This window comes from Faecalibacterium sp. AM43-5AT, from assembly GCF_003603345.1.
Taxonomy (GTDB): domain Bacteria; phylum Bacillota; class Clostridia; order Oscillospirales; family Ruminococcaceae; genus Faecalibacterium; species Faecalibacterium taiwanense.
Window position 1 is genome coordinate 58,074 of the sequence record NZ_QVGZ01000008.1, and the last position, 57,448, is coordinate 115,521.

Genomic DNA, 57,448 nt, shown 5'->3' on the forward strand with positions numbered 1-57,448 from the left:
TGTGGCTGCGCGAAATGAGACGTGAGGAAGTATATCCATGAGAGACCCCTATGAGGTGCTGGGCGTTTCGCGCGGCGCAAGCGATGACGAGATCAAAAAAGCATACCGCGCCAAGTGCAAGCGCTGGCACCCGGACCTGAACCCCAACGATCCTACCGCCGAGGAGCACTTCAAGGAAGTGCAGGCGGCTTATGATGCCATTACCAAGGGCGAGACCGGCCCCCAGATGGGCGGAAATCCCTACGGCAGCTACCAACAACAGGGTTACGGCCAGCAGAGCTACCAGCAGCAGGGTTATCAGAACGGTTACGGCGGTTTTGACGGATTCGATGGCTTTGACCCGTTCGGTTTCGGGTTTGGCTTTGGCGGCTACCAGCAGGGTTACGGCCAGCAGGGCGCAAGCTATTCCGGCTCCGACAGCCCGGAGATGCAGGCCGCCCGCAACTTTGTGGCCAATGGCCGCTATGCGGAGGCCCGCCGCGTGCTGGACGGCATGACCGGCCGCAATGCCCGGTGGTATTATCTGTCCTCCCTCGCAAATCAGGGCTTGGGCAACCGCATCGATGCGCTGCAGGATGCCCGCCGTGCCGTGCAGCTGGACCCGGGCAACACCGAGTACCAGATGCACCTGCGCCGGATGCAGAACCCCGGCCAGACCTACCGCACCACACAGGCCACCTACACCAGCCCCGGCGGCCTGATGCAGTGGTGCTGGAGCATGATCCTGCTGAACCTGCTTTGCAACTGCTGCTGCGGCGGCTGGGGCTTCCGGTTCCGCATGTGATCCCGTTTTTCTCATAAGATACAGCAAGACCCCGCACCTTCTGGTGCGGGGTCTTGTTTTTGCTTTACGACATCACTTTACGGTGATGTTGCGGCTGATCTTGCTGCAGGAGTAATTGCCGCCGATCTCTGCCGTCTGCACATAGGTGCCCGGCTCTGTGGGCAGCTCGCTGGTGGCATCACAGCCCCAGCCGGACTTCTTGTAGCTGTAGCGGATCTTATCGGTGGGCACCACCTGACCATCCACTTCCAGCACAGCCGCTTCATTGAAGCTCTGCAGCTCTTCGGCGGTCATGGGCTTTTCGGCCTGCTGTGCCCAGTACATGCGCACGCCGTTTGTCTTGGGCTTGATCTTGAACATGGCAAAGCCTGCGGTGTTCATATCGCTGCTTTCCAGCGCCAGTGCACCGGCCACATAGTTGCCGGCATCCACCGGCTGTTCGTCCAGATAAATGCGGCTGAACGCGCCCTCCGGCAGATACTTGCGGATCAGGTTCAGCGCAAGGCGCAGGCCGTTGGACACCTGATCGATGGTAGGTACATAGAAGTGCAGCACATCCATCACCGAGACGGCCTCATCGGCCACCCGCAGCAGCACGCTGACATCGTTGCCGTCGATCAGCTGCTTGAGGTAGCTGTACACATTGAACTCCTCTGCCTGATCCGGTGTCTTGGACATCTTCTTGGGCAGCGGGATCATCTTGAGCAGCGTGCGGATCTTATCCGACAGCACCAGCGTCACATAGCCATTCGCTTCGCCGCCAACGCCCACCACAACACCGATATACTGGGTATCGGCAGGGTTGGTCTGCACCTCCAGCTTGTAGTTGGAGCCATAAACAAGGTCGCCCGTGGCTTTGAGCCGGATGGAAACCATATCATTCTGCTGCTCCAGCGCTGCATTTTCCTGCGGCAGAGCTGCTGCGGCAAACACCGGCGTTGCTGCCGCGCTGAGCATGAACACTGCTGCCAGTGCAAGAGCTATCAATCGTTTGGCCTTCATTGCTTAAGACCTCCTTATTCTGTAAAGGGATCGCACAGCCGCGCCCCACGGCACGCTGCATCGGGAACCGGCATGATGCCATGCCTGTTGTACCTCGATTCTACCGCAAAACGCTGTTTTGGTCAATAACGTGATTCAAGTAATTCAATTTTTTTACATTTTATGCAAAAAAGAGGAACCTGCCCTCTTCCAGCGGTTTCTCCCTCAAGTTCATTCATCAATAAAATATTCCGGGTGGACGCTGCGGGCCTGCGCCACCGACTGCTTATACCGGCTCAGGTGGCTTTCCAGCGCTTCGCTCACGTCGTCCGCGCTGCCGTGCAGCAGTGCTTCCAGAATTGCCGTGTGCGAGGAGCAGACCGACTTGTTTTCCTCGGTCTGCAGGCTGAACTTGCGGATGCGCTCCACATGCTGCAGGCTGGCCAGCATGTGGTCGTAGTGAGCTTCCATGCCGCACAACTCAAAGGATTTGCGGTGGAATGCATTATCCAGCTCCAGCATACGGGCAGTGCGGTCCGGCTGGCTCATATCCGCTTCCAGCTCACGGTATGTCTCAATGTTGCTGCGGTATTCTTCCTCCTGCCGGGGTGTCACATGGCCGCGCAGCCGGTTCAGGATCTCTTTTTCCAGTGTATAGCGGGCAAACTGCTCCATCTCCATCAACTTCAGGTTGATGGGTGCCACATGGGTGCCGCTCTGCGGTTTGATGTCCACCATGCGGGCCAGATTGAGCATCAGCAAAGCCTCCCGCATGGGCGTGCGGCTGATGCCCAGCTCTTCGGCCAGCTCCCGGTCATTCAGCGGATCACCGGGCTTCAGCTCCATCGTGATGATCCGGCTGCGGATAGTCTGGTATGCCGTTTCGCGCGCACTCAGTGATGACATGTGGTCTCTCTCCCTTCAACCTCCGGTGTAAAACAAAAATTGATATACTAGTATTGAAGTTATCAAGACCATATTACCCAACCACAGGGCGGCTGTCAAGTGTGGCCGCAACTAAAAATCGCCAACATTTTTCTCTGTTTTGTCAAGACAGGCCCCATGGCAGCACAAAAGCCCTCCGGGTGAAGGGCTTTTGCTGCGTTTACTTTTTAGCGGAACGGTACACCACCGGCGCCCACACAAAGGCCACAGCCAGACCGCACACCACATCAATGATGGAGTGCTGCTTGGTGAACACGGTGGACGCACAGATCAGTGCAGCCCACACCCAGGCCAGAATTTTCAGGGCCGGGCGCTCCTTTGCCAGCTTGCTGTGGCTGAACGCCATTGCCATGCAGGCCGTGCTTTGGCAATGGATGGACGGGCACACATTGACCGAGGCGTCCGCCCTCCAGATCAGCTGCATGATGCTCATTGCAATGTTGCTGCGGCCCACCGCATCCACTGTGGGGCGGATATCCAGACCGTTGGGCAGCAGCATGTACAGGATCAGGCAGAAGGTCATGCCGGAAAACATGGTCAGGCAGAGCTTATCGTAGCTTTGGGTGTCGCACCACCACAGCAGGGCCGTCACACCAGCCAGCAGCACAAACCAGCTGCAATACGGAAAGATGAACCACTCATTGAAGGGGATCAGATCATCAAGTGGGGCGTGGATGATATATTTGGGATCTTTGATGGTCAGATCCAGCCAGAAGAACCAGATCAGATACACCACCCAGTACAGCTGGAACCACAGGTGCGGGCGGCGCCGGCTCCACAATTGTTTGGGATTCATGGTATTTCTCCTATATTTTCAATGTGATGACGTATGATTATACCACATCACGCCATCTTGCGCAAACCTTTCCGGTGCGATAAAATAAAAAGAGTGTTGTAAACCTGCGCTCTGTTTTTGAGCGTATCTATTATAAAAGGAGCCATTATGTTGCAAAGCTTTCCCCCTGTCCGCCTTGCCGCGCTGGATCTGGACGGCACCCTGCTGAACCGGAACAACGAGGTCACCCTTGCCACCCGTCAAGCCATTGCCCGCGCTGTAGAGCATGGCGTGGTGGTGGTGCCCGCCACAGGCCGCCCTCTGGCCAGCCTGCCGCCTGTTGTGGCAAAGCTGCCCGGCATCCGGTATGCCATCACCTCCAACGGTGCCGCCGTGTGGGACCTTGGCGATGACCCCATGGGTGCTGTGCACAGCCGCTATGCCAATGCCGCCCAGCGCCATACCAGTGAGCCCGCCTGTCTGCTGCACCGCCTGATGCCGGCAGAAGTGGCACGGGAAGCTTTTGACCTGTTCCAGCAGTACGATGGCGAGCTGAGCGTATTCAGCGACGGCCTTGCCATCAAGACTCCGGAGGGCATTGCAAAGCTCACCTCCCGCACCGCCCACTTTCTCTCCTCCGAGGCGCGGCAGAACCTGACCGACGGCCGCTTTACCGTCATTCCCGGCATCGAGAGCTGGATGTCCCGCCATGCGCACGAGATCGAAAAACTGTGCATGTTCTTCGACAGCACCGAAAAGACCGCCGCTGCCCTGCCAAAGTTTCAGGCTATCCCGGGCGTGGCCGTGGTGCAGGGTTCGCCGGATAACATTGAAGTGACCGCTGCCGGTGTGGATAAGGGCAGTGCCCTGCTGGCTCTGGCCGACCTGCTGGGCATCCCCCACGAGAACACCCTTGCCGTGGGCGACAGCGAGAACGACCGCGCCATGCTGGAAAAGGCAGGGATCGCCGCTGTTATGGCCAACGGAATGCCCCAGATCAAGGCCATTGGCAGCATTGTGAGCGAAGCCGACTGCGACCACGACGGCGTTGCAGAGCTGTTCGGCAGGCTTGGTATTTGAGCAAACAGGGTCAAAACAGCCCCAATTTTCAGGTCATTCGTCATTTTTGTGCAATGTATACAAGCTCTTATGCAAAACATTGTGCTTGTTGAGCATTTCCAAACTCATTTCCGTCGTTTATACTAATAATATGAGCGCACAGTGGGTGCACCATGCCCAAACGGCAGCCCACGCGCACCAAGAGAGTTCAAACTAAAAGGAGAAATGCGTTATGAATCCCATCGTAGAAAAGGTCTATCAGATCGGCATTATCCCTGTTATCGCTTTTAACAGCGTTGATGAAGCCCTGCCCCTGTGCAAGGCTCTGGCTGACGGCGGTCTGCCCGCAGCTGAGGTCACCTTCCGCACCGCATGTGCTGAGGATTGCATCCGCAAGATCCACGAGGAGATGCCCGAGATGCTGCTGGGCGCAGGCACTGTCCTGACCACCGAGCAGGCTGACCGTGCAATGGCAGCTGGTGCTTCCTTCATCGTTGCTCCCGGCTTCGACCCCGAAGTCTGCAAGCACGTTATCGACAAGGGCGGCATCATGATGCCCGGCACCTGCTCTGCAGGCGAGATGCAGCAGGCTATGAACATGGGCTGCGAGGCCCTGAAGTTCTTCCCCGCTGAGGCAAACGGCGGTGTCGGCATGCTGAAGAACATCGGCGCTGCCCTGAAGAGCGCACGCTGGATGTGCACCGGCGGTGTCAACGCAAAGAACGTCAACGACTATCTGGGCTATGACCAGATCTTCGCTGTGGGCGGCACCTGGATGTGCAAGAGTGACGTGATTAAAGCCGGCGACTGGGCAAAGATCACTGCTCAGAGCAAGGAAGCGGTTGACACCATGCTGGGCCTGAAGCTGATGCACATTGGCATCAACACCGAGAACGAGGAAGAGGCCATGAAGGTGGCAAACATCATCGGCAGCCTGCTGAACATGAAGGTCGCTCCCGGCAACTCCAGCATCTTCGTCGGCAACAAGGAGTTCGAGATCATGAAGAAGGTCGGCCGCGGCACCAATGGCCACATCGCCATCGGCTGCAACAACGTGGATCGTGCCATCTATCACCTGTCTCAGCGCGGTGCCAAGTTCGATCTGGACAGCAAGGTCGTGAAGAACGGCAAGACCATCGCCTGCTACTTTGCAGACGAGATCGGCGGCTTCGCATTCCACCTGGTTCAGGCCTGAGCTCCGGCCCCCTTATCCGTGAAAGCCCTGCTGCGCCGGGGATGCCCCGCAGCAGAAGGTCATAAACACCTGTAAATAAAAGGAGAATAACCAATGAAAGTCGTTACTTTTGGCGAACTGATGGTCCGTCTGCAGCCGTTCAACTACGAGCGTTTCGTTCAGGCTAACAGCCTGGAGTTCACCTTCGGCGGCGGCGAGGCAAACGTTGCTGTTTCTCTGGCCAACTACGGTCTGGACGCAGCCTTCGTCACCAAGCTCCCCGCACACGCAATCGGTCAGGCCGCTGTCAACAGCCTGCGCCGTTACGGCGTTGACACCAGCATGATCACCCGCGGCGGCGATCGCGTTGGCATCTACTACAACGAGAAGGGTGCTTCTCAGCGTGGTTCCGTCTGCATCTACGACCGTGCCAACAGCGCCATCCAGCTGGCTCAGCCCTCCGACTTTGATTGGGATAAGATCTTCGAGGGCGTGGACTGGTTCCACTTCACCGGCATCACCCCGGCTCTGGGCGAGAATGTCGTCGAGATCTGCCGCGAGGCCTGCAAGGCTGCTAAGGCTCACGGCGTGAAGATCAGCTGCGACCTGAACTACCGCGGCAAGCTGTGGACCCGTGAGCAGGCCCGCGCTGCCATGACTGACCTGTGCCAGTATGTTGACGTGTGCATCTCCAACGAGGAGGACGCAAAGGACGTGTTCGGCATCGAGGCCGAGGCTACCGATATCTACGGCGGCAAGCTGAATGCCGAGGGCTACAAGAGCGTGGCTAAGCAGCTGGCTGACAAGTTCCACTTTGAGAAGGTCGCTATCACCCTGCGTGAGAGCCACAGCGCCTTCGACAACGGCTGGAGCGCTATGCTGTACGATGTTGCTTCCAATGAGTACTGCTTCTCCAAGAAGTACGACCTGCACATCATCGACCGCGTTGGCGGCGGCGACTCCTTCGGCGGCGGCCTGATCTACAGCCTGCTGACCGGCAAGACCACTCAGGAAGCTGTTGAGTTCGCTGTTGCTGCTTCTGCTCTGAAGCACTCCATCGAGGGCGACTACAACATGATGACCGTGTCCGAGGTCGAGAAGCTGGCTGGCGGCGACGGTTCCGGCCGTATTCAGCGCTAAGAGCAGGGAGGAGTCCAGAATGGATATCCGCTACTCCTGCAACCAGAAGGATTTCAAGCGCTATACCACCGAGGAAATGCGGGACGAAATGCTCATCACCGGCCTGTACAAGGCCGATGAGGTCGTTGCTGTGTACAGCCATGTGGACCGCATGGTCACGCTGGGCTGCATGCCGGTGCACGAGACCGTGTCCATCGACAAGGGCATCGACGTGTGGGCAAACTTCGGCACCCACTACTTTCTGGAGCGCCGCGAGATCGGCATGTTCAACATCGGCAAGGATTCCACCGGTATCGTGGTGGCCGACGGCGTGAAGTACGAGCTGGGCTATAAGGACTGCCTGTACATCACCAAGGGCACCAAGGAAGTCACCTTTGCTTCCGCCGACCCGGAGCATCCCGCCAAGTTCTACATGGTATCCGCTCCCGCACATTGCTCTTACGAGACCCGCCTGATCAAGATGGCTGATGCAAACCATCGTCCTCTGGGCAGCGTCGAGACCTGCAATAAGCGCACCATCAATCAGTTCATCCACCCGGATGTGCTGAAGACCTGCCAGCTCAGCATGGGTATGACCGAACTGGAATCCGGTTCCAACTGGAACACGATGCCCAGCCACACCCACGAGCGGCGCATGGAAATTTATACCTACTTTGAACTGCCCGAGGGGCAGGTGGTGTTCCACATGTGCGGCGAGCCTACCCAGACCCGCCACATCGTGATGCACAACGAGGATGCTGTCATCAGCCCTTCTTGGAGCATTCACAGCGGCGTAGGCACCTCGAACTATACGTTTATCTGGGCAATGGGCGGCGAGAACATGGAGTTTGACGACATGGACAACATCGCTACCACTGACCTGCGCTAAAAAGCACCATACACAAGCCCCGTACCGGGTTCACCGGTACGGGGCTTTTTGCTAAAAATTTAACTTGAGAAGGAGAACATCATGGATCTTTCCGCTTTCAACCTGCAGGGCAAAGTGGCTCTGATCACCGGCGGTGCCCACGGCATCGGTTTTTCCATCGCCGAAGGCATGGCCAAGTGCGGTGCCGCCATCTGCTTCAACTGCTCTTCCGAAGCAAGCCTTGAAAAGGGCCTTGCAGCATACAAGGCAGCCGGCATCGACGCACACGGCTATGTGGCCGACGTGTCCGATGAGGACGCTGTGAACGCCATGGTTGCAAAGATCAAGGCCGAGGTCGGCCCTGTGGACATTCTGGTAAACAATGCCGGTCTGATGAAGCGCGTGCCCATGACCGAGATGAGCCACGCCGACTTCATGCGGGTCATCGATGTGCATGTAGGCGGTGCCTTCAACTGCTCCAAGGCCGTTCTGCCGGACATGATGGAAAAACGCGAGGGCAAGATCATCAACATCTGCTCCATGATGAGCGAGCTGGGCCGCGAGACCGTCTCCTCCTACGCTGCCGCCAAGGGTGCACTGAAGATGCTCACCAAGAATATCGCCTCCGAGTACGGCGAGTACAACATCCAGTGTAACGGCATGGGCCCCGGCTACATCGCCACCGCCCAGACCGCACCTCTGCGGGAGGTGCAGCCGGACGGCAGCCGCCACCCCTTCGACCAGTTCATCACTGCCAAGACCCCCGCAGGCCGCTGGGGTGAGCCGGACGACATGGTGGGCCCCTGCGTGTTCCTTGCAAGCCACGCCTCCGATTTTGTGAACGGCCAGATCCTGTACGCCGACGGCGGCATTCTGGCTTACATCGGCCGCCAGCCCAAGTAAAACCATTTGGGCGCTGCGCCTTCCTTGATCTTCCGACCAGACAGCTCTGTGCAGGCCAAAGTCTGCATGGGGCTGTCTTTTTACGAAAGCGGCAAGCAGCCTTTCCTACAAAACTTTGCTTCATGTTAGTTCGTGTTAAAATGTTCCAATTTCATGTCAAATTGGTAACAGTTCCTGTTTCATCGTTCAAAATGCACATAGGCGTCTTGATTTTTTGTCGAAATTCCCGTATAATCGTCTTCATCATCCATCACACCCTGTTGGTTGATCTGAATACGAAGTAAATTCAAAGGAGTATATTTCACATGAAACTCAAGAACATTGCGATCGTTGCTGCCGCTGCAGCACTGGCTGTTGGCATGACTGCCTGCGGTTCTTCTGCATCCTCCACCGCCGCTTCCTCTTCTGTGGCTTCTTCTGCTGCCGCTTCTTCCGAGGCTGCAAGCTCTGAGGCTGCTTCCAGCGAAGCTGCTGAGCCCACCACCGCTGAGTACACTGTGTACAACACCACCGGTTCTACCGTCACCGAGCTGTACCTGTACGATGCAGGCAGCGACGAGAAGGGCGACAATCTGGCCGGCGAGAACGGTCTGGCTGACGGCGAGAACATCGTCATCACCCGCGATGTGGAGGCTGACAAGCAGTCCGACGTGACCTACATTCTGGAGTTCACCACCGAGGACGGCCAGACCCAGAGCTTTGAGACCCTGCACTACGAGGTCGCTCCCATCTCCCTGCTGAGTGTGGATGCCGCTGCAGGTGCTACCCCCATCGCTTTTACTGCACCGGAAAAGTAAAAACTGTTTCATCCTTGCAAAACGGGAAAGTCTGCAGGACTTTCCCGTTTTATTTTTTTCCAAAAGAGGACTGAGGCTGTCATTTTCCCTTGCAATCACGCCAAAAATCCGCTATCATAGACGCAAATACGTTCCCTTGCGGCATAAAGGGAGTAAAGGAGTGGATTTTCTTATGGCAGAAAAAGAGATCAAGGGCATCAAAAAGTTTTTTGAAGAATTCAAGGCCTTCGCCATGCGCGGCAACGTGCTGGATATGGCAGTCGGTGTTGTGATCGGCGGTGCGTTCACGGCCATCGTCAACTCACTGGTGAACGACATCATCAACCCTGCCATCGGCCTGTTCTTCAACGCAGATTTCTCGGAAGTGGGCATCCATGTGGGCGATGTGATGATCGGCATTGGTTCCTTCATCAATGCCATCATTAACTTCCTGATCGTGGCCTTTGTGCTGTTCGTGGTCATCAAGACCATCAACGCCCTGCACAAGAAGCCTGCTGAGCCGGAAGCTCCCGCAGAGCCCACCACCAAGGTGTGCCCCTACTGCCAGAGCGAGATCTCTATCAAGGCAGTGCGCTGCCCCCACTGCACCAGCAAGCTGGAGGGCTTCCCGGAGATCAACAATTAAATTTTGAATGGCCTCCGCTTTGCTCTGGCCATATTCAGCGGAATCATTTTCTAAATTACAAATCGGGAAAGTCTGCGGACTTTCCCGATTTGTTTTTTCACCCGCGGAGCCGCAAAGGCAAACAGCATAATCAACGCAAAACCTCCCTGCCCGGCCGCAGTCGCTGCGGTTCCAGAGCGGGGAGGTTTTACTTTATCCGGGAAAATGTGGAAGTCGGCCTCGGTCACAGCGCCGTTGTTGTCCACGGTGCCCTTGTAGAAGCGGGCAGACTGGATCTGGGCAGTGCCCATGCCGTCGCCGATGAACAGGAAGATGTACTTGGGTTTCTGGAACAGGCCCAGCAGGCAGTTCTCCTCGTCGGCTGCGGCATCCGCGCCAACGTAAAAAGCCGGAAAGGGATGTAAAATCCTGCTCAAGTGCCACCACTTTTTCCACAAACGTCTCTGCAAGGGTTGAAAGATGATGGCATTTCATTGTACAATAAGAGAGTAAGTGCTTTTTTACCTTTATATAAATTGAGAGGATTTTATATGGCAGAGATCAAAGTTCTGGCACTGGATCTGGATGGCACCCTGACCAACAGCCAGAAGGAAGTTACACCCCGCACCCGCGCCGCACTGGATGCTGCAATTGCAAAGGGTGTCACCATCGTGCTGGCATCCGGCCGTCCCACCGCGGGCGTGCTGCCGCTGGCAAAGGAACTGGGGCTGGATAAAAAGGGCGGCTGCATCCTTTCCTACAACGGCGGCAAGATCATCGACTGCCGCACCGGCGAGACTTTGTACCAGAAACAGCTGGATGCCCAGTACGTACCCGAGCTGTGCGCCTTTGCCGCCGCACAGAACGTGACCATTATCACCTATAATAAAGAGGGCGTTGTCACCGAGCACCCGGACGACAAGTGGGCACTGCGCGAGTGCTTTACCTGCAAACTGCCCATGACCGGCGTGGACGATCTGGCAAAGTATGTGGATTACCCCATCTGCAAAATGCTCATCACGCTGGACCCCGCCCGCCGGGACGAGGTGTGGGCCGCCGGCAAAAAGCAGTTTGACGGCCGCATCGACCTGTACCCCTCCAGCCCGTTCTTTATTGAAGCCGTGCCGCTGGGCGTTGCCAAGGACGGCAGCCTTGCCGCCCTTTTGGAGCACATGGGCCTTGGCCGCGAAAACCTGATGGCCTGCGGCGACGGCCTGAATGACCGCTCCATGATCGAGTACGCCGGTGTGGGCGTGGCCATGCAGAATGCCGAAGAGCCGGTAAAGGCCGTGGCCGACTATGTGACTGCCGCCGACAACGACCACGACGGTGTGGCCGAGGCTGTGGAGAAGTTTATTTTAAAGTAACGAGAGGAACACAAAACAATGCCGCGCAATCTGGTTTTATTTGATCTGGAATGGAATATCGGCTACCAGCCGTATACCTTTAATTACCATGGCGTGCAGCAGACCTTCCGGGGCGAGATCGTGGAGATCGGTGCCGTGAAGATCGACGAGGATGCCAACGTGCTGGATACCTTTTCCATCCATCTGCGGCCCCGCATCTTCCGCAAGCTGCAGCATCACATTGCCAAGGTCACCGGCCTGACGCAGGCCGATCTGGACAAGGGTGAGCCCATCGTGCAGGGCCTGCGCCGCTTTATGCAGTGGTGCGGCCCGGATGCCGAATTTGCCGAGTGGGGCATGGATGACGTACCGGTGCTCAAGCAGAACCTGTACCTGTGCAACATCGACGAATCAAAGCCCACCGTCTGGTACGACCTGCAGCAGGTGTTCCTGCGGGAGCATCCCCGCAAAGAGGGCGAGGGCATGACGCTGGAAAGCGTCGTCACCCGCTTAGGGCTGCCCATGGAGCGGCAGTTCCACGATGCCCTTTCCGACACGCTGTACACCGCCGATGTCTGCCGGATGCTCGACCTGCGGGCCGGTCTTGCGGCCTACCCCACTGAGGAGGAATCCCTGCGGGCCAGCCTGTGCCCCACCCCCGGCGACTACCGGGATTTTGAGGTATTCCGCGGCTATGTAGAGCAGTACACCTGGCGCACCGACCCCAAAATTTACACCATGAGCTGCCCGGAGTGCGGCGCACCGCTCAAGCCCGATGATGTATGGTTGAAAAAGGGCAGCAACAGCTGGTACACCCTGAGCCAGTGCCCCCACTGCGCCGGCAGCAGCAATGCCGCAGGCAAGGGTGTGTTCCAGCGCTACAAGCTGGCCCGCCGCGACGGCCTGCACTGGAGCTATGCCCGCTGCCTGCAGATCCCGGACGATGCTTCTCTTGCCCGGTGGGAAAAGCAGCGCACCGCCCAATTGGAACGCATGAAGGCCCGCGCAGAAAAGCAGGCTGCGGAGTAAAACAGCACCGGCAGCTTCGTAGTATCCCAAGGAGGCTGTGCACAGGGCAAAAAAAATGTCGCTTTGTGTTCATGCTTGTGTCATACAATATGGATATACTACGGATAGAGGAACCTGCGGATGGGAAAGCGCAGGCGGAAGGGATGGATGTGCACAATGAACTTTTGGCTGCGCCAGCTGGGAACGCTGGAGTTCTGGGAAACTCTGCTGGACAGTTTTGGCAACCTTGGCCCCATTGCCCCCATCACGCTGGCCATGGTGGAGTCGTTTTTTCCGCCGCTGCCGCTCATTGCCATTGTGGCGCTGAATGTAGCGGCTCACGGCGGCATTCTGGGTTTTCTGTACAGCTGGGCCGGTGTGGCGCTGGGCGGCAGCATCATGTTCCTGCTGTGGCGGCGGGTGGTCAAGTGCTTCTTCTGGAAGTTTGCCTCCCGCTCGCCCAAGCTGGAAAAGGCTCAGCAGTGGGTGAACCGCTTTGACACTTCGTCGCTGTTCATGCTCACGCTGCTGCCCTTCGCGCCAAGCTCCTTTATGCATCTGGCCTTTGGCATCTCGGACTTTGACGAAAAGCGCTATCTCATTACCATGCTGCTGGGCAAGGGCGTGATGATCGCCATGATGGCAGTGTTTGGGCAGTCGCTGGTCAGTTCCATGAAGAACCCGGTGTATCTGGTGCTGGCCGTTCTGCTGTGGGGCGGGATGTACTGGGTGAGCAAACAGTTCTGTAAAAAACACAATCTGGAATAATAATTCAGAATGCCCTCCACATTCGCTCTGGGCATATTTAGCGGAAAAATATTTTTATAATAGGGCAACAGCAGACAGCCTGCGGGCTGTCTGCTGTTGCATTTTCACAGTAATGGCCCAAAAGGTAAACTCCATCTGTTGCGCTTATTTCCTTCGGAAATGACCGCGTAACCGGAAAATATGCCGCTTGCAACTACGGCCCCTTCCGTGAAAAAGCAAACCAGCCAAGCCCGCAGGCTTGGCTGGTTTGCAATATAAAAAATAATATTTCATTATCTTATGCCCAGAGCAAAGCGGAGGGCATTTAAAATCGTTCCCTTCCCCTTGACATTCACTTTGACTGCTGTATAATATGTATGCTATCAAACAGTTTTATTTGAAACTGTTCAATGCCAAAACAACCATGAAGGACAAAACCATGATGTGTGACGAAACCAAAAACGAGTGCTGCAATCACGCCGATCCCCCTTGGGAAGGCCCACAGGTCATCCCGGCGCAGATCCGCCGGGTGGACAACCTGATCTTCCGCAAGATCAACCAGTTTGCCCGCGAAAATGACGTGGAGCAGGCCACCCCCATGCACGGGTGGATCATTGGGTATCTCTACCGCCACCGGGACACCCCCGTGTTCCAGCGGGACATTGAGCGGGAGTTCTCCATCACCCGCTCCACCGTGACCAACATCCTGCAATTGATGGAGCGCAAGGGCTATATTGAGCGGCGCAGTGTTCCGCAGGACGCCCGGCTCAAGCAGCTGGTGCTCACCGAAGAGGGCATCTGCTTCCACGAAAAGACGATGCTCTGCTTCCACCAGACCGACGACTATGTGGCCGGACTGCTGACAGCGGAGGAAAATACCGAGCTGCTGCGGCTTTTAAACAAGCTGCGGGAAGCGCTGCAGTAATGCAGTTTGCTAAATTTTGGGTTGTTAAATTAGTAATTATGAACATTTTTTGAAACGTCTTGACAATTAAAATGTTTTGTATAAAATTGTTCTGTACCAAACAAATAAAAAGTAACAGGAGGCAACTCAGATGATCAAAAAGTTAGTGTCACATCTGGGCGAGTATAAACGCGCCGCAGTCCTGACACCGCTCTTTGCCGCTCTGGAAGCCGTAATGGATGTGCTTTTGCCCACCATCATGGCCTTTATCATCGATCAGGGCATTGAAAAGGGCGATATGAACGCCATCCTCAAGTACGGCCTGCTCACCTTTCTGGTGGCTGTGGTCGCGCTGGCGCTGGGCGTTCTGGCCGGCAAATACGCCGCCGAGGCATCCACCGGCTTTGCCGGAAATCTGCGCGATGCCATGTATGAGAACATCCAGCATTATTCTTTTTCCAACATTGATAAGTTCTCCACCGCAGGCCTTGTCACCCGTATGACCACCGACGTGACCAACGTACAGAACGCATTCCAGATGATCGAGCGCATGTGCGTGCGCGCCCCGGTGCATCTGGTGTTCGCCCTGTTCATGGCCGTGATGATCGGCGGCCCGCTGTCGCTGATCTTCGTGGTGGCTGTGGTCTTTCTGGTGGCGGTGCTGGCAGGCATCATGGTGCCCACCTTCCACATCTTTGACCGGGTGTTCAAAAACTACGATGCCCTGAACGCTTCCGTGCAGGAAAACGTCTCCGCCATCCGCGTAGTGAAGAGCTTCGTGCGCGAGGGCTTTGAAAACGAGAAGTACACCAAAGCCTGCCAGAGCCTGTACGACCAGTTTGTGAACGCTGAGAGCCGCCTGAGCTTCAATAACCCTGCCATGCTCACCGCCGTTTACGGCTGCAACATCGCCCTGAGCTGGCTGGGTGCCAAGTACGTTCTGCATGGCGCCATCACCACCGGCCAGCTGAACGCTCTGTTCGGCTACATCATGAACATCCTCATGGCCCTGATGATGCTGAGCATGGCCTTTGTCATGATCTCCATGTCTGCCGCTTCCGCAAAGCGTATTGTGGAAGTGCTGGACGAGACCACCGACCTGCCCCCCGCAAAGCAGCCGGTGCAGCAGGTGAAGGACGGCGGCATCGAGTTCGAGCATGTCACCTTCAAGTATAAGCACGGCAGCGGCCAGCCGGTGCTGAATGATATCACCTTCCGCCTCAAGCCCGGCGAGACCTTAGGTATCATCGGCGGCACCGGCAGCGCAAAATCCAGCCTTGTGCAGCTGATCCCCCGCCTGTATGATGCCGAGAGCGGCACCGTGAAGGTGGGCGGCGTGGATGTGCGCGACTACAACCTCGACGTGCTGCGCCGCGAGGTGTCCATGGTGCTGCAGAAGAACGTGCTGTTCAGCGGCACCATTCTCGATAACCTGCGCTGGGGCGACGAGAACGCCAGCGAGGAAGAGTGCATCCGTGTGGCAAAGCTTGCCTGCGCCGATGAGTTCATCGAGCGCTTCCCGAACAAATACAATACATGGATCGAGCAGGGCGGCTCCAACGTGTCCGGCGGCCAGAAGCAGCGCCTGACCATCGCCCGCGCCCTGCTGCGCAAGCCCAAGGTTCTGATTTTGGACGACTCCACCAGCGCCGTGGATACCGCTACCGATGCCAAGATCCGCAAGGCATTCCGGGAGGAGATCCCCGGCACCACAAAGATCATCATTGCGCAGCGCATTTCCTCGGTGCAGGATGCCGACCGCATCCTTGTGCTGGATAACGGTAAAATCGATGGTCTGGGCACCCACGAAGAGCTGCTCAAGACCAACGCCATCTATCAGGAAGTTTACAACAGCCAGACCCAGGGCGGCGGCGACTTTGACAAACAGGGAGGTGAACAGTAATGGCTCAGGCAAAAGAAGTTCGCGGCCCCGGCCCCCGCATGGGCGGCCCCCGGCCCAAAGTGGAAAATCCGGGCAAGCTGCTGGGGCGCATCATGGGCGAAGTGTTCCAGCACTATCTGCCCCATTGCATCCTTGTGCTTGTCTGCATCGTGGTCAGCGCGCTGGCAAACGTTCAGGCAAGCCTGTTTCTGCAGACTTTGATGGACGATTACATCGTGCCCATGACCCAGCAGCAGGACCCCGATTTTGCCCCGCTGGCAGCAGCTCTGCTGCGGGTAGGCATCATCTACGTTATCGGCATTCTGGCCGCATGGCTCAACGCCCGCATCATGGTCAATGTGACGCAGGGCACCCTGCGCAACCTGCGCACCCAGCTGTTCACCCATATGGAGAGCCTGCCCATCAGGTATTTTGACCAGCATCCCCATGGCGACATCATGTCCGTGTACACCAACGACGTGGATACCCTGCGCCAGATGCTCAGCCAGAGCATCCCGCAGCTGGTGTCCAGCGCCATTACCATTGTTTCGGTGTTCTTCAGCATGTGCATGCTCAGCTGGCAGCTGACGATCGTTACCATGCTGATGGTGGCGCTGATGATGTTCTGCTCCAAAAAGATCACCCAACAGTCCGGCAAATACTTCATCCAGCAGCAGCGCGACCTTGGCAAGGTGAACGGCTATATCGAAGAGATGATGGAGGGCCAGAAGGTCGTCAAGGTGTTCACCCACGAACAGAAGGCTCTGGCCGGCTTCCGCGAGCTGAACGACCAGCTGAAGGAAAGCGCCAAGCAGGCCAACAGCTTCGCCAACATCATGATGCCCGTCAACGCTCAGCTGGGCAATATCAGCTACGCCATCTGCGCTCTGGTGGGTGCAGCCATGGCTGTAGGCGGTGTAGGCAGCATGACCTTGGGCACCGTTGTGGCGTTTCTCTCGTTGAATAAGAGCTTCAACATGCCCATCAGTCAGGTGTCCATGCAGGCCAACAGCATCATCATGGCTCTGGCCGGTGCCGAGCGTATCTTCAAGATGATGGATGAACCCAGCGAGACCGACGAAGGCTATGTGACCCTTGTCAACGCAAAGTACGACCGCAACGACCAGCTGGTGGAGACGGACGAGCGCACCGGCATCTGGGCATGGAAGCACCCGCACCACGACGGCACTACCACCTACCACAAGCTGGAAGGCAACATCACCTTTACCGATGTAGACTTTGGCTATGTGCCGGAAAAAACCGTCCTGCACGATATCAACCTGTATGGCCGTCCGGGCCAGAAGATCGCCTTTGTCGGTTCTACCGGTGCCGGTAAGACCACCATCACCAACCTCATCAACCGGTTCTACGACATTCAGGACGGCAAGATCCGCTACGACGGCATCAACATCCACAAGATCAAAAAGGCCGATCTGCGCCGTTCTCTGGGCATCGTGCTGCAGGACACCCATCTGTTCACCGGCACGGTGATGGAGAACATCCGCTACGGCCGGCTGAATGCCACCGATGAAGAGTGCATCGCCGCCGCCCGCCTTGCCAACGCGGATGGCTTCATCAAGCGCCTGCCGGAGGGCTACAACACCATGCTCACCGGCGATGGTGCCAACCTCTCGCAGGGGCAGCGCCAGCTGCTGGCCATCGCCCGCGCGGCCGTGGCCGATCCCCCGGTGCTAATTCTGGACGAGGCCACCTCCTCCATCGATACCCGCACCGAAGCTCTGGTGCAGCGCGGCATGGACGGCCTGATGTACGGCCGCACCAGCTTTGTCATTGCGCACCGCCTGTCCACCGTCCGCAATGCAGACTGCATCGTGGTGCTGGAGCAGGGCCGCATCATCGAGCGCGGCAGCCACGACGAGCTGATTGCCAAGAAGGGCAAGTATTACCAGCTGTACACCGGCAATCTGGCCGAAAACTAAGCGTTTTTCTACCTTCTCAAAAGAGCCGCCGCACCGGCACATCGCCGTGCGGCGGCTCCTTTTCTCTTCTCCGCTCTGGACAATCACCCCCTGTTCGCGGTATACTGAACCTTGAATGAATTGCAGGAAAACGAGGTCAGAACATGGCATATCCGGAAAACGCCCTTACATTGGATATCCTGCCCCTTTCGGCAGACACAGCCCGGCTGGTGCGGGTGTACGGCACAGAGCCGTGTATCGCGCTGCCCGGCACACTGCCAGCACCGGAGGGCGGCAGCTTTGCTGTTACCGAACTGGGCGACTACTGCTTTTCCGAAAAGCCACGCAGCCTGCCTGCGGCAGACAAGACCTGCCGCTACGAGGCGGCCCCGGACGGCACGGCGCGGCTGACTCGGGCCTTTGGGCAGGCGGTAGGCGGCATCTGCCGCCGGTACGACTTCGACTTTGACGCGCCCGCTGCCGGTTCGGATGCAGACGACCTGCACCCGGTGTGTGGGAATTTTCTCGAAGAGCTGACCCTGCCGGACAGCTTACAGGTCGTCGGCAGCTGCGCATTCTACAACTGCCGCAAGCTTCGTCTGCTCACCGTGGGCACGGGCAGCCTGACCATGGGCAGCGATGTGTTTTTGAACTGCTTCGCGCTGGAGACCATCCGGGTGCAGGCAGGCCCTGAAGAACCTACCGGCCTGTTTGCCCTTGTGAACAACATCACCGAAGCGGTGCGGGCTGAGTTTTGCCCTGCCGGTACAGCAGCCCCGCTGGCGGCGCTCTGGTATCCCGCCTACTGGGAGGATATCGAGGAGACCCCCGCCCACATCCTGCTGCACACCTTTTCCGGGCAGGGATATCATTACCGGCAGTGTTTTCTCAATAATATATTCCTGCCTGCAGAATATGACAGCATCTTCCCGCAGGGCCACGATGCCGACGATGCCAATGTGATGGCAATGCTCTGCTTTGATCGCCTGCGGTATCCGTGGCAGCTGACCGAAGCCGCCGCCGGGCACTACCGGGCATTTCTGGCAGCCAACACCGACCGGGTGCTGGCCCGCCTGCTGAAGGCGCAGGACAACGATGCCGTGCGTGCACTCATTGCGCTGGATGTGCTGGACAAAGCCGGTTTTGCCGAAGCTTCAGCCCTTGCCGCCAAGGCCGGGAACGCCGCTGCCGCCGCTCTGCTGGCGGATGCGGAGCACAAAAAGTATGCCCCTCAGCCCAAAAAGCAGCGGTACGATTTTGATTTTTGAGAGGTGACCACACGTTGCCAAAAGAAAAATTTTTTGACCCGCGCAAGCCGTTTCAGTCCCAGCGGCCGGAGACCCACGAGGAGTGGCAGGCACGCATGGGCGGTGAGGTGCTGGCGGTGGTGCGCAGTGGGCTGTATCTGGACTTCCGCTTTCTGGATATGGCGCTCAGTGCCCTGTCCCCCGCCCCGGACGAGCGCTGCCGGGTGCTGGCTACGGACGGTCAGGTCCTGTTTTATCAGCCCAGCCATCTGCTGCGGCTCTATCAGGACAATCCAAAATATCTCAACCGGTTGTATCTGCACACCATATTCCACTGCGTATTCCGACATTTGTGGCTGAAAGGCCGCCGGGAGCCGCAGCTGTGGAGCCTTGCCTGTGATATCGCAGTGGAAAACGTTATCGACAGCCTGAACCGCACCAGCGTCAAGCGCCCGCTGACCTATGTGCGCCAGAACGCCTACCAGCAGATCACCGCCGAGGAAACCGTGGTGGCAGCCGCGCCGGTGTATCGGTGGCTCACCCGGCAGACCCCCGGTGTGCTGCGCCAGCTGGAGCGGGAGTTCGTGACCGACGACCACCGTCTGTGGCCGAAGGATGCGCCTGACCAGCCCCAGCAGATGCCCACGCCGCTGCCCCAGAAAACGTGGCAGAAGATCGGGGAGCGGATGCAGACAGAGCTGGACCTGCGGGATAAGGAAGCCGGGGACGGTGCCGATGCCCTGAAGCAGCAGGTAAAAGCCGCCAACCGCAGCCGCCGCAGCTACCGGGATTTTCTGCGCCGGTTCTGCGTGCTGCGGGAGGAAGTAAAGCTGGACCCGGACGAGTTCGACCTGAACTTCTACACCTACGGCCTTTCGGTGTACGGAAACCTGCCCCTCATCGAGCCTCTGGAAAGCCGGGAGAGCAAAAAGATCGAGGAGCTGGCCCTTGTCATCGACACCAGCTACTCCACCTCCGGTGAACTGGTGCGGGCGTTCCTTGCGGAGACCTACACTCTGCTGAAAGGACAGGAGAACTTTTTCCACCGGATGAACCTGCACCTGATCCAGGCCGATAACGCCATCCGGCAGGATATCCTGATCCACAATGAGGACGAGCTGATCCACGCCATGAACCACTTTGAGCTTCGGGGCGGCGGCGGAACGGACTTCCGCCCGGCCTTTGAATACGTAAACCAGCTGTGCGCCGAGAAGAAGTTCTCGAACCTGCGGGGCCTTTTGTACTTCACCGACGGCATGGGCACCTACCCCGCCAAGCGCCCGGCCTACGACACCGCTTTTCTGTTTCTGGGGGAGCGGTTCGACGATGCCAATGTACCGCCGTGGGCCATGAAGGTGGTTCTGGATGAAGAAGAATTTACCGGTGCAGCAGCCCGCCCGGCTAATGCTCTTGCAGATGCGCTGGCCGAAGAGGACGACCTGTACCGTGACCTGAACAATTCGTGAGGGAATTTGTTATGAATATCAAACGAGCCAAAGAAGAAATTGAACACACCGTAAAAGCCTACCTTGCCAAGGATGCTCTGGGCGAATACGCCATCCCGACCATCCGGCAGCGTCCCATTCTGCTCATGGGGCCTCCGGGCATTGGCAAGACGCAGGTGATGGAGCAGGTAGCCCGGGAGTGCGGCGTGGCACTGGTGGCCTACACCATCACCCACCACACCCGCCAGAGTGCCGTGGGCCTGCCCTTCATCCGCCAGCGCAGTTATGGCGGAAAGGATGTCTCGGTGACTGAATACACCATGAGCGAGATCGTTGCCAGCATCTACGCCAAGATGGAGGCCACCGGCCTCTCCGAGGGCATTCTGTTCATCGACGAGATCAACTGTGTGTCGGAAACGCTGGCCCCCACCATGCTGCAATTTTTGCAATGCAAGACCTTTGGCAATCAGGCCGTGCCTGCGGGCTGGGTGATCGTGGCGGCAGGCAACCCACCGGAGTACAACAAATCTGTGCGCGACTTTGATATCGTTACGCTGGACCGTGTGCGCCGCATGGACATTGAGCCGGACCTGCCCGTGTGGAAGGACTATGCCCGCGCTGCCCACATCCACAGCGCCATTTTGAGCTATCTGGAGCTGCACCCGCAGAACTTCTACCAGATCAACGCCGATGTGGACGGCACCCAGTTCGTGACCGCCCGCGGCTGGGAGGATCTTTCCAATCTGCTGGACACCTACGAAACACTGGGTCTGCAGGCCGATGAAGACCTGATCCGCGAGTACATCCAGCACCCGAAGATCGCAGAGGACTTCTCCGCCTACCTCGACCTTTACTATAAGTACCGCGACGACTACGGCGTAGAGGAGATCTTGGCCGGGCAGACGAAGCCCGCCGTGTTCGCACGGCTGCTGCAGGCCCCCTTCGACGAGCGGCTTTCGCTGGTCAGCCTGATCCTTGCAGGCCTCGGCACCCGGTTCACGGCCTCCCGTCAGGCAGATGCAGTAGCCGACAGCTGCTATGCCTTTCTGCGGGAGACCAAAAAAGCCCTTGCCACCGTTCCGGAGGATATCCCGGACGGCTCGGCAGAAATGTTCCACCAGCAGATCATGGATCACGACACCGAAACACAGCAAAAGCGTGCCGCCGGGCTGCTGAGCAAAGATGCTCTGACCACCCGCCTGCAAGTGCTGGCCGTGCTGCGCGGCTGGGAGGGCGAACTGCGCCGTGCCAACGCCGCCGGTACACAGGAAGCCTTCGACCTGCTGCGCGGGCAGTTCCAGTCTCTGGCCGACGCGCGCGAAAAGGCCCAGCAGGCCGCCAGCGCCGCGCTGGAAGCCGCTTTCGACTTTATGGAGCAGGCCTTTGCCGAAAGCCAGGAGATGGTGGTGTTCGTCACCGAGCTGACGGTGGACCCGGTGTCCCACGCCTTCCTCACCGAGAACGGCTGCGAACGCTACTTCAAGTACAACAAAGACCTGCTGCTGGACCACCGCAAAGCTGCTCTGCAGCAGGAGCTTTCAGCGGAACAGCGCCGTCATGGCGGGGTGTGAGCCTTGCTGGAAAATATTCTGTTCAGCATGAACAGCACCATGCCGCTGTTCTTTATCATGCTGCTGGGTTATGTGCTGCACCGCACCGGTTTTCTGAGCGATGCGTTCGTGGCCGGGGCCAACAAGTTCGTGTTTTATGTGGCACTGCCGGTGCAGCTGTTCCGCGACCTTGGCAAAAACGATGTCCGCGCCACCTTCGATGGCCGGTATGTGCTGTTCTGCTTTGCGGTCACACTGGCGTGCATCCTTGTGATCTGGGCGCTGGCAAAGCTGTTTTTAAAGGGCACCGGCCTTGTGGGCGAGTTCGTTCAGGTGTGTTACCGCTCGTCGGCTGCCATCCTCGGCTCGGCTTTTCTGCAGAGCATCTACGGCGATGCCAGCATGTCCAGCCTGATGATCCTTGGCAGTGTGCCGCTGTATAACATCATGGCAGTGGTCATTTTGATGCTGGAAGCGCCCATTGCGCAGGCTCAGACCGGCAATATGGCTGAAAAGCTCAAAAAGAGTGTGAAAGGCATCCTGACAAACCCCATCCTTCTGGGCATTGCAGCGGGCTTTGCGTGGAGCATGCTGCACATTTCCATGCCTGCCATGCTGGATAAGGCCCTTTCCAATGTGGCCGGTCTGACCAGTCCTCTGGCCCTGCTTGCCATTGGTGCAGGCTTCAAGGGCCAAAAAGCTCTGGGATACCTCAAGCCTACCGCTGTGGCTACTGTGGTCAAGCTGATGGTGCTGCCTGCGCTGTTCCTGCCGCTGGCTGTGCGCTTTGGCTTTACCGACGAAAAGCTGGTGGCCCTGCTGGTGATGCTGGGCAGCATCACCACCCCGGCGTGCTACGTTATGGCAAAGCAGATGGGCCACGAAGGTGTGCTTACCGGCAGCGTGTGCGTTACCACCACCCTGTTCAGCGCATTCAGCCTGACCTTCTGGCTGTTCGTGCTGCGGAGCCTCGGATATATTTTATAACATCTTTTGCATAGCACAACAGCGGACGGCCTGCAGGCTGTCCGCTGTTTGCTTTTCAGATGTTACTTGGGGGATCAGGCCGCACCGAAGGGATGCAGCTTCTGCCTTTTATTCTGTCATTTCCAGTTCAGAGATCCATTCCCGCACGCGGTCCGGGCGGTTTGTGACGATGGCATCCGGCTGCAGAGGCCAAAGGTCTTTCACGGCCTGTTCCCCGTCCACCGTCCAGTATGCCGCCTTGATGCCCAGATCATGCAGCTTCTGCACCATGCTGGGCTGCTGGTAAGCGGTGTGATATTCGCAGCTCACCCAGTCCGGCTTGAAGTCCAGCGTCTGCACATACTTTACCGGGTCCCGCTGTTCCAGCAGGCGCTGGGCTACCTCTACCAGACTCTTGCCCGGAAAGTTCGCCTGCAGCATACTGATCTGATTGCCCATCCAGCGCAGGGCCCAGCTGCAGTTTTCGTCATCCACATTTTCCACCGACAGCGGCGGCAGTTGTGGAAAATCATCCTCTTCCTGCCCGTTCTGCAGGCCAAGCATTTCCCATGTGCTAGTGGGCAGCGCCATGGTCTCCAACGCACCGTAGACCAGCACGCCCACCTTCAGCTCCGGCATCAGCTGCTTTGCCTGCCGCAGCAGGTCGTGGTTGAACGAGATCACCACCAGCCGGTCGGTAATGTTTGCTGCACGCACCTCCTCGATCACGCGGGGGACAAAATCCGGGTCGTCATCGATGGTGGCCTTCATTTCCAGCTGAACGATGGTACCTTCCATTTCCCTGCACAGAGCCAGTGCCTCCTGCAGGGTAGCGATCCTCTCGTTCCGATAGTTCACATCCTTCCAGCTGCCAAAGTCCAGCGCCTTCAGCTCGCCCTCGGTCATGTCGTAGATCTGGCCACGCATATCGGTGTGCCAGTCAATGACAAAATCGTGGTGGATCACCAGCTTTTTATCGCTGGTCTGCTGTACGTCCATTTCCACGCCGTCCGCGCCGATCTCCATCGCCTTGCGGAACGCAGAAAGGGTATTTTCCGGCGCAAGATAGGACGCGCCGCGGTGTGCAATGATCTCAGGTGTCATAAATTCCAATTCTTTCTCACAAATTTATTTTTTCGCAAATTTCAGGCAAGGTCGGTGCCGTTTGAAGCAATGACCTTTTTGTACCAGTAGAAGCTGTCCTTGCGGCTGCGGGCCAGTGTGCCGTTGCCGTCGTTGTCCTTATCCACATAGATAAAGCCGTAGCGCTTTTTCATCTCACCGGTGGATGCGCTCACAAGGTCGATAGGGCCCCATGTGGTGTAGCCCATCAGCGGCAGGCCGTCCTCGTTGACGGCCTTTTCCATCTGCTCGATGTGGGCGCGCAGATAATCGATGCGGTAGCTGTCGTGGATGGAGCCGTCCGCTTCCACGGTATCCACCGCGCCAAGGCCGTTCTCCACAATGAACATGGGCTTTTCGTACCGGTCGTAGATGGTGTTCAGGGTCACGCGCAGGCCCACCGGGTCGATGGCCCAGCCCCACTCGCTGGCCTTGAGGTACGGGTTCTTCACGGCATCCAGCACCGCATTGCCGTCGGCCTTTTCTTCTGCCAGGATCTCCTGATCCGTGGTGATGCAGCGGCTGGAATAGTAGCTGAAGGAGACAAAATCCACGGTGCCTTCTTTCAGAACCTGCTCATCGCCCGGCTCGGTGTGTAGGGTGATGCCGGCCTTCTCCATCCGCTTTTTTGCCCACACCGGGTAGGCTCCCCGGGCCTGCACATCGGTAAAGAAGTAGTTGTCGCGGTCCGCTTCCTGCGCGGCACGGATATCCTCCGGTGCACAGGTGCGCGGGTAATACTGGCCTGCCGCCAGCATACAGCCCACCATGGCACCGGGCATCTTTTCATGGGCCAGCTTGACCGCCTTTGCGCTGGCCACCAGCTCATGATGTGCCGCCTGATACTCCACCTGCTGCACATTCTCGCCCGGATAGAACACCAGCCCCGCGCCGGTAAAGGGCAGATGCAGCAGCATGTTGATCTCGTTGAAGGTGAGCCAGTATTTCACCTTCCCCTTGTAGCGGTCAAACAGCACTTCACAGTAGTGCACATAGGCATCCACCATGCGGCGGTCTTTCCAGCCGCCATACTTTTTTATGAGGGCAATGGGGGTATCGAAGTGGCAGATGGTCACAAGCGGTTCAATGCCGTATTTGTGGCACTCATCAAACACATCCTCATAGAACTTCAAGCCTTCTTCATTGGGCTGGGCATCGTCGCCGTTCGGCAGGATGCGGGTCCATGCGATGGACAGCCGGAAGCACTTGAAACCCATCTCGGCAAAGAGGGCGATGTCCTCTTTATAATGGTGATACAGGTCAATGGCTTCATGGCTGGGATAATAGTGCTTGTCGTCGCACTCCAGCATTTCCAGCCGACCCAGCGCCACCGGGAAGCGGTCCGGGCCAAACGGGGTCACATCCACGGTGGCAAGGCCCTTGCCGCCTGCCTGCCATGCGCCCTCGCACTGGTTGGCAGCGGTGGCACCGCCCCACAGAAAATCTTTTGGAAAACTGCCCATAAGGAAACCCTCCCTATTTTAATTTGTTGATTATAAGATACCGCACAATCGCCGGAATGTCCATGCCTACATTTTACAAAAAGGTGCTTCATTGTTGTGAAAGTACGACTTTTATCGTCAAATCGCCGAATTTTGATTCTATTTTTCGTACATTTTTCACGAGAAAAATGCAAAAACGGCCTGATTTTCCTTTCATTCTGTTTCTTTCAAACTGTCCGCAGACATGGTACAATAATCAGGTAAGATACACCGCCGCTTTTTCGGCATTGGAAAATGGAGTGTTTGATTATGACTGAGTTCAAGCCCATTAAAGAAGGCAAGGTTCGTGAGATCTATGATAACGGTGACAGCCTCATCATGGTTGCTACCGACCGTATTTCCGCATTTGATGTCATCCTAAAAAACAAGGTCACCAAAAAGGGCACTGTTCTGACCCAGATGAGCAAGTTCTGGTTCGATTACACCCGCGATCTGCTGCCCAACCACATGCTGAGCGTAGACGTGAAGGATATGCCTGAATTTTTCCAGCAGCCGCAGTTTGACGGCAACAGCATGATGTGCCGCAAGCTGACCATGCTGCCCATTGAGTGCATCGTGCGTGGCTACATCACCGGCAGCGGCTGGGCCAGCTACCAGAAGACCGGCAAGGTGTGCGGCATCCAGCTGCCCGAGGGCCTGAAGGAATCCGACAAGCTGCCCGAGCCTATCTACACTCCCTCCACCAAGGCCGAGATCGGCGACCACGACGAGAACATCTCCTACGAAAAGAGCATCGAGGTGCTGGAAAAGCAGTTCCCCGGCCACGGCGAGGAGTACGCCACCAAGCTGCGCGACTACACCATTGCCCTGTACAAGAAGTGTGCTGAATATGCGCTCTCCCGCGGCATCATCATTGCCGACACCAAGTTTGAGTTTGGTCTGGATGAGAACGGCAACGTGGTGCTGGGCGACGAAATGCTCACCCCGGATTCCTCCCGCTTCTGGCCGCTGGAGGGCTATGAGCCGGGCCACAGCCAGCCCTCTTTTGATAAGCAGTTCGTGCGAGACTGGCTCAAGGCCAACCCCGACAGCAACTACGATCTGCCGCAGGACGTGATCGACAAGACCATTGCCAAGTATCTGGAGGCTTACGAGCTGCTCACCGGCAAAAAGCTGTAAGATCGACCGTATAAACGTATAAAAAATGCTTCCGTGCGCCGCACGGAAGCATTTTTTGTTTCACTCACTCAACTCTGCGCTTTCCTCGGAAGCATCTTTGGCATCGTCCTGTTCTTCGTTTTCTTCGTCCAGCAGGTACTGCACCTCGGTCTGCTTTGCCATCTGGTCAGCCGTCCAGTCCAGCTGCGCAATGCCCACCAGCTCCAGCGTGTACTGCTCCACCTGCTGCAGTGTTCCCGTGCCAAGGCTCTCTTCCGGGTCGTTGTCCGGCGACCATGTAATGCGCAGCTCATTCGGCTGTGCGCTGCATTGCTGCACGGCATCGGTCACGCTGCGGCAGTCCTGCGCAAAGGCCTGTACGCTGTCATAGCCGCCAAACAGCTCCACAGTCAGGCTCAGATAGCCGTTTCCGGCATTCACATCCCGCAGCGTTTTCGCCTCACTGCTGTACAGGTAGGCGTTTCCGCTGATATTCTTCACACGGATATCCGGGGCTGTTTGTTTAATCTTGTCATAGGCTTCTGTCGTATATTCCTGCCCCAGCTTCATGCTTGCCTGATTCCGCTCCGGGCCGAGTTCATCCCACACGACCGGCAGCAGCGACAGACAGAAGCACCCGCCCATGAGCACAAGGCAGATCAGCACCGACCAGAAATCGTATTTCCAGCGGCCCGGGCGGGCGGCAAAGAACAGCACCTCGCCGCCCAGCAGGATCAGCCCTGCCGCTGGGGCGATCTTGAGCATCAGCTTCCAGTCAACGCCCGGCACAAAATAGGCAAGCAGAAAGAATATGCCCGCTGCGATCAGGCATACGCCCAGCGTAAAGCTGCCCACCCGGCGCAGCGGCTGCGGTTTTGCAGGCTGCGGTGCTTCACCGGTCAGCGGCGCATCATTTCTCGTCTCGTCCATCGTCGGCATCCTCCGTCTCATCGTCCGGGGTCACGGGCTTGCCCAGCAGAGCCGAGAGCTTGGGCATGGCAAAGCCCCTTGCTTCCGGCTCTGCCTGCGCATCCTGTGCAGCATACTCGGTAAAATCTTCATCTTCGGCATCGTTCTGCGGCTTCTGCTTTCTGCCCTTGGGGCCGCGCACCAGCCATGCACCGCAGATGATCAGGGCCACGCACACAACGATCTCCGGCAGCTGATCCATCATCAGGTAAAGTGCGCGGAAGAAAGGGCTGCTCTGGCCCCAGCGCCACACGATATCCCCCAGCGTGTTCATAAGGATGTTCTGGTAGGCCACCAGCGCGCCCAGCGCGATCAGGCCCCAGCCCAGCAGCTTGTGGCTGTCCAGCATGAACTGTTCCATGCGCTGGTCGTGCCAGTTGATGTGCACCAGATAATCGTCCTGCGGGGCGGTGCCTGCGCCGATCTGCGCCCGGAGATTGAAGGTGTCAAAGAAGCTGTACATCCACACAATGGGCATGGCTACATACAAAACTTCCAGCAGAGTGCTCGCACCAAAGGCCACGCAGAACATCGTAATGAGCGAAAGGCCGCGCTTCATGTAGCCCTGATACATCTGGCCTGCGCCCGGGCAAAAGGCGAAGAGGAAGGTCAGGATTCCGTTTTTCATCATAATCGATCTCCTTATTTTGTTTGATCTGCAAGTGGCGAATTTTTGTGTTTTTCTGCTGCAGGGCCGCCGGCTCCGAACAGCAGGTCATTGAGTGCTTTTGCCAGCGAAGCCTGCTGCTTCGGCTCGTCGTCGTCCATTGGCTTTCCCAGTATTTCCGGCTGGGCGGACGGGCGGTCATCTTCCATCGGCTTGCCCAGCTGCAAGGCTTCTTCGGTCTGGCTCTGGCTGGTCTCCGGTGTCCATGTGTGCAGCTCCTGCCGGAAATTCAGCAGCTGGTCTATGGTGCCGGAGCGCCACATGGTAAAGGCCAGCACCGCCGCCGCACCGGCCACTGCGGCACGGCCCCATGTGTTCTGCATCAGCCGCACCCAGATGGCGGTCATCACCGCCTTGTGCGCGGAGTGGGGCGGCGTTTCCAGCGCATCTGCCGTCAGCAGAGCGGTGTAGCGGTCCATGCATTTATCGCAGTAGGATAAATGCTCGGCGGTTTCCAGCCGGCCCAGCTCATCCAGCCCGCCTGCCTGCAGGGCCTGTAGGCCTTCGTCGGTCAGGCAGCCGTTTTTGTCAAACAGTTCCATGTACGCACTCCTTTCCATCGTTTTCACGCTGTAGTATCTGCTGTGCCAGCATCTTTTTTGCCCGGTAGATCTGTGCTTCCACCGTCTTGGGCGGGCGGCCGCACAGCTGTGCCGCCTCGGCCATGGTGTGCTGTTCCAGCAGCACCAGACGGCAAGGCGTTCTATAGGGCTCCCGCAGGTCCAGGATCATGGCGGTGAGCTCTTCCTCGCCCAGAGCATCCAGCACCTGCTGTTCCGGCTGGGTGCCGGGCGGCGCACCTTCCAGCGCCAGCACATCGTCGCCGGGAATGTTCACCCTGCGCACCCATGCGCTGCGCAGATAGTCCTTTGCCTTGTTGGCAGCGATGCGTGCCAGCCACTGTTTTTCAAACCCGGACGGGCAGCGGTCAATGGCCCGCCATGCCGCCAGAAAGGTCTCCTGCGTCAGGTCCTGCGCATCGCCGGCATCCGGCACCAGCTGGTGGCAGACCGTATACACGAGCGACTGGTATTTCTGCACCATCGCGCTGAATTCCAAGGTCGTCAACGGCCTGTCCACCTCCTTTCGGTTTCGTCCCGGTCCGACGAAGTGCAGCCCCTGCGCTGCCCTTCTGCACATTCATACGAAACAGCCGTTCAAAATCCTGCAAAAACTTTTATTTTTATGATACAATAGAAGTAGTATAGCACAAAAGGAGGCATTCGGCCATGGCTGTCAGTACCCGTCAGGCACTTTTGCAGGCACTTTCCGCTGCCGGGGGCAGCTACGTTTCCGGCCAGCAGCTGGCCGAGACCCTCGGCGTGAGCCGCGCTGCCGTGCACAAGGCCGCTGCGGCCCTCACGGCCCAAGGGTACGCGCTGGAAGCTGCGCCCCGCCGGGGCTACCGGCTGGCAGGCGGCGACCCGTTCTGCACCGAAGCCATCGGGGACTACCCTGCACCCATCTATTTATATGACACGCTGGAAAGCTCCAACCGCACGGCAAAGCTGCTGGCGCTGGATGGTGCACCCCATGGCACGCTGGTGCTCACCGCCCACCAGAGCGCCGGACGCGGCAGGCTGGGCCGGAGATTTGAAAGCCCGGCAGGCAAGGGCGTTTACTGCTCGGTGCTGCTGCGCCCGGAAATGCCCGCCGCCAATGCCCAGACCGCTACCATCAGCGCCGCGGTGGCGGTCTGCCGTGCCGTGAAAAAGCTCTGCGGGCTGGAGCTTGCCGTCAAGTGGGTCAACGACCTGTACTATCAGGGCAGGAAGGTCTGCGGCATCCTGACCGAAGCGGGGACCGACCTCGAGAACGGACAGCTGGAATGGCTGGTGGTCGGCATCGGGCTGAACCTTACTTCCACCGCCGCCGACTGGCCGGAGGAGCTGGCCCGCAGAGCCGGGAGCCTGTACCCCGGCGGGCCTGCCCCGGTGAGCCGGGCCGCGCTGGCCGGGGCCATTGCCCGGGAGCTGCTGGCCCTCTGCCCCGGCTTTGACTGTCTGGATGAGTACCGCGCCCGGTGCTTTGTGCCCGGCCACTGGGTGACGGTGTGTGCCGAGACCGAGACCTATGCCGCAAAGGCCCTTGCCATCGACGAGGAAGGGCGGCTGGTCATTCAGCGGGAGAACGGCCGGCAGGAGGCTCTGCGCTGCGGCGAAGTGACCACACGGCCTGCACGGACCGAATAAGACGCAAAAAAGCACCCTTTCCTGCCCGGAAAGAGTGCTTTTTATGTTCTGCACTTATGTATCCAGATCCACGGCTTCCAGCACCGTGATGTCCTCTTTTTCAAAGGCGGTGCGGATCATCCCGGCAAGGCCTGGCATTTCGGCCTTGTTCTCGATGCACAGGGTGATGATGCCATTCAGGCTGGAGGCTTCCACACCCATGGAGCCGCCATCCGGCGGGACCCAGACATTGAAGTCTTTGGTGTACTTCTGAAGCTCCTGCGTGGCCGGCAGCAGCGGATTGCCCAGATAGCTGAGCCAGAAATCCGCCGGGACCCCGCTGATGTACTCGCCCATCTGGAACACCCTCTGCTTGATGCGCAGGGGCGCTTTCTGCTGGTCTACCTTGTACACCCAGCTCATTTGCTGGGTCATCTGGCGCAGCTTTGCCTCTGGCTGCAGGGTGCGGAGCACCTCGGCATCCATCTCCGGCACGATGTCCGCAAGGCGGGTGTCATCGTTCAGCTTCACGCTGCTCTGGAAGGAGCACACGCAGTTGTAAAGGGCATCCGGCACGCCCGCTTCCCTGCGGGTATCTGTCGAGTAGGAATACTGGATCTCGTCCTTGCCCAGATAGCTGCGCAGCGCAAGGCTCAGCAGACCGGCCAGCGCTGTAAAGGGCTTGACGCCGTTCTCCACTGCCCGGTCCACAAGGCTCTGCTTGGTCAGCCGCACCCGGGTGCGGCGCATCCTGCCCTCCCATGTCTGCACCACATCCCTCTGCATCGTGCTCTCAGTAGCTGTAGGGGATGGGTATTTTTCCATCATGGCCTCGATGTCATAGGCCGGGCTGCACACGATGGGCGTGTTTGCAAACGCCGTGCCATAGCGCAGGTTGCAGTACTGTTCCAGAATGCGGGTGAGGAAGGGCGACACCCCGTGGCCGTCCATGAGGAAATGATACCAGTCAAAATAGACGGTATCCCCCTCACAGCTCACGCTGAAAAGATAGCCGTTCGTTTCCTCCGGGATATCGCGCTGTGCACTGCCCTGATACACAAGACAGGGGTTCGGGTTCGGCTCCAGAAAAAAGCTCCGCTTTTCCTGCACCAGCTGTACCCGATAGTACGGTGCGGCCGAAAGCGCCGCCTCCAGTGCGCGCTGCAAAAGAGCGGATTCCACCGCATCCTGCAGCGCAAACTGGTACCGGCACAGGATCTTCTCCCGACGGAAGAAATACATCGTTCCCTGAAAGATGTACTCCGTCGAGCGCTGCGACTCATTCATGAACTGTTACCCCGCGTTTGCCGCCAGATAATCCACCAGATCCCCTATGGTCACAAAGTTGCGCAGCTCCTTTTCAGGGATGCGCAGGCCGAAGGTCTCCTCGAGGTCTGCCACAATGGTCAGGATCTCCATTGAGGACAGATCCAGATCGTCCATCAGGACGCTGTTCTCATTCACATCTTCGGGAGAGACCTCGGCAACATCCTCCAGGATGGCCAGGATCTGGGAAATGATCTCTGCTCGTTCCATAGAAATTTTCTTCCTTTCCGTGACGGATAATAGGCACAATCTCCTATGCCTTTCCATAATAATACCCTGATTCTCTCCTGTGCGCAAGGGTTCCGGCAACAAAGCTTTGTTTTTTGTCGGAACTCCTGTTTTCAGTCTGCCGGTCTGCCGGCCCATTTATGCATCCGGGCATTCGATTGCATCCGGATCACTGGCGCAGCAGTTTGCCTGCACCGTTGCGCGGCAGCGGCTCGGTGCTGAACTCCACTGCGCTCATGCGCTTGTACAGCGGCAGGGTGCGGTTTGCCTCGGTGATAAAGTCCCGCACCTGCTGCTGTTTGTCCTCATCGCAATAGACCACCACGCCGATCTTCTTGCCCATCTCTTTTACAACACATTCCTTCACGGCTTCGCACTTGCCCACGATGCCTTCCAGCTCTTCGGGGCTGATGTTCTCGCCGCTGTCCAGAATGATGAGGTTCTTCTTGCGGCCGGTCAGGAAATAGTAGCCGTCCTCGTCCTTGCGGGCCAGATCGCCAGTGTGGAACCAGCCGTCCGCGTCAATGACCTCGGCGGTGGCCTCCGGGTCCTTGTAGTAGCCCAGCATGATGCTGTCGCCGCGCATGCACAGCTCGCCGTCCTCAGCGATTTTGTAGTCCAGATAATCGTTGCCCTGACCCACAGCGCCGATGTGCTTTGCGTCCTGTGCGTAGTTGATGATGCCGTCGCCGCAGGTCTCGGTGCTGCCGTAGGTCTGCACCACGAACATGCCGTGTTCCGCCATATCCAGCATCACCTGCGGGTCGAACATGGCAGAGGAGCAGATGGGCACCCACAGCTCACCCAGACGGTCCTTGCGGCCGCGCATCACATCGTGGTGGAGCGAGTTCATGATGACCGGCACCACCGCCATGGCCTGACTGGGCATCCGCTTTACCTCTTTATAGAAGTTGCGGATGTCGCTGCTGACGTTCAGCGCCCAGCCTGCGTGGGCCCAGGAGAACAGGCAGATGAAAGCGCCAAGATGGAACATGGGCAGCACGGTGTACTGGCTCATGACGAGGTCCGGTTCGTGCTTATACGCCATCATGTGCTCACCGATCTGGGTGTGGGCACGCATCACCGAGAAGAAATTCTTCTCGCTCAGCATCACGCCCTTGCTGCGGCCCGTGGTACCGGAGGTGAACATCAGGATCATCAGGGCTTCGTGGTCGATGCAGCGGGTCAGCTGCGCAGGCTCATAGCTTCGGAAGCCATCCATGGGGCGGAGGATATCGCCGTAGGCAGCCTTGAGCTGGTCGTTGAAGCCGTAGTCGTCGCCGTCGGTCAGGATGGCGTCCGGCTCCACAAGGCCCAGCTCGTAGCTCAGCTCGTCCCAGCTCTTGCGCTGGTTCAGCAGCACCAGCACCGCACCGGCCGCCACCACGCCAAAGGTGTTCACGGCATACTCGTAGCTGTTCTTGGTGAGCAGGCAGATCTTTTTGCCCTTGATCTCCGGGATGGTGGACTGGAAGTAATTCACCGCCTTGCGGATATCTTGCACATAATCCTTATAGAGGATGGTGGTCACGGCATCGTTTGCGGTGTCGTAGAAGCGGAAGGCCACATTATCCTTGAAGCGGTCTTCCATGTTGATGGTGATAAGGTCGTAGACATTATCCAGCACTCTGATCTTACGCATTGTTCTGCTTCCTCCTGTGTTCAGCGCAGCAGTTTTCCCATGGCGTTGCGGGGCAGCGGCTGTGCGCTGAGCTCCGGCACCATGCGCTTGTACAGCGGCAGGCCGCGGTTGACCCCGGTGACGAACTCCTTCACAGTTTCCTGCTTTGCAGGGTCACAGTAGATGACAGCGCAGATCTTTTTGTCCTTTTCCTTCACGATGCACTCCTGAATGTCCGCACAGGGTACCAGCAGCTTTTCCAGCTCCTCGGGACTCACGTTCTCGCCGCTGTCCAGAATGATCACGTTCTTCTTGCGGCCGGTCAGGTACATGTAGCCATCCTCTTCCACCCGGGCAATGTCGCCGGTATGGAACCAGCCGTCTGCATCGATGACTTCTGCAGTGCCTTCCGGGTCCTTGTAGTAGCCCAGCATGATGGGGTCGCCCCGCATGCACAGCTCGCCGTCGTCCAGCTTGTATTCACAGCTGAGGTCCACGTGGCCCACGCTGGTCAGGTACTTTGCCTCCTGCGAGGAGTTCCATGCGCCGTCGCCGCAGGTCTCGGTCAGGCCGTACATCTGGGCCACAAAGAAGCCCTTCTCCATCATATCACTCAGAATCTTGGGGTCGAACATGGCAGCGCCGCAGGTCAGCACGCACAGGCCGTTCAGGCGGTCGCGGCGGCCCTTCATCACGTCGCTGTAGATGCTCTTCAGCAGCACCGGCACCACCGCCATCACCTCGCTGTGCATGGCACCCAGATCACGGTAGAAATACTTCAGGTTGTTGCACAGGTTGATGGAGTGGCCGGTGATACTCCACGAAACAAGGCTGGTCATGGCGGAGATGTGGAACATGGGCAGAGCGGACAGGGACGAGAACTCGTCGGTGTTCCAGCCCGTGTACTTCTTCACATCGTCAAAGGGGTCCAGAAAGGCCGGCATGGCGCTGAACAGGTTCTTCTGGCTCAGCATAACGCCCTTGCTGCGGCCGGTGGTGCCGGAGGTGAACATGATAAAGGCCAGAGCAGAGAGGTCCTCCACCTCGGTCACGTCCTCGGCAGGCTCATAGGCCGCAAAGACATCCATGGGCTTCAGGATGCTGCCGTAGGTCTCAGCGAGGGCAGGCTCCCGCTCCGCGAACTCGCCATCCTGCAGGATGCACACCGGCTCGGTGAGGCCCAGCTCATAGGAGATGGCATCCCAGTCCTTGCCAAGGTTCAGCGGCACAGCCACGGCTCCGGCAATGACCGTGCCGTACATGCAGATGACATACTGGTAGCTGTTGCGGGCCAGGATCGCCACACGCTTGCCGCGCACGTCGCCATACTCTGCACGCAGGAACGCCACGAACCGGCGCAGATCCTGGGCATACTGTGCGTAGTGCACCTCGGCCACGCCCTGCTTTTCTTCATCATACCAGCGCAGAGCCACACGGTCTGCAATGTTGGTTTCCATATTGCAAAGTGACTGATACAGCGATGTAATCATTTTTCTGCCTCCATTTTTATCATCCGATCCGGCGCTCCTGTGTAGGCCAACACAGATCCTTCCAGTCATTTCCAACTGTGCCCAGTATACAATAAGACTTGTGTCAATGCAAGAGTTTTGCAACATTTAATTTCCAATATTGACAATAAAATCTTGCGCATCATGTCGTTTCCAGATGCAAAATCTGCCTTTCGTTGCGAAGCCACCCTGCCTGTGCTATGCTTTTATTGCAGGCTGCAATGTATCCTCCGCCCGCCGGACCGCAATTCAAAATTGACAGTCTGTGCAAAAAGCATTATACTGGGTTTATATCCATACAAAATTTTATCTTTTTCATTCAAAATCTACGCATTGTGCGGCGTCCGGCTCTGATGGAATGTCCCGCGCAAGGAAGGAACCTCCATGGAAGGAACCAAGCCCCGCACCGCCAGCTCCATCGGCATGTTCGACATGCTCAAGGGTGCCGGTATGCTGACCATCGTTTTTGCGCATACCGCCGAGCTTTATCCCATGCAGGCGGTCAGCGGCCTGTCCCTGACCGCGTTTTTCCCGTTCATCTACCGCGAAGCGCTGATGTCCGCCTTTTTTATTGCCAGCGGCTACGGCTTCCGCAAGCGCTCTATCCACAAGTGCATCCACCAGCAGCTCAAAAGCCTGCTCAAACCCTATGCTTACACGGCGCTGTTCACCTGCGTGCTGCACTTTATCATTCATTATAGGACGTTCCATTACCTGCCCGGCACCATCGGCGAGTCTATCAAAGTCACCGGCGGCTTTCTGCTGGGCCTGCCCCACACGGCCGAGTATTTCGGGCAGGAGTTCTTTTCCTGCGGGCCGATGTGGTATCTGCTGGCGCTGATGGTAGGCTGGGTGCTGCTGGATGTGATCCTGAACATCTTCCCGGAGCGCTATGTTCCATGGGCTGTGGCAGGCTGCGTCCTGCTGGGCTGGGGCGCGAGCCTCGTGTGGGAACTGCCCTTCTGCCTGATTCAGGGTGCCGTGGTGGTGCCCTACCTCTATATCGGCTTCCTTGCCAAAAAGAAGCATCTGCTGGACGAGCCCCTGCCGCCCAAAGTCTTTGTCGGGCTGCTGGCCGCCACAGCACTCATTGCCGTAGGCTCTCTTGCTACCCGCACCACCGACTGCATCTCGCTGGCCGAGTGGTCACTGGGGCCGCTGAGCATCTTTCTGGACGGTGCTGCAGGGCTGCTTTTCATCCGGCTGTTCATGCGGCTCAGCCATGGCCATGGCCCCATCGTGCACTTTCTGGAAGCGGTGGGCCGCCGTTCGCTGAACATTTTCTGCGTACATACCGTGGAGATCATCGCTATTCCGTGGTATCTGATGGTAGCAAAGTTCTCTGCGCAGCCGGTGCTGGGCATGTGGCTGCAATATGCCATCGCTCTGGGCTCTATCTGGCTGGTGTGTGAGCTGCTGCGTGTACGCCGCGCACTCATCATCCGATTTTTCCCTGCACAGCGCAGAACGCCCGCCGTGCACTATACCTCCCGGCACTGACATGTTTTTCCGGCTGCTGCGGTGCAGCCCATCATAAAAGTAAGAGGAGAATCCGGTTATGAACAACGATGCCCCCGAGACCCTTGCTGCGGCCCGCAGCCGCGCTGCTGACTTGGAACAGCAGCTCAAGCTCTCTGACGAAGGTGTATCCCGGCTGGCACAGCGGTGTCTGGAGCTGGAACAACAGGTGCTGAACTATCAGGCCGCACTGGCAAGGCACGGCAGCGACAACGAGCCTGCCGCCCTCACCCTGCCACAGCTGTTCTACGATTCCGGCTCCGGCTATTCCCCGCGGGAATGCCTGACCGTTGCCGAGGACGCCTACGACGAACTGACCCACGAGGTCTCTGCGGTGTTCACCCTGCCCACGGATGCCCGTGCGCTGCGGCTGGACCCCGGTGAGCTGGCCTGCTGCGTGACTGACCTGAGCATCTCGGACGAGCGGCTGGAATGCCGCGCCATGAACGGCATCCAGCTGCAGGAAGACTGCCTGCTGTTTCTGGATGTGGACCCCAACCTGACCGTGCGCAGCACCGTGCCCTTTGCGGCCGGGATGAAGTTTGCCGTGACCTATCATTACTATCCGCTGGGCCGCTTCCAGCACGAGCAGCCCGGCAAGGCCCTGCTCAGCGCGTTGAATACCATCAAGCTTCAGGCTGAGGCCGAAAAGAACGATGTTCTGGAACAGCTGCAGGCCGCCCTTGCCGAGAACACCCGGCTGAACAATCAGCTGGCGGAACTGCAGAGCAGCCGTGCTGCTTATGAAGATTCGCTGGAAAACCTGTACGAGAGCAGCAGCTGGCGGCTTACCGCACCGCTGCGTGCTTTGCGCCGCCTGCTGCGCGGCTGAATTGGATCGCTAAAGGAGTTGTCAACATGTACAGCAGTTACAGCACCCTGCAGCGTAAGCAGCTGACGAAGCAGGTTTATACCGATACCCAGAGCACCTATCTGCTGGTGTATGCACCGGGCCGTCATCAGGCGCTGGAGCACGCACTGGAAAACCAGCTGCACCGCAAGTTCCGGCTGGTGACGGAGCTGGCCCCCGCCCTGACCGACTCGGTGGAGGGCGTGCTGCTGGTCAGCGAAGATCTGGAGTGCACCTCCACCGCCCTGACCTATTTTGCCGCCGCCCTGCGCACCGGTGCCGACCTTGTGGTGTGTGATGCCGCCTTTGGCTTCGATGGCTCCACCGCCCTTTATCTGAGCACCCAGCACATCCCGTGCAGCCGCTGCGCCATGGTATCGCGGAAGCTTCTGGACCGGGTGCGCGCCGCTGCGCGCGGCAGGGACAGCGTGACCGAGCTGCTGCGCCTTGCCACCGCCATGGCGGAAAACTGCCGCCGCATCCCGCAGTCTTTGCTGCACTTCCGGCGGGAGCTGTGTGCCGACGATGTGTTCTCTGCCTCCGGAAAGCGTGCTTTGATCCTGAGCCACGAGCTGACCATGACCGGTGCGCCCATCGTGCTGACAAGTGCCGTGCCGGTGCTGCGCAGCATGGGCTTTGAAGTGGTGGTGCTTGGCCCTGCGGACGACGGCTCGCTGCCGCTGTTTCTGGATGCCGGTGCCGCCGTAGTGACCCGCAGCGACTGCGTGATGAACTCGTCGCTGTGGGGCCTTGCCACCAGTGCCGATTTTGTGCTGGCCAACACCGTGGTAGAGGCTGCCGCCGTGAGCACCCTGAACGGCTCCTTCGTGCCGGTGCTGTGGTGGCTGCACGATGCCTTTGCAGGCTACCCGTTCATTGCGCACAAGATTCCCAAAACATTGGGCTCCAATGTGCATGTGTGCGCCGTAGGCTCCCACGCCACTGCCGCCATGCACTCGGTGCGGCCGGACTTCAGCATTGAACAGCTGATCTACGGTCTGCCAGACTATGCGCAGGAAAGCTTCCCGCCCTACGATATCAGCTATGCCGGCGGCAGGCCGCTGTTCGTGACCGTAGGTTCCTTTGAGCCGCGCAAGGGTCAGGATATTTTCTGCAACGCCATCCGCCTGCTAAAGCCCGAGGTGCGCCAGAAGGCTGCTTTCCTGTTCGTGGGCAAGGCGGCGGACAAGAGCCTGAAGAACGCCGTGGATGCACTGGTGGAGGACTACCCGGACACCGTTTTCTACCGCAAGCGTCTGGAACGGCCCGAGATCAAATCCCTGATGGATCAGTGCACCTGCGTGGTATGCGCTTCCCGCGATGATCCCATGCCAACCTTCGTCACCGAGGGCCTGATTTTCGGCAAGCCCTCCATCGTGTCGGAGCACACCGGCACCGCCGGGCTGATCACCGAGGGCGTGGACGGCTTTGTATACAAAGACGACGACCCGGATCAGCTGGCAAAGGTGCTGGAACATGCTATCCTGCATCCGGAACAGCTGGCCGCCATGAAAGCTGACTGCCGGAAAATGTACGAGAAATATTATTCCAACGAAGCCTATGTTGCCACCCTGACACGGCTGGTGAACGAATCAACAGGCTAAAAACAAGATAAAGGCAAGGGTCGATGCGTGCATCCGCCCTTGCCTTTTTATCATTCCATCAAAATTGCACAAGAAAATTCCAGTTCCGTTCACAAAGACACAGGCCGCGTGTGTTATACTTTTATCAAATCATTCCGCCTGAAAGGAGCCTGTTCTCTCTATGAGCCAACCCGCCTCTGCCGCACCTTCCCGCAAAAAGACAGTGATCTCGCTGCTGGTGCTCGCCGCACTTACCGGCATCATCGTGCTGCTGTTCAAGGACCAATGGGCCGAGATCACTGCAGCGCTTTCGCAGCTGTCCGCATGGCAGGTGCTGGTGGTGCTGGCCATCGGCCTCAGCTACCCGCTGCTGGAGGGGTGCGTGGCGTGGGTCATCGTGCGCAGCCGCATCCCGGGCTTCAGGCTCTGGCAGGGCATCGATACCGCGTGGTGCGGCACCTTTGGCAATGTGGTCACACTGGGCGCAGGTGCAGTGCCGGTGCAGACATGGTATCTGCACCGCTGCGGCCTGCCGGTTGGCCCGGGCGTGGGCCTGATGACCCTGCAGTACGTGTTCCACAAATCCGCCGTGCTGCTGTACGCCACGGTGATGCTGCTGGTTCAGCACAGATGGCTTGCCGCCAACACCACCGGTGTGATGAATTATCTGCCCATGGCATACGCTGTAGTGGCGGCCATCATTGTGGTGCTGGTGCTGGTGTGCGTATCGCCGCTGGTGCAGGACCTTGCCCGCTGGCTGATGCGTCTGCTGCCCAAAACGGAAAAATGGCAGCAGCGCCGCGCCGACTGGCAGCAGCAGCTGGATGTTCTGGGCGAGGAGAGCCGCCGTCTGCTGGCAGATAAGCCCCGCTGCGCCGAAATTCTGGCATTGCAGGCGGTCAAGCTGTTCGGGCTGTTCTGCCTGCCTTACCTGTGCATCCGGTTCATGGGGCTTTCCCCTCTGAGCTTTTTGCAGGTGCAGCTGCTCACCAGCCTGATGCTGTTTTTGTCCAACGCCCTGCCCAATGTGGCCGGCATGGGCTCCATCGAGACGGCATTCCTGCTGGTGTTCGGCAGCTTTCTGGAGCGCGGCGAGGTGATGAGCGTGATGATGCTCTACCGCATCGCCAGCTATTATGTGGTGTTCGCCGCCAGCGCCGTGGGCTTCTTCATCGCTCAGCGGCATCTGACCGATCTGGAGCCGCCAAAGGAGGATTGACCCGCCATGAAAGATAAGAGCATCCTGTCCCGGTTCGGCATTGTCATTTTAGTGCTGCTTGCACTGGTGCTGATCTTTCCTTCCGCAAAAGTCGACCTTGCATCCGGGATCAAGGCCAGCACACAGGCCAGTGTCCGGGTGGAGCACATTCAGAACTTTGCCCGCTCCGCAGAGATGGATGTTCAGCTGCTTTCTGCCGACGACCCTGCCTATCAGCAGATCGCAAACGTGCTTTCCGGCCTTACCTGCGTCAAGCGGTTCAACCAGCAGTATTCCTCCTACAGCCACGAATACCCGGTGGATTCCGTCACTGTGAGCTACTACGATGATGCCGAAAACAATAACCTCCTGTTCACCGTCTACTCCGATGGCACCGCCATCGTGAACAGCCAGTTCGTGAAGATCAAAACGCCCAAGGGCGGCGCGGAGGAAGTGTATCAAAAGCTGGCGGAGATCGTGAAGTAAAACTCCTTCCGTCTGCTCGCTGCACTCGCATCCACCTCCCTCAATGAGGGAGGCTTTGGCAAAACCGTAAAGTTTTCCGCACTGCCAAGGGCTCCCTCTTTGAGGGAGCTGGCATGGCATCAGCCATGACTGAAGGAGTTAAAAACAAAAAACGGGGCACGCAGGTGGTCAAGCTGCATGTCCCGTTTTTGTTTTTCTTTTGCACTTGGTGCGGTACCAATCACACCGAATGCCGCGCATCGAGCCGTGGGAGCAAACTAAAACCACAGCTCACTTGAAAAAAGAGAATGGAATGGAGGAATTGGCGTTTGCGCAGCAATGAAAGCCCCAGTGGGGCTTTTAAGCCACAAAGCGGTCTTGCGTAAGCAAGATGGAGTGGCCTCGCCACGACAAACTTGGGGTCTGTGTCCATTACACAAACCGGTTTTTCACAGACACTTTTGCAGAAGCATCTGCTTTTCTGGTGCAACGTGGTTAGATTTGTCTAACCTCGTTGCGAGAACAGAATACCACAGCCGGTTAGTCTTGTCAACCCTTATTTTTCGATTTTTTTCGCAAAATAGGTGCACCGCCGGGATTTCGGCGCTTTTTCTACATTCTGCCCAAAGAAAGCCCTTTGCTTTGGAAGAAAACCCACTTGTTATCTATTGCTTTTTAAAGTGGTTCTTGCTATTATAGTAACGCAAGATTTTGTGGGCAGGTTTTCATTTTTGTCTACACCTTGTAGTCGGGGCTGCCGCAACCGGCAGTTCAAGACCGTTTTGCCCCCAGAAAGCCGCCAATACAGAGCGGTTTTTCAAAGGCTCATTAGTTAGAATACGCTAACTGCGTAATGGAGCAAGGAGGTTCCAATGATCAATTTTGAACAGTGGGAAGGCTTTGAGGGCCGCATCTGGAAAGAAGAAGTCAATGTGCGCGACTTCATCCAGAAGAACTACACCCCGTATGACGGCGACGAAAGCTTTCTGGCCGGCCCCACCGAGGCGACCGACAAGCTGTGGGGTGCCCTGCAGAAGCTGCAGAAGGCCGAGCGCGCCAAGGGCGGCGTGCTGGATATGGAGACCGAAGTGGTCAGCAGCCTGACTGCTTACGGCCCCGGCTATATCGATGAAAGCCTGAAGGATCTGGAGCAGATCGTGGGTCTGCAGACCGACAAGCCCCTCAAGCGCGCCTTCATGCCCTACGGCGGCATCAAGATGGCAGAGCAGGCCTGCACCACCTACGGCTACCAGCCCAGCGCCGAGCTGCACAAGATCTTTACCGACTACACCCGCACCCACAATCAGGCTGTGTTTGATGCCTACACTCCTGAAATGAAGGCAGCCCGCCACACCCACATCATCACCGGCCTGCCGGACACCTACGGCCGCGGCCGCATCGTGGGCGACTACCGCCGCGTGGCCCTGTACGGCATCGATGCACTGATCAAGTTCAAGCAGGAGGACTTTGCCAACTGCGGCGACGGCACCATGACCGACGACGTGATCCGCCTGCGCGAGGAGATTGCCCGCCAGATCAGTGCCCTGAAGGGCATGAAGAAGATGGCCGAGGCCTACGGCTATGATATCTCTCAGCCCGCAAAGAACGCCAAGGAGGCCTGCCAGTGGCTGTACTTCGGGTATCTTGCCGCCATCAAGACCCAGAACGGCGCCGCCATGAGCGTGGGCCGCATCTCCACCTTCCTGGATATCTACATCCAGCGCGATCTGGACAACGGCACCCTGACCGAGAGCCAGGCTCAGGAGCTGATCGACCACATGGTCATGAAGTTCCGCATGGTCAAGTTTGCCCGCATCCCCAGCTACAACCAGCTGTTCTCCGGCGACCCCGTGTGGGCAACGCTGGAAGTGGGCGGCATCGGCATGGATGGCCGCAGCATGGTCACCAAGAACTGCTACCGCTTCCTGCACACGCTGGAAAACATGGGCCCCGCACCGGAGCCGAACCTGACCGTTCTGTACTCCTCCGCCCTGCCGGAGAGCTTCAAGAAATATGCCGCTAAGGTGTCCATCGATACCAGCTCTGTCCAGTACGAGAACGACGACGTGATGAAGCCTGTGTGGGGCGATGATTACTCCATCTGCTGCTGCGTGTCTGCCACCCAGACCGGCAAGGAGATGCAGTTCTTTGGTGCCCGCGCCAACCTTGCCAAGTGCCTGCTGTACGCCATCAACGGCGGTGTGGACGAGAAGAGCCACGAGCAGTGCGGCCCCAACTATGCCCCCATCACCAGCGAGTACCTGAACTACGACGAGGTTCTGCCCAAGTATGTCCAGATGCTGGACTGGCTGGCTGGCCTGTACGTCAATGTGCTGAACCTGATCCAGTATATGCACGACAAATACTACTATGAGGAAGCCGAGATGGCCCTTATCGACACCGATGTGCGCCGCACCTTTGCCACCGGCATTGCAGGCTTCTCCCACGTCATCGACTCCCTGAGCGCCATCAAGTACGCCAAGGTGAAGGTGGTGCGTGACGAGAGCGGCCTTGCCACCGGCTTTGAGGTGGAGGGCGACTTCCCCAAGTACGGCAACGATGATGACCGCGCCGACGAGATCGGCGTGTGGCTGCTGCGCACCTTCCTGGAGATGATCAAGAAGCGCCACACCTACCGCAACTCCGAGGCAACCACCTCCATCCTGACCATCACCTCCAACGTGGTGTACGGCAAGTACACCGGCGCTCTGCCCGATGGCCGTGCCGCCTTCACCCCGTTTGCTCCCGGTGCAAACCCCAGCTACGGCGCAGAGCAGAACGGCCTGCTGGCTTCCCTGAACTCGGTGGCAAAGCTGCCCTACCACTGGGCACTGGACGGCATCTCCAACACCCAGACCATCAACCCGGACGCTCTGGGCCACAGTGAAGGCGAGCGTGTGGAGAATCTGGTACAGGTCATGGACGGCTACTTCGATCAGGGCGCACACCACCTGAACGTGAACGTCTTTGGCAAGGAGAAGCTGCTGGATGCCATGGAGCACCCCGAGAAGGAGGAGTACGCCAACTTCACCATCCGCGTCTCCGGCTACGCCGTCAAGTTCATCGACCTGACCCGCGAGCAGCAGATGGACGTTATCTCCCGCACCTGCCATGCAGCTCTGTAACCCCATCGGCTATGTCCACTCGCTGGAATCCTTCGGCTCTGTGGACGGCCCCGGTGTGCGCTTTGTGGTGTTTTTGCAGGGGTGTGCCCTGCGGTGCAAATACTGCCACAACCCGGAAACGTGGGCTGCGGAGGGCGGCGAGGAATGGACGGCAGAAAAGCTGTTCCAGCGGGTCTACCGCTACCGCAACTACTGGGGCAAGAAGGGCGGCATCACGGTCAGCGGCGGCGAGCCGCTGCGCCAGATGGAGTTCCTGACGGCATTCTTCGAGCTGGCCCGCTCCAAAGGCGTGCACACGGCTCTGGATACCGCCGGGCAGCCCTTCCGGCCCGATGACCCGGATTATCTGGCCGGTTTCGACCGGCTGATGAAGTCCACCAGTCTGGTCATTCTCGACCTGAAGGAGATCGACCCGGAACGCCACCGGCAGCTCACCGGCAAAGACAATGCCAACATCCTTGCGATGGCGCGGCATATTTCTGACCTCGGCATCCCGCTGTGGATCCGGCATGTGCTGGTACCCGGCCTGACCGACGACGAGGAGGGCCTGCGCAGGACCGCAGACTTCATCCGCAGCCTGAAAACGGTGCAGCGGGTGGAGGTACTGCCCTACCACACGCTGGGCCTGTTCAAGTGGCAGAAGCTGGGCATCCCTTATCCACTGCCGGATGCCGTGCCGCCCACCGCGGAGCAGGTGAAGCGTGCAGAAGAGCTGCTGGAAGTGAGCCGGTATCCCGGCTAAGCTCCTGATTTGAAAAACGACCGTTTCCGGTGTGCAGAATGCGCCGGGAGCGGTCGTTTTTTCTTGACTTCCCTTCTGTACACCGTTATAATGAAAAAAGTAAAAAAGGAGAAACAGCCATGCAGATTTTCAATACGCTGACCCGCCAGAAAGAAGAATTCGTGCCGCAGGTGCCCGGTGAATACCGCATCTATGTCTGCGGCCCTACCGTTTATAACTATATCCACATCGGCAACGCCCGCCCGCTGATCGTGTTCGATACCCTGCGCCGCTACCTTGAGTACCGCGGCAACAAGGTGTTCTATGTTTCCAACATCACCGATATCGACGATAAGCTCATTAAGAAGGGACAGGAAGAGGGCACCTCCATGAAGGAGGTCGCCCAGCGCTTTGAGGCCGAGTACCTCAAGGATGCCGCCGGCCTCAACTGCAAAAAGCCCACCGTCCAGCCCCGGGCTACCGAGCATATCCAGCAGATCCTGGATATCGTGAAGGATCTGATCGACTCCGGCCACGCTTATGTTGCCAAAAACGGCGATGTGTACTTCCGGGTGAAGAGCGATCCCGAGTACGGCAAGCTGAGCCACCTGAAGCTGGACGATCTGGAGAGCGGCAACCGTGAGCTGCGCAGCCAGATGGACGACGACCTGAAGGAGGACCCCGCAGACTTTGCCGTGTGGAAGGCCGCAAAGCCCGGTGAACCTGCATGGGAAAGCCCCTACGGCATGGGCCGTCCGGGCTGGCATATCGAGTGCAGCGCCATGAGCCGCACCCATCTGGGTAAGACCATCGATCTGCACTGCGGCGGTCAGGACCTGATCTTCCCCCACCACGAGAATGAGATCGCACAGAGCGAGTGCGCCAACGGCTGCACCTTTGCCCGCTACTGGATGCACAACGGCTTCATCAACGTGGACAATCAGAAGATGTCCAAGAGCCTGCACAACTTCTTTACCGTGCGCGATGTGGCGGACATTTACGGCTACGAGCCCATCCGCTACTTCATGCTGACCGCAGGCTACCGGATGCCGCTGAACTACACCGTGGATCTCATCGAGAGCTGCAAGAACAGTCTCGAGCGCCTGTACACCTGCCGCGAAAATCTGGACTTTGCCCTGACCAAGGATGCCTTTGGCACCGACGAGACTCTGAAGGAAAAGGCTGCCGAGGCCCGCACCAAGTTCTGCACTGCCATGGACGATGACCTGAACACCCCGGATGCACTGGCTGCCGTGTTCGATCTGGTCAAGGAGATCAACACGCTGTCGGCTGTTTCCTCCAAGGATGCCCTGCAGACCGCCGCCGCTGCGTTCGACGAGATCACCGGCGTACTGGGCCTGCTGTACAACCGCAAGAATGACGAGGTGCCCGCCGAGGTGACTGAGCTGGTAGAGAAGCGTGCCGCCGCCAAGAAGGCCAAGGACTGGGCCACTGCTGATGCCATCCGTGCACAGCTGACCGAACTGGGCTGGGCGGTCAAGGATACCGCACAGGGCCCGCAGCTGAGCAAGCTCTAAATTAAAGTAAAGCTATTCGCGGCATGTTGCGGATGGCTTTACTTTTTTGCACGCATTTGCCATAATAAGGAAGAAGATCAGCTTTGCGGAGGGAACAGCAATGAAGGTCATGGTTTTTGACGTAGGAGGCACCGAGATCAAATATTCGGTCATGGACGAGCAGATGAACCGTTTCGATACCGGTTCCGTGCCCACGCCGCAGGATACGCAGGAGCATTTTCTCGACACAATATACGCTCTGTATGCACCGCATAAGGATGAAGTGGACGGTATCGCCATGGCGCTGCCCGGCTTTGTGGATGCCAACACCGGCTATGTCTCCAACGGCGGGGCACTTCTGTACAACACCGGCACGCAGGTGGGGCAGCTGGTGCGCGAAAGATGCGGCTGCCGTGTCACGCTGGAAAACGACGGCAAGGCTGCAGCCATTGCAGAGCTGCGGGCCGGTGCCTTGCAGGGCTGCTGCAATGCGGCAGTGTTTATCATCGGCACCGGCGTGGGCGGCGGCATCATTGCCAATGGCCAGCTGGTGCGCGGCATGCACTTTACCGCAGGAGAGTACAGCTTTGTGAACACCAACGCCGACGAGTGGGAGAATACCGAAAAAACCATGGCCTGCCAGTGCAGCACCAAATACCTGCTCAAGTGGTACCGCGCCCGCAAGGGCCTGCCCGCCGATGCCCCCATGAACGGTAAACTCTTTTTTGATGCCGCCAATGCCGCCGAGCCGGAAGCGCTGGAAGTGCTGGAACGGTTCTGCAAGATGGTGGCCGTGCAGATCTACAACCTGACCGTATTGCTGGATGTTGAAAAGGTAGCCATCGGCGGCGGCATCAGCAAGCAGCCGCTGCTGCTGGACGATCTGCGCCGGGTATATGCCGGGCTGTTTGCTTCCCGTGGGGAATCACCTTACATGATCGGTCTGCCCCGCTGCGAGATCGTGCCCTGCCATTTCAGCAGCGAAGCCAATCAGGTGGGAGCATTGTATACCTATCTGCAGGCGGAAAGCAAAACCATTTAATGGCTTCCGCTTCGCTCCAGCCCTATTCAGCGGAACAATTATTTTTACAAAGCAAACTCCGGCAGACTGCGGTCTGCCGGAGTTTGCATTTTCACAGGATAGGGCCGTATTGGAAAACGGCATCCTCCCTTAGATTTACTTATTGGTCAGCCGGTTGAAGTGCGGCTTTTCGTCTTCTTCCTTCTTCGGTTCCGGCTTTTCCGCCGGGGTCAGGCGCACCTCGGTCACGCGGCGCTTGGCCGTGCGGGTAACAACACCGTCGTACTCGCCCAGCGTGAACCGGTCGCCCACCTTGGGCAGATGGCAGGTTTTTTCCTGCACCAGACCGTTCACCGTATTGGAATCGATGTCCTCATCCTCCGGCAGGCCCAGCCTCTCATACAGGTCGTCCACACCGGCACTGCCCAGCACGATCCAGCTGCCGTCCGACTGCCTGCGGAAGTCCTCGGTCGCTTCGTCGTGCTCGTCCCAGATCTCGCCTACCAGCTCTTCCAGAATATCTTCCAGCGTGATGATGCCCTCGGTGCCGCCGTACTCGTCCACCACCACCGCCATGTGATGGTGCTGCTCGCGCAGGGTGCGCAGCAGCTGGGAGATCTGGGTGGAGCCGGTGGTATAAAGGGTGGGCTTCACAAGGTCTTCCAGCGTGGTATCCTTGCGCAGACGGCCAAGGTAAAAGTCCTTTTCATGTACCACACCGATGATGTTGTCAATGGTGCCGTGGTAGACGGGCAGACGGGAATATCCCGATTCCGCAAAGGTGTCGGCCACCTCATCCAGCGAGAGGTCGTCCTCCACCGCGATCACATCCACGCGGGGCGTGAGGATCTCCTCCACCTCCACATCGTCGAACTCAATGGCGCTGCGGATGAGCTGGCTTTCCCGGTCGGTCAGCTCGCCGTCGTTCTCGGCCTCGCTGACCATGGTCATCAGCTCACCCTCGGTGATGGTGTCCTCCTCGGTGCTGTGGATGAAATGCCCCAGCAGGCGCTTCCACTGGGTGAACAGCCAGGTCAGCGGGGTAAACAGGATCAGCAGCAGGTTCAAAAAGGGCGACACTGCCGTAGCAACCGTCTCCGGCATCTCCTTGGCAAGACTCTTGGGGGTCACCTCGCCAAAGATCAGCACCACCACGGTCAGCACTATGGTGGACACCGTCGCGCCCCGCTCCGGGTCCAGCAGGCGGGTGAACAGCACTGTGCCAATGGATGCTGCGGCAATGTTGACGATATTGTTGCCGATGAGGATGGTGGAGAGCAGCTTGTCGTACTTTTCCGACATAGCCAGCACGCGGGCTGCTGCCGAATCGCCGTCCTCAGCACGGCTTTTCAGGCGGATCTGGTTCAGGGAAGAAAATGCGGTCTCAGAGGCGGAGAAAAAGGCGGAAAATGCCACCAGAATGATCAACGCCGCTAAAAGCGTAATACTGCCATCGTCCATAAAAAGGGAAATCACACTCAACTTTCTGTTTTTTATTAAAGAACAGACTCCCTCAGTCTGCTTCGCAGCCAGCTCCCTCAAAGAGGGAGCCTTGCCGCGCGATGACGGAAGGAGTTCTTTCCGTATACAAAAATGTGCTCCCCATCGTTGCTGTTCCGCGATGAAAAGCACATCAATGTTATTTGTAATCATACCATATTCTGTACGGTGGTGCAAGCTTTCTTGCCGCAAAGTCCGTACAGAACAGGTAAAATTTACATTATCGCAGGGTCAAAGCGCCATTCTCGCAGTCTACCGTCAGGGTGTTGCCCTCGGTATAGCTGCCCTGAATGATGGCCTTGGCGATCAGGGTCTCCACGCGGCTCTGGATGAACCGCTTGATGGGACGTGCGCCATAGACGCTGTCGTAAGCAGAATCGATGATGAAGTCCTTGGCAGCGGTGGTGACCTCCAGCTTGAGGTGCTTGCTCTCCTCCATGCGCTTGCGCAGATCCTGCAGCTGCAGATCCACGATCTTGCGCATCTCGTCCTTGGTCAGGCTCTTGTAGTAGACGATCTCATCCAGACGGTTCAGAAATTCGGGGCGGAACTTGCTCTTCAGCAGCTGGTCGATCTGGTGCTTTGCTTCCTCGCTCAGCTCGTTGGAGCCGTTGGCACGGCGCTGCTCCAGATCGTTCAGGATGATGTCGCTGCCCAGATTGGAGGTGAGGATGATGACCGTGTTCTTGAAGTCCACGGTGCGGCCCTGACTGTCGGTGATGCGGCCATCGTCCAGCACCTGCAGCAGGATGTTGAACACATCGGGGTGGGCTTTTTCCACCTCATCGAACAGCACCACGCTGTAGGGCTTGCGGCGCACAGCCTCAGTCAGCTGGCCGCCCTCTTCGTAACCGACATATCCCGGAGGCGCGCCGATCAGACGGCTGACGCTGAACTTCTCCATATACTCGGTCATATCGATTCGCACCATGTTGCGCTCGTCGTCAAACAGGGCCTGTGCCAGTGCCTTGGCCAGCTCAGTCTTGCCAACGCCGGTGGGGCCGAGGAACAGGAAGCTGCCGATGGGGCGGTTGGGGTTGGCGATACCGGCGCGGCTGCGCAGGATGGCCTCGCTCACCTTGGTCACAGCCTCGTCCTGACCGATGACCCGCTGGTGCAGCACATCGTCCAGATGCAGCAGCTTCTCGCGCTCACCCTCCACCAGTTTCTCCACCGGGATGCCGGTCCAGCGGGCCACGATGCGGGCGATTTCCTCATCGGTCACGCGGTCACGCAGCAGGCTGTCCTCCTTCTTGGCGGCGGCGATCTTCTCTTCCTCTTCCAGCTGTTTCTGCAGCTGGGGCAGCTTGCCGTATTTCAGCTCAGCGGCCTTGTTCAGGTCGTACTCGCGCTGAGCCTTTTCAATGTCGGCATTGGTCTGCTCGATCTGCTCACGCAGGGATTGCACCTTGCCGATGGCGTTCTTCTCGTTCTCCCACTTTGCCTTCATGCTGCGGAACTTGTCCTGCAGCTCGGCCAGCTCCTTTTCCAGATCCTTCAGGCGGCTCTGGCTCAGGGCATCGGTCTCCTTTTTCAGGCTCACCTGCTCGATCTGCAGCTGGGTGATGCGGTGGGCCAGATCGTCCATCTCGCTGGGCATGCTGTCCATCTCGGTCTTGATCATGGCGCAGGCTTCATCCACAAGGTCGATGGCCTTATCCGGCAGGAAACGATCGGTGATATAGCGGTCGGAAAGGGTGGCAGCGGCGATCAGGGCGCTGTCGTTGATCTTCACGCCGTGGAACACCTCGTAGCGTTCCTTCAGGCCGCGCAGGATGGAGATGGTGTCCTCCACGGTGGGCTCATCCACCTGTACCGGCTGGAAGCGGCGCTCCAGAGCGGGGTCTTTCTCGATATACTGGCGGTACTCGTCCAGCGTGGTGGCACCGATGCAGTGCAGCTCGCCCCGGGCCAGCATGGGCTTGAGCAGGTTGCCCGCGTCCATGGCACCATCGGTCTTGCCGGCACCCACGATGGTGTGCAGCTCATCGATGAAGAGGATGATCTTGCCCTCGCTCTTCTTCACCTCGTTCAGCACGCTCTTCAGGCGCTCCTCGAACTCGCCGCGGTACTTTGCACCGGCCACCAGAGCGCCCATGTCCAGACTGAACACGATGCGGTCCTTCAGGTTTTCGGGCACATCGCCGCGCACGATACGCTGTGCAAGACCCTCTGCAATGGCGGTCTTGCCAACGCCGGGTTCACCGATCAGGCAGGGGTTGTTCTTGGTCTTACGGGACAGGATGCGGATCACGTTGCGGATCTCCTGATCACGGCCGATGACGGGGTCCAGCTTCTGCTTGCGGGCAAGGTCTACCAGATCCTGACCATACTTCTGCAGGGCGTTGTAGGTCTCCTCGGGATTGTCGTTGGTCACACGCTGGTTGCCGCGCACAGCCGTCAGTTGCTGCAGGAACTTATCTTTCGTGATGCTGAACGCACGGAACAACTCGGTGGTGTTCTGGGTCTGCTCGTCCAGCAGACCCAGGAACACATGCTCCACGCTGATATAGTCGTCCTTCATGGCCTTGGCTTCTCGGGCGGCGGCGCTGAGCACCTTATCGGCAGCCTGCGAGATATAGACCTTGTCGGGGTCACGGCCGGAGCCGGAGACCCGAGGCAGAGCCGAAAGCTTTTCGGCCACGGCGGCAGCAAAACTGCCGGGGTCAACATTCAGCTTCTGCAGCAGCTGCGGGATCAGGCCCTGCTCCTGCGAAGCGAGGGCGTGCAGCAGATGTTCAGGTTCCAATTGATTGTGCTGGTACTCCACAGCCAGCTGCTGCGCTGCCTGCAAAGCCTCCAGCGTTTTCTGTGTATATTGATTGGTATTCATAAAGTCAAGCCTCCATTCATACCGGAAGGTTTATTTTAGCGGACATGATAGTCGTCTGCTAAAAGCCCGGTGCAGAGATGCTGCCGAACGGGAAGCAGCGGCTATTCTTCAGTTGTTTCACGGTTTCAAGCACCTCCTGCCGAACTGGTTTTGCTTGTTTTAGCACTCTATCTGTTCGACTGCTAAAACTATACTCCTGTTTCCCCACTTTGTCAATAGGGTTCATAAAAAGTTTGCAAATCATAATTTTTTCAACAAAAAAAGCACCACACAGCTTTTCAGCCGTGCAGTGCATCCTTGCAATTTGTCGAATGATATGATACTCTATCCTTGCTGCTTCTGTAAGCAGCAAGGCACTGCATACAACGGCAGGCGGTTCAGCCCTCGCTTCCGAAAGGAGGTGAGAGTCATGCCTATTACTTTTACGTTCCATCTGCTTGGGCTTACGTTCACGCTGCGGATCACAAAAGGTAAAAGATGAACCGCCACCCTGGCCGGTGACGGTTCGTTTTAGAACTATAACCCAAAAGGGCTGACCGCTTGTCGCAGTGCCTTTTCTATTTGTAGTATAGTTACTTTTTATAAATTTGTCAAGGCTTTACGTTCAGCCCTGCTTTTTCCAGCGGCGCATCACGCCCATGCCCAGCGCATAGGGGCCGGTGTGCACGGCAATGGTGCAGCCGATCTGCAACAGGCCCACTTCGCACTGAGCGCCGGGGTACTTTGCACGCAGGGCCGCGCGGGTCTGCATCCACAGGCGCTTGCCTTCCTCTTCGTCGTAGCCGTAGCCTACGGTGATGCGGTAGTCGTCCGGGGTGCCGCCGTGGGCATCCAGATAGTTCATCAGCTGTTCCAGCGCTTTTTCAAAGCTCTTCTGTCGGCCGCGTGCCACACCGCCGGAGAAGATCTCGCCATCCTTGAACAGGATCATCGGCTTGATGCCCAGCATGTTGGCTGCACGGCCCGTCACCTTGCCAATGCGGCCGCCCTTAATGAGATAGTCCAGATTGCCTACCGTGAAGAAGATCTGGTTGGTAGCTTTCTCTGCTTCCAGCCATGTCACAGTCTCGTCCAGCGTGCAGCCTGCGTCCCGCATGGCCACGGCGTTTTCCACCATGGTGGACTCGGTAACGGTAGCCGCCGCGCTGTCAATGACCTCAATGCGGGCATCGGGGAAATCTTCCAGCACCAGATCCCGGGCATTGCGGGCGCTGCCCACACAGCCGCTCATCTTGCTGGTGAACACCAGACACAGCACATCCCGGCCAGCAGCAGCATGGGCACGGAATGCCTGCTCAAAGTCCTCAATGGAAGCAAGGCTGGTTTTTGGGTAGGCCGAAGGGTTGTCCACCATGAACTGGTAGAAGTCCCGCACGGCGATCTCCTTGCCTTCTTTGCGGTAGTGCTCGCCGTCCAGCGAGACATAGAAGGGCACGACCTCGATTTGGAGCTGTTTGGCAGTGTCCAGCGTCAGGTCGCATGCGCTGTCGGTAATGATATCAAACATCTGTGACGCTTCCTTTTCTGAATCATTCAGGAGCTTTGCAGGGGATCATACGTGGTGGATATAAGCCTCACGCTCGGCACCCACAGAGATGTAGGTGATCTTGCAGCCGACAGCCTTTTCCAGATATTCCACGTAATCGCGTGCTTCCTTGGGCAGGTCTTCCCACTTGCGGGCTGCGGTGATATCGCAGTGCCAGCCGGGCAGGTACTCCACCACAGGCTGTGCGGTGTCCAGAGCTTCGCCCATGGGGAAGCGGGTGGTGGTGCTGCCATCGGTCAGCTTGTAGGCAGTGACCATGGGGATCTTTTCCATGTAGTCCAGCACGTCCAGCAGGGTCAGAGCAACTTCATCGCAGCCCTGGCAGAACACGCCGTAGCGGCTTGCCACCAGATCGATGGGGCCAACGCGGCGGGGACGGCCGGTGGCTGCACCGTACTCGTGGCCAGCCTCACGCAGGTCGTGCTTTTCCTCTTCGGTCATAGCCAGCTCGGCAGTGAAGGGGCCGTCACCCACGCAGGAGGAGTAAGCCTTCATCACGCCGATGGAGTTGTGCAGCTTGTGGCCCGGGATGCCTGCGCCGATGGGAGCGTAAGCACCGATGACGTTGGAAGAGGTGGTATAGGGGTAAATGCCGAAATCGATGTCGCGCAGAGCGCCCAGCTGAGCCTCGAACAGGACCTTCTTGCCTGCAGCGTCTGCATCGGCCAGATACTGGCCCACATCGCAGATGTAATCCTTGAAGATGGCGGCATACTTTTCGAGCCATGCCCACATCTCATCCACGCTGATGGGAGCTGCGTTGTAGCTGCCCTCCATCACCAGATTCTTGGAATCCACCATGGTGACGAGGCGCTTCTTCACAGCGTCGTCCAGATGCAGCAGGTCGCCCATGCGCAGGGTCTTCTTCATGTACTTGTCGCCGTAAGCGTAGGCAATGCCGCGCTTGGTGGAGCCGAACTGTGCGCCGGTCTTGGACAGACGTGCTTCTTCCAGACCGTCCTGCTCCACATGGTAGGGCATGGTGATGGTTGCACGGTCGGAGATCTTCAGGTTTGCCGGGCTGATCTCAACGCCCTGCTCCCGCAGCTTGTTGATCTCGCCGTCCAGATGATGCGGGTCGATGACCATGCCGTTGCCCATAACGCAGACCACGTTCGGACGCAGGATGCCGGAGGGCAGCAGATTCAGCACGAACTTGCCGCGCTCGTTCTTGACCGTGTGACCGGCGTTGTTGCCGCCCTGATAACGTGCAACGATGTCATACTCCTGGCTGATGAGGTCGACCATGCGGCCCTTGCCTTCATCGCCCCAGTTGATACCCGTAATTGCAGTAAGCATAATAAATGACCTCTTTATCATTTTTTCAAAAGACAGCCTTTTCCGTGCACCTTGCCCGGGATACGCCACCTTGGGAAAACACATCAGCAGGCATACACAAAGCACATACCAATGCAAGTATAGTATAGCACAGATCGCCGTGCAAAAAAAGAGGAAAACACAGCTTTTGGCTGCGTTTTCCTCCAAAAAAGTGCGCGTAAAATTGTGCGTTCAGCTGCGGGGCTTCTCAAGGTCGGCACGGCGGATTACCTTGTGGATAGTGCCGTCCGGCTCCTGAATGGAGGTGTTGGCCAGCTGCGCGCGCAGGCTGGCCTTCATGTCGTCGATGTATTCGCGGCGCAGGGCCTGCTGCTCTGCCTTTTCGGCCTCGGTCAGGCCGGTGGTCTTGCTCTTTTTTGCCAGCTCGTTGATGCGGGCGATCTTTTCCTGTGTCATGGTGCCTCCTGTATTTTCAAGCGGAATATGTTATAATAAGAAAGCAAACCCTCTCAGTCATTGCTGTGCAATGCCAGCTCCCCCGAAAGGGCGAGCTTTTTAAGGAATTTTCTCAATCAGTATAGCAAAGGATGATAAAAATGGCAACTCAATTGAATTTTGCACAGCAGATGGATGCCGTGCTCAAAACGCTGGACGGCACCCGGCCGCGCCTTTTGCTCCACGCCTGCTGCGGCCCCTGCTCCAGCGCAGTGCTGGAACAGCTGTGCCAGTATTTTGAGATCACAGTGCTTTACTATAACCCCAACACATGGCCTGCAGAGGAATACTACCGCCGCGGCGAAGAGCTGAAGAAGTTCGTGGCAGCAGCCCATCCTCTGGGCGTGACCGTGGTGGAGGACCACTACGACCCGCAGGAGTTCTACACCGCCGTCACCGGCCTTGAAAACGAGCCGGAGCGGGGCAGTCGGTGCACGATCTGCTACCGGCTGCGGATGCGCCGGGCGGCGCAATACGCCAGTGAGAACGGCTTCGACTGGTTCACCACCACGCTGTCCATCAGCCCGCATAAAGATGCCAAGCGCATCAATGCCATCGGGCAGGAGCTGGAAGCCGAGTTCGGCGTAAAGCATCTGCCTTCGGACTTCAAAAAGCACAACGGCTACCTGCGCAGCCTGCAGCTTTCGGAGGAATACGGCCTGTACCGGCAGGATTACTGCGGGTGCGAGTTCAGCGCGAAGGCCAGAGGCATTGAGAAATAACCCTCTCAGTCATTGCTGTGCAATGCCAGCTCCCCTGAGAGGGTTTATTCCTCCGGCAATCTAGCCACCAGCAGGGTGAAAATAATCAGCCCCACGCAGGGCACGATGTTGGAAGCCATACCGGCGGCAAGGCCAGCCTTTTCGGCTACGATGCCAATGATCCACGGCATGAGGATGGCACCGCTGGATGCCACCGGCAGCATGATGCCCATGCTGGTCACGCTGGTCATGCGGCCTGCGCTGGCCACGGCGGTGGGGTTCAGGCCCGCCATGGAGAACGCAAACGCAAACAGCAGCACGATGGCCATGCCCTGCGTGTGGGCCATGACCAGCAGCACATAGAAGAAGGTGCACAGCACGCTCATGCCCACCATGGCCTTGCGCGGGCTCTTGAACGGGAACACGAATGCGATCAGCAGACGGGCCACCAGCGTGGCACCCCACATGACCGTGACGGTGTAAGCCGCCAGTGTGCCCGCAATGATGCCGCTGCCCTTGAAGTAAGTGACCATCCAGCCGTTGACGCTCTGCTCTGCAGCGTTCTGGAAGAACAAAAGGCCGGTCAGCATCCAGAACCGTGCCGAACGCAGAAAGCTCCAGTCAATGGCCTGCTTTTCCTTGGCATTCCTGGCCTTGCCGCCGCCCAGCGGGGTAAAGGCATATACCAGCCACAGCACAAGTCCCAGTGCCGCCAGCAGGAACACCGCCAGCTCAGTGCTCACCTTCGCCGCTGCCGCAATGAGGAAGGGGCACAGCAGCGCACCACAGGCGTAGCAGCTGTGCATCAGGTTCATGCCCCGGGTGCGGTCGGCAGAGTGATCGCTGACCAGAATGGTGCAGGTGTTCATAACGCTGCCCCTAGCAATGCCCACCACAAAGAAAGCCACTGCCAGCAGGATCTCTACACCGGTCAGACCCATGATGCCGTAGCCCACCGCATAGCCGATGGTGAGCAGCAGCACACTGGGCTTCATGCCCAGTACACTGGGCAGCATACCGATGAGCAGGCCTGCCAGCAGATTACCCACACTCATAAGTGAGAGCAGGGTGCCGGTCATGCCGTAGGCAAAGCCGTAGCGCTCCTGCAGCAGGCTGACCACCACGCCCGCACTGATGGCACAGATGCCACTGAAGAAGAAAGTAAGAAAGCCTGTATTCCGCAGGCGTGCAGACTGTTGTTCCATGATCGTCCTCTTTCTGTGAAAATATCCTCCTTCTATTTAACCATAATTCCGCATCATTGCAACCGGATTTTCTTACAAAAAGTTGCAAAAAGCCCGCCGGGCATCGCTGCACGGCGGGCTTTGGTTTACAGTTTACTCTGCCTTGGTCTCGGGCTTTGCCTCAGCCTTGGCTTCCGGCTTTGCTGCGGGGGCAGCAGCGGGAGCGGCGGGCTTTACCACGGGCTTCGGGGGATTGGGGTCATCCTTCAGCGGGAAGAGGATGATGTGCTTGGGGCACTTCTGGGCACACATGCCGCAGCCCTTGCACTTGTCATAGTCGATGCGGGCCACGCCGTCCACCACGTGGATAGCGTCGAACTTACAGGTGCGCTCGCACATGCCGCAGGCAATGCAGGAGGTGGTGCACAGCTTGTTTGCCACAGCACCCTTGTCCTTGTTGGAGCACATGACCACCGGCTTGCGCGGGCCGCCCACATCGATCATGATGACCTGCTTGGGGCAGATGTTTGCGCAGGCACCGCAGCCGGTGCACTTGTCCTTGTCCACCTTGGCAACACCGTCCACAATGTGGATGGCATCGAACTTACACACCTTGGTGCAGTCGCCCAGACCAACGCAGGCAAAGGAGCAGGTCTTGGGGCCGCCGTACAGGGCTGC

52 protein-coding genes (1 of these 52 running past the window's edge) are annotated in these 57,448 nt (G+C 58.1%); 30 read left to right on the plus strand and 22 right to left on the minus strand.

Annotated features, from left to right (window positions below):
• Nucleotides 1-37: 37 nt before the first annotated feature.
• A complete protein-coding gene (locus DW937_RS10305) occupies nucleotides 38-784 on the plus strand; it encodes a J domain-containing protein (RefSeq protein ID WP_118528665.1) in 747 nt (248 codons plus the stop codon).
• A 72-nt stretch (nucleotides 785-856) separates the two neighbouring features.
• Here DW937_RS10305 and DW937_RS10310 read toward each other — a convergent pair whose 3' ends face one another.
• The 3 genes from DW937_RS10310 to DW937_RS10320 form a co-directional block, all read right to left on the minus strand.
• Entirely contained in the window at nucleotides 857-1,786 is a 930-nt protein-coding gene (locus tag DW937_RS10310; RefSeq protein ID WP_120120856.1) for a hypothetical protein, read from the minus strand.
• Nucleotides 1,787-1,996: 210 nt separating this feature from the next.
• Nucleotides 1,997-2,671 (minus strand): GntR family transcriptional regulator, encoded by a 675-nt coding sequence (locus tag DW937_RS10315; RefSeq protein ID WP_120020733.1) that lies wholly within the window; start codon nucleotides 2,669-2,671, stop codon nucleotides 1,997-1,999.
• A gap of 199 nt (nucleotides 2,672-2,870) precedes the next feature.
• A complete protein-coding gene (locus tag DW937_RS10320; RefSeq protein ID WP_097777426.1) occupies nucleotides 2,871-3,506 on the minus strand; it encodes a phosphatase PAP2 family protein in 636 nt (211 codons plus the stop codon).
• A 147-nt stretch (nucleotides 3,507-3,653) separates the two neighbouring features.
• On the opposite strand from DW937_RS10320, the gene DW937_RS10325 reads away from it, so the two are divergent.
• From DW937_RS10325 to mscL, 7 genes are all read left to right on the plus strand, one after another.
• The gene (locus DW937_RS10325; protein WP_120120857.1) at nucleotides 3,654-4,565 is read left to right on the plus strand and encodes an HAD-IIB family hydrolase; all 912 of its coding nucleotides are present in this window, start codon (nucleotides 3,654-3,656) and stop codon (nucleotides 4,563-4,565) included.
• 211 nt (nucleotides 4,566-4,776) lie between these two features.
• A complete protein-coding gene (gene eda / locus DW937_RS10330) occupies nucleotides 4,777-5,739 on the plus strand; it encodes a bifunctional 4-hydroxy-2-oxoglutarate aldolase/2-dehydro-3-deoxy-phosphogluconate aldolase (protein ID WP_120020731.1) in 963 nt (320 codons plus the stop codon).
• 93 nt (nucleotides 5,740-5,832) lie between these two features.
• Nucleotides 5,833-6,858 carry a sugar kinase gene (locus tag DW937_RS10335; protein WP_097777423.1) on the plus strand — a complete coding sequence of 342 codons (1,026 nt, stop codon included), beginning with the start codon at nucleotides 5,833-5,835 and terminating at the stop codon, nucleotides 6,856-6,858.
• A 19-nt stretch (nucleotides 6,859-6,877) separates the two neighbouring features.
• Nucleotides 6,878-7,726 (plus strand): 5-dehydro-4-deoxy-D-glucuronate isomerase, encoded by an 849-nt coding sequence (gene kduI / locus DW937_RS10340; protein ID WP_005944042.1) that lies wholly within the window; start codon nucleotides 6,878-6,880, stop codon nucleotides 7,724-7,726.
• A gap of 81 nt (nucleotides 7,727-7,807) precedes the next feature.
• Nucleotides 7,808-8,608, plus strand: coding sequence for a gluconate 5-dehydrogenase (locus DW937_RS10345; RefSeq protein ID WP_120120858.1), 801 nt, complete (start codon nucleotides 7,808-7,810; stop codon nucleotides 8,606-8,608).
• A 305-nt stretch (nucleotides 8,609-8,913) separates the two neighbouring features.
• The gene (locus tag DW937_RS10350; RefSeq protein ID WP_044953969.1) at nucleotides 8,914-9,405 is read left to right on the plus strand and encodes a hypothetical protein; all 492 of its coding nucleotides are present in this window, start codon (nucleotides 8,914-8,916) and stop codon (nucleotides 9,403-9,405) included.
• Nucleotides 9,406-9,577: 172 nt separating this feature from the next.
• Nucleotides 9,578-10,030, plus strand: coding sequence for a large conductance mechanosensitive channel protein MscL (mscL, locus tag DW937_RS10355; RefSeq protein WP_120120859.1), 453 nt, complete (start codon nucleotides 9,578-9,580; stop codon nucleotides 10,028-10,030).
• A 50-nt stretch (nucleotides 10,031-10,080) separates the two neighbouring features.
• On the opposite strand, the gene DW937_RS15205 is transcribed toward mscL, so the two are convergent.
• Entirely contained in the window at nucleotides 10,081-10,446 is a 366-nt protein-coding gene (locus DW937_RS15205) for a hypothetical protein (protein ID WP_243111467.1), read from the minus strand.
• A 114-nt stretch (nucleotides 10,447-10,560) separates the two neighbouring features.
• On the opposite strand from DW937_RS15205, the gene DW937_RS10365 reads away from it, so the two are divergent.
• The 10 genes from DW937_RS10365 to DW937_RS10410 all read left to right on the plus strand — a co-directional run bounded on the left by DW937_RS10365 (nucleotide 10,561) and on the right by DW937_RS10410 (nucleotide 23,044).
• Entirely contained in the window at nucleotides 10,561-11,376 is an 816-nt protein-coding gene (locus DW937_RS10365) for a Cof-type HAD-IIB family hydrolase (RefSeq protein ID WP_005944024.1), read from the plus strand.
• Between the two features lie 18 nt (nucleotides 11,377-11,394).
• Nucleotides 11,395-12,384 carry a 3'-5' exonuclease gene (locus DW937_RS10370; protein WP_120020727.1) on the plus strand — a complete coding sequence of 330 codons (990 nt, stop codon included), beginning with the start codon at nucleotides 11,395-11,397 and terminating at the stop codon, nucleotides 12,382-12,384.
• 156 nt (nucleotides 12,385-12,540) lie between these two features.
• Nucleotides 12,541-13,131 carry a VTT domain-containing protein gene (locus tag DW937_RS10375; protein ID WP_242959224.1) on the plus strand — a complete coding sequence of 197 codons (591 nt, stop codon included), beginning with the start codon at nucleotides 12,541-12,543 and terminating at the stop codon, nucleotides 13,129-13,131.
• A 418-nt stretch (nucleotides 13,132-13,549) separates the two neighbouring features.
• Nucleotides 13,550-14,035, plus strand: coding sequence for a MarR family transcriptional regulator (locus DW937_RS10380; RefSeq protein ID WP_243111468.1), 486 nt, complete (start codon nucleotides 13,550-13,552; stop codon nucleotides 14,033-14,035).
• A 130-nt stretch (nucleotides 14,036-14,165) separates the two neighbouring features.
• Complete coding sequence (locus tag DW937_RS10385; RefSeq protein ID WP_120120861.1) at nucleotides 14,166-15,917, plus strand: ABC transporter ATP-binding protein; 1,752 nt, start codon at nucleotides 14,166-14,168, stop codon at nucleotides 15,915-15,917.
• Entirely contained in the window at nucleotides 15,917-17,836 is a 1,920-nt protein-coding gene (locus DW937_RS10390; RefSeq protein WP_120120862.1) for an ABC transporter ATP-binding protein, read from the plus strand. The genes DW937_RS10385 and DW937_RS10390 overlap by 1 nt, the downstream gene beginning before the upstream one ends.
• Nucleotides 17,837-17,979: 143 nt before the next feature.
• Nucleotides 17,980-19,083, plus strand: coding sequence for a leucine-rich repeat protein (locus tag DW937_RS10395; RefSeq protein WP_120120863.1), 1,104 nt, complete (start codon nucleotides 17,980-17,982; stop codon nucleotides 19,081-19,083).
• 14 nt (nucleotides 19,084-19,097) lie between these two features.
• Nucleotides 19,098-20,528, plus strand: coding sequence for a VWA-like domain-containing protein (locus DW937_RS10400; protein WP_347561908.1), 1,431 nt, complete (start codon nucleotides 19,098-19,100; stop codon nucleotides 20,526-20,528).
• Nucleotides 20,529-20,539: 11 nt separating this feature from the next.
• Nucleotides 20,540-22,078 (plus strand): ATP-binding protein, encoded by a 1,539-nt coding sequence (locus DW937_RS10405; RefSeq protein WP_120120865.1) that lies wholly within the window; start codon nucleotides 20,540-20,542, stop codon nucleotides 22,076-22,078.
• Nucleotides 22,079-22,081: 3 nt separating this feature from the next.
• Entirely contained in the window at nucleotides 22,082-23,044 is a 963-nt protein-coding gene (locus tag DW937_RS10410; protein WP_347561909.1) for an AEC family transporter, read from the plus strand.
• A 108-nt stretch (nucleotides 23,045-23,152) separates the two neighbouring features.
• On the opposite strand, the gene DW937_RS10415 is transcribed toward DW937_RS10410, so the two are convergent.
• Nucleotides 23,153-24,127: a glycerophosphodiester phosphodiesterase family protein gene (locus DW937_RS10415; protein WP_120120866.1), complete on the minus strand. Its 975-nt coding sequence runs from the start codon at nucleotides 24,125-24,127 to the stop codon at nucleotides 23,153-23,155.
• Nucleotides 24,128-24,168: 41 nt separating this feature from the next.
• A complete protein-coding gene (locus DW937_RS10420; RefSeq protein ID WP_120020722.1) occupies nucleotides 24,169-25,608 on the minus strand; it encodes a 6-phospho-beta-glucosidase in 1,440 nt (479 codons plus the stop codon).
• 288 nt (nucleotides 25,609-25,896) lie between these two features.
• Between DW937_RS10420 and DW937_RS10425 the strand changes: the two genes are divergently transcribed.
• Nucleotides 25,897-26,766 carry a phosphoribosylaminoimidazolesuccinocarboxamide synthase gene (locus DW937_RS10425; RefSeq protein WP_044953963.1) on the plus strand — a complete coding sequence of 290 codons (870 nt, stop codon included), beginning with the start codon at nucleotides 25,897-25,899 and terminating at the stop codon, nucleotides 26,764-26,766.
• A gap of 60 nt (nucleotides 26,767-26,826) precedes the next feature.
• Here the strand turns inward: DW937_RS10425 and DW937_RS10430 are convergent, their stop codons facing one another.
• From DW937_RS10430 to DW937_RS10445, 4 genes are read right to left on the minus strand one after another with little or no spacing between them, the layout of a single operon-like run.
• Nucleotides 26,827-27,675, minus strand: a complete 849-nt coding sequence (locus DW937_RS10430) for a DUF1109 domain-containing protein (protein ID WP_120120867.1) — start codon at nucleotides 27,673-27,675, stop codon at nucleotides 26,827-26,829.
• Nucleotides 27,656-28,345, minus strand: coding sequence for a hypothetical protein (locus DW937_RS10435; RefSeq protein ID WP_120020719.1), 690 nt, complete (start codon nucleotides 28,343-28,345; stop codon nucleotides 27,656-27,658). Before DW937_RS10435 ends, DW937_RS10430 begins: the two co-directional genes overlap by 20 nt.
• A gap of 11 nt (nucleotides 28,346-28,356) precedes the next feature.
• Nucleotides 28,357-28,923 carry a hypothetical protein gene (locus DW937_RS10440; protein ID WP_120020718.1) on the minus strand — a complete coding sequence of 189 codons (567 nt, stop codon included), beginning with the start codon at nucleotides 28,921-28,923 and terminating at the stop codon, nucleotides 28,357-28,359.
• Nucleotides 28,910-29,449, minus strand: a complete 540-nt coding sequence (locus DW937_RS10445; protein WP_223388239.1) for an RNA polymerase sigma factor — start codon at nucleotides 29,447-29,449, stop codon at nucleotides 28,910-28,912. The genes DW937_RS10440 and DW937_RS10445 overlap by 14 nt, the downstream gene beginning before the upstream one ends.
• A gap of 161 nt (nucleotides 29,450-29,610) precedes the next feature.
• On the opposite strand from DW937_RS10445, the gene DW937_RS10450 reads away from it, so the two are divergent.
• A complete protein-coding gene (locus DW937_RS10450; protein WP_120120868.1) occupies nucleotides 29,611-30,573 on the plus strand; it encodes a biotin--[acetyl-CoA-carboxylase] ligase in 963 nt (320 codons plus the stop codon).
• Nucleotides 30,574-30,627: 54 nt separating this feature from the next.
• Here the strand turns inward: DW937_RS10450 and DW937_RS10455 are convergent, their stop codons facing one another.
• The 4 genes from DW937_RS10455 to DW937_RS10470 form a co-directional block, all read right to left on the minus strand.
• A complete protein-coding gene (locus DW937_RS10455) occupies nucleotides 30,628-31,839 on the minus strand; it encodes a hypothetical protein (protein WP_120120869.1) in 1,212 nt (403 codons plus the stop codon).
• A gap of 6 nt (nucleotides 31,840-31,845) precedes the next feature.
• On the minus strand, nucleotides 31,846-32,088 hold the full coding sequence (locus DW937_RS10460; RefSeq protein WP_044953961.1) for an acyl carrier protein: 243 nt from the start codon (nucleotides 32,086-32,088) through the stop codon (nucleotides 31,846-31,848).
• Nucleotides 32,089-32,275: 187 nt separating this feature from the next.
• Complete coding sequence (locus tag DW937_RS10465) at nucleotides 32,276-33,748, minus strand: class I adenylate-forming enzyme family protein (RefSeq protein WP_120120870.1); 1,473 nt, start codon at nucleotides 33,746-33,748, stop codon at nucleotides 32,276-32,278.
• Between the two features lie 20 nt (nucleotides 33,749-33,768).
• Nucleotides 33,769-35,217, minus strand: coding sequence for a class I adenylate-forming enzyme family protein (locus DW937_RS10470; protein ID WP_243111469.1), 1,449 nt, complete (start codon nucleotides 35,215-35,217; stop codon nucleotides 33,769-33,771).
• A gap of 402 nt (nucleotides 35,218-35,619) precedes the next feature.
• Between DW937_RS10470 and DW937_RS10475 the strand changes: the two genes are divergently transcribed.
• From DW937_RS10475 to DW937_RS10515, 9 genes are all read left to right on the plus strand, one after another.
• Complete coding sequence (locus DW937_RS10475) at nucleotides 35,620-36,735, plus strand: acyltransferase (RefSeq protein WP_120120871.1); 1,116 nt, start codon at nucleotides 35,620-35,622, stop codon at nucleotides 36,733-36,735.
• Nucleotides 36,736-36,793: 58 nt separating this feature from the next.
• Entirely contained in the window at nucleotides 36,794-37,585 is a 792-nt protein-coding gene (locus DW937_RS10480; protein ID WP_097777402.1) for a hypothetical protein, read from the plus strand.
• 26 nt (nucleotides 37,586-37,611) lie between these two features.
• A complete protein-coding gene (locus DW937_RS10485) occupies nucleotides 37,612-39,207 on the plus strand; it encodes a glycosyltransferase family 4 protein (RefSeq protein ID WP_120120872.1) in 1,596 nt (531 codons plus the stop codon).
• Nucleotides 39,208-39,367: 160 nt separating this feature from the next.
• The gene (locus DW937_RS10490; RefSeq protein WP_120120873.1) at nucleotides 39,368-40,405 is read left to right on the plus strand and encodes a lysylphosphatidylglycerol synthase transmembrane domain-containing protein; all 1,038 of its coding nucleotides are present in this window, start codon (nucleotides 39,368-39,370) and stop codon (nucleotides 40,403-40,405) included.
• 6 nt (nucleotides 40,406-40,411) lie between these two features.
• Entirely contained in the window at nucleotides 40,412-40,870 is a 459-nt protein-coding gene (locus DW937_RS10495) for a hypothetical protein (protein WP_120120874.1), read from the plus strand.
• An 851-nt stretch (nucleotides 40,871-41,721) separates the two neighbouring features.
• A complete protein-coding gene (gene pflB, locus DW937_RS10500; protein WP_120120875.1) occupies nucleotides 41,722-43,974 on the plus strand; it encodes a formate C-acetyltransferase in 2,253 nt (750 codons plus the stop codon).
• Nucleotides 43,961-44,716, plus strand: a complete 756-nt coding sequence (pflA, locus tag DW937_RS10505) for a pyruvate formate-lyase-activating protein (protein ID WP_120120876.1) — start codon at nucleotides 43,961-43,963, stop codon at nucleotides 44,714-44,716. Before pflB ends, pflA begins: the two co-directional genes overlap by 14 nt.
• A gap of 119 nt (nucleotides 44,717-44,835) precedes the next feature.
• Nucleotides 44,836-46,233, plus strand: coding sequence for a cysteine--tRNA ligase (cysS, locus tag DW937_RS10510; protein WP_120120877.1), 1,398 nt, complete (start codon nucleotides 44,836-44,838; stop codon nucleotides 46,231-46,233).
• Nucleotides 46,234-46,333: 100 nt separating this feature from the next.
• Nucleotides 46,334-47,254, plus strand: coding sequence for an ROK family protein (locus DW937_RS10515; protein WP_120120878.1), 921 nt, complete (start codon nucleotides 46,334-46,336; stop codon nucleotides 47,252-47,254).
• Between the two features lie 135 nt (nucleotides 47,255-47,389).
• On the opposite strand, the gene DW937_RS10520 is transcribed toward DW937_RS10515, so the two are convergent.
• From DW937_RS10520 to DW937_RS10540, 6 genes are all read right to left on the minus strand, one after another.
• Nucleotides 47,390-48,694, minus strand: a complete 1,305-nt coding sequence (locus tag DW937_RS10520; protein WP_120120895.1) for a hemolysin family protein — start codon at nucleotides 48,692-48,694, stop codon at nucleotides 47,390-47,392.
• 259 nt (nucleotides 48,695-48,953) lie between these two features.
• Nucleotides 48,954-51,566 (minus strand): ATP-dependent chaperone ClpB, encoded by a 2,613-nt coding sequence (clpB, locus tag DW937_RS10525; protein ID WP_120020706.1) that lies wholly within the window; start codon nucleotides 51,564-51,566, stop codon nucleotides 48,954-48,956.
• Between the two features lie 58 nt (nucleotides 51,567-51,624).
• Nucleotides 51,625-51,999: a hypothetical protein gene (locus tag DW937_RS14740; RefSeq protein ID WP_133300977.1), complete on the minus strand. Its 375-nt coding sequence runs from the start codon at nucleotides 51,997-51,999 to the stop codon at nucleotides 51,625-51,627.
• Between the two features lie 171 nt (nucleotides 52,000-52,170).
• The gene (locus tag DW937_RS10530; protein WP_005943906.1) at nucleotides 52,171-53,073 is read right to left on the minus strand and encodes a DegV family protein; all 903 of its coding nucleotides are present in this window, start codon (nucleotides 53,071-53,073) and stop codon (nucleotides 52,171-52,173) included.
• Between the two features lie 45 nt (nucleotides 53,074-53,118).
• Nucleotides 53,119-54,411, minus strand: coding sequence for an adenylosuccinate synthase (locus DW937_RS10535; RefSeq protein WP_044953951.1), 1,293 nt, complete (start codon nucleotides 54,409-54,411; stop codon nucleotides 53,119-53,121).
• Between the two features lie 210 nt (nucleotides 54,412-54,621).
• The gene (locus tag DW937_RS10540) at nucleotides 54,622-54,846 is read right to left on the minus strand and encodes a DUF896 domain-containing protein (protein WP_120120879.1); all 225 of its coding nucleotides are present in this window, start codon (nucleotides 54,844-54,846) and stop codon (nucleotides 54,622-54,624) included.
• 131 nt (nucleotides 54,847-54,977) lie between these two features.
• On the opposite strand from DW937_RS10540, the gene DW937_RS10545 reads away from it, so the two are divergent.
• The gene (locus DW937_RS10545; protein WP_120120880.1) at nucleotides 54,978-55,607 is read left to right on the plus strand and encodes an epoxyqueuosine reductase QueH; all 630 of its coding nucleotides are present in this window, start codon (nucleotides 54,978-54,980) and stop codon (nucleotides 55,605-55,607) included.
• A 44-nt stretch (nucleotides 55,608-55,651) separates the two neighbouring features.
• Here the strand turns inward: DW937_RS10545 and DW937_RS10550 are convergent, their stop codons facing one another.
• Nucleotides 55,652-56,791 (minus strand): MFS transporter, encoded by a 1,140-nt coding sequence (locus tag DW937_RS10550; RefSeq protein WP_120120881.1) that lies wholly within the window; start codon nucleotides 56,789-56,791, stop codon nucleotides 55,652-55,654.
• 132 nt (nucleotides 56,792-56,923) lie between these two features.
• Nucleotides 56,924-57,448 carry the 3' portion of an RnfABCDGE type electron transport complex subunit B gene (locus tag DW937_RS10555; RefSeq protein WP_120020702.1) on the minus strand. Its footprint extends 375 nt past the window's final position, so only the last 525 of its 900 coding nucleotides appear in the window; its start codon lies beyond the right edge, outside the window; it ends in the stop codon at nucleotides 56,924-56,926.

Coding starts and splice junctions, on each gene's coding strand:
- DW937_RS10305 (WP_118528665.1), top strand. CDS start 38: ATGAGAGACCCCTATGAGGTGCTGGGCGTTTCGCGCGGCGCAAGCGAT.
- DW937_RS10310 (WP_120120856.1), bottom strand. CDS start 1,786: ATGAAGGCCAAACGATTGATAGCTCTTGCACTGGCAGCAGTGTTCATG.
- DW937_RS10315 (WP_120020733.1), bottom strand. CDS start 2,671: ATGTCATCACTGAGTGCGCGCGAAACGGCATACCAGACTATCCGCAGC.
- DW937_RS10320 (WP_097777426.1), bottom strand. CDS start 3,506: ATGAATCCCAAACAATTGTGGAGCCGGCGCCGCCCGCACCTGTGGTTC.
- DW937_RS10325 (WP_120120857.1), top strand. CDS start 3,654: ATGTTGCAAAGCTTTCCCCCTGTCCGCCTTGCCGCGCTGGATCTGGAC.
- eda (WP_120020731.1), top strand. CDS start 4,777: ATGAATCCCATCGTAGAAAAGGTCTATCAGATCGGCATTATCCCTGTT.
- DW937_RS10335 (WP_097777423.1), top strand. CDS start 5,833: ATGAAAGTCGTTACTTTTGGCGAACTGATGGTCCGTCTGCAGCCGTTC.
- kduI (WP_005944042.1), top strand. CDS start 6,878: ATGGATATCCGCTACTCCTGCAACCAGAAGGATTTCAAGCGCTATACC.
- DW937_RS10345 (WP_120120858.1), top strand. CDS start 7,808: ATGGATCTTTCCGCTTTCAACCTGCAGGGCAAAGTGGCTCTGATCACC.
- DW937_RS10350 (WP_044953969.1), top strand. CDS start 8,914: ATGAAACTCAAGAACATTGCGATCGTTGCTGCCGCTGCAGCACTGGCT.
- mscL (WP_120120859.1), top strand. CDS start 9,578: ATGGCAGAAAAAGAGATCAAGGGCATCAAAAAGTTTTTTGAAGAATTC.
- DW937_RS10365 (WP_005944024.1), top strand. CDS start 10,561: ATGGCAGAGATCAAAGTTCTGGCACTGGATCTGGATGGCACCCTGACC.
- DW937_RS10370 (WP_120020727.1), top strand. CDS start 11,395: ATGCCGCGCAATCTGGTTTTATTTGATCTGGAATGGAATATCGGCTAC.
- DW937_RS10375 (WP_242959224.1), top strand. CDS start 12,541: ATGAACTTTTGGCTGCGCCAGCTGGGAACGCTGGAGTTCTGGGAAACT.
- DW937_RS10380 (WP_243111468.1), top strand. CDS start 13,550: ATGATGTGTGACGAAACCAAAAACGAGTGCTGCAATCACGCCGATCCC.
- DW937_RS10385 (WP_120120861.1), top strand. CDS start 14,166: ATGATCAAAAAGTTAGTGTCACATCTGGGCGAGTATAAACGCGCCGCA.
- DW937_RS10390 (WP_120120862.1), top strand. CDS start 15,917: ATGGCTCAGGCAAAAGAAGTTCGCGGCCCCGGCCCCCGCATGGGCGGC.
- DW937_RS10395 (WP_120120863.1), top strand. CDS start 17,980: ATGGCATATCCGGAAAACGCCCTTACATTGGATATCCTGCCCCTTTCG.
- DW937_RS10405 (WP_120120865.1), top strand. CDS start 20,540: ATGAATATCAAACGAGCCAAAGAAGAAATTGAACACACCGTAAAAGCC.
- DW937_RS10415 (WP_120120866.1), bottom strand. CDS start 24,127: ATGACACCTGAGATCATTGCACACCGCGGCGCGTCCTATCTTGCGCCG.
- DW937_RS10420 (WP_120020722.1), bottom strand. CDS start 25,608: ATGGGCAGTTTTCCAAAAGATTTTCTGTGGGGCGGTGCCACCGCTGCC.
- DW937_RS10425 (WP_044953963.1), top strand. CDS start 25,897: ATGACTGAGTTCAAGCCCATTAAAGAAGGCAAGGTTCGTGAGATCTAT.
- DW937_RS10430 (WP_120120867.1), bottom strand. CDS start 27,675: ATGGACGAGACGAGAAATGATGCGCCGCTGACCGGTGAAGCACCGCAG.
- DW937_RS10435 (WP_120020719.1), bottom strand. CDS start 28,345: ATGATGAAAAACGGAATCCTGACCTTCCTCTTCGCCTTTTGCCCGGGC.
- DW937_RS10440 (WP_120020718.1), bottom strand. CDS start 28,923: ATGGAACTGTTTGACAAAAACGGCTGCCTGACCGACGAAGGCCTACAG.
- DW937_RS10450 (WP_120120868.1), top strand. CDS start 29,611: ATGGCTGTCAGTACCCGTCAGGCACTTTTGCAGGCACTTTCCGCTGCC.
- DW937_RS10455 (WP_120120869.1), bottom strand. CDS start 31,839: ATGAATGAGTCGCAGCGCTCGACGGAGTACATCTTTCAGGGAACGATG.
- DW937_RS10460 (WP_044953961.1), bottom strand. CDS start 32,088: ATGGAACGAGCAGAGATCATTTCCCAGATCCTGGCCATCCTGGAGGAT.
- DW937_RS10465 (WP_120120870.1), bottom strand. CDS start 33,748: ATGCGTAAGATCAGAGTGCTGGATAATGTCTACGACCTTATCACCATC.
- DW937_RS10470 (WP_243111469.1), bottom strand. CDS start 35,217: ATGATTACATCGCTGTATCAGTCACTTTGCAATATGGAAACCAACATT.
- DW937_RS10475 (WP_120120871.1), top strand. CDS start 35,620: ATGGAAGGAACCAAGCCCCGCACCGCCAGCTCCATCGGCATGTTCGAC.
- DW937_RS10480 (WP_097777402.1), top strand. CDS start 36,794: ATGAACAACGATGCCCCCGAGACCCTTGCTGCGGCCCGCAGCCGCGCT.
- DW937_RS10485 (WP_120120872.1), top strand. CDS start 37,612: ATGTACAGCAGTTACAGCACCCTGCAGCGTAAGCAGCTGACGAAGCAG.
- DW937_RS10490 (WP_120120873.1), top strand. CDS start 39,368: ATGAGCCAACCCGCCTCTGCCGCACCTTCCCGCAAAAAGACAGTGATC.
- DW937_RS10495 (WP_120120874.1), top strand. CDS start 40,412: ATGAAAGATAAGAGCATCCTGTCCCGGTTCGGCATTGTCATTTTAGTG.
- pflB (WP_120120875.1), top strand. CDS start 41,722: ATGATCAATTTTGAACAGTGGGAAGGCTTTGAGGGCCGCATCTGGAAA.
- pflA (WP_120120876.1), top strand. CDS start 43,961: ATGCAGCTCTGTAACCCCATCGGCTATGTCCACTCGCTGGAATCCTTC.
- cysS (WP_120120877.1), top strand. CDS start 44,836: ATGCAGATTTTCAATACGCTGACCCGCCAGAAAGAAGAATTCGTGCCG.
- DW937_RS10515 (WP_120120878.1), top strand. CDS start 46,334: ATGAAGGTCATGGTTTTTGACGTAGGAGGCACCGAGATCAAATATTCG.
- DW937_RS10520 (WP_120120895.1), bottom strand. CDS start 48,694: ATGGACGATGGCAGTATTACGCTTTTAGCGGCGTTGATCATTCTGGTG.
- clpB (WP_120020706.1), bottom strand. CDS start 51,566: ATGAATACCAATCAATATACACAGAAAACGCTGGAGGCTTTGCAGGCA.
- DW937_RS14740 (WP_133300977.1), bottom strand. CDS start 51,999: ATGGAACGTAAAAGTAATAGGCATGACTCTCACCTCCTTTCGGAAGCG.
- DW937_RS10530 (WP_005943906.1), bottom strand. CDS start 53,073: ATGTTTGATATCATTACCGACAGCGCATGCGACCTGACGCTGGACACT.
- DW937_RS10535 (WP_044953951.1), bottom strand. CDS start 54,411: ATGCTTACTGCAATTACGGGTATCAACTGGGGCGATGAAGGCAAGGGC.
- DW937_RS10540 (WP_120120879.1), bottom strand. CDS start 54,846: ATGACACAGGAAAAGATCGCCCGCATCAACGAGCTGGCAAAAAAGAGC.
- DW937_RS10545 (WP_120120880.1), top strand. CDS start 54,978: ATGATAAAAATGGCAACTCAATTGAATTTTGCACAGCAGATGGATGCC.
- DW937_RS10550 (WP_120120881.1), bottom strand. CDS start 56,791: ATGGAACAACAGTCTGCACGCCTGCGGAATACAGGCTTTCTTACTTTC.